Annotated in this window: 55 protein-coding genes, 4 tRNA genes and 2 pseudogenes; 19 read left to right on the forward strand and 42 right to left on the reverse strand. The window is 68.8% G+C overall.

The annotated features are described in order from the left end of the window. Nucleotides 1-110 precede the first annotated feature (110 nt). The 3 genes from nusG to SSP08S_RS35050 form a co-directional block, all read right to left on the reverse strand. Nucleotides 111-968 carry a transcription termination/antitermination protein NusG gene (gene nusG, locus SSP08S_RS35040; RefSeq protein ID WP_019072314.1) on the reverse strand — a complete coding sequence of 286 codons (858 nt, stop codon included), beginning with the start codon at nt 966-968 and terminating at the stop codon, nt 111-113. 78 nt (nt 969-1,046) lie between these two features. Continuing rightward, entirely contained in the window at nt 1,047-1,334 is a 288-nt protein-coding gene (gene secE, locus SSP08S_RS35045) for a preprotein translocase subunit SecE (RefSeq protein WP_019055477.1), read from the reverse strand. Nucleotides 1,335-1,447: 113 nt separating this feature from the next. Further along, a tRNA-Trp gene (locus SSP08S_RS35050) sits at nt 1,448-1,520 on the reverse strand. Nucleotides 1,521-1,779: 259 nt separating this feature from the next. Between SSP08S_RS35050 and SSP08S_RS35055 the strand changes: the two genes are divergently transcribed. After that, nucleotides 1,780-3,006: a pyridoxal phosphate-dependent aminotransferase gene (locus tag SSP08S_RS35055; RefSeq protein ID WP_019072315.1), complete on the forward strand. Its 1,227-nt coding sequence runs from the start codon at nt 1,780-1,782 to the stop codon at nt 3,004-3,006. Between the two features lie 129 nt (nt 3,007-3,135). Further along, nucleotides 3,136-4,176, forward strand: a complete 1,041-nt coding sequence (locus tag SSP08S_RS35060; RefSeq protein WP_019072316.1) for an adenosine deaminase — start codon at nt 3,136-3,138, stop codon at nt 4,174-4,176. Here SSP08S_RS35060 and SSP08S_RS35065 read toward each other — a convergent pair. Beyond that, nucleotides 4,157-4,822, reverse strand: a complete 666-nt coding sequence (locus tag SSP08S_RS35065) for a hypothetical protein (RefSeq protein WP_019072317.1) — start codon at nt 4,820-4,822, stop codon at nt 4,157-4,159. The genes SSP08S_RS35060 and SSP08S_RS35065 overlap by 20 nt on opposite strands. Before the next feature lie 24 nt (nt 4,823-4,846). Beyond that, nucleotides 4,847-5,467, reverse strand: a complete 621-nt coding sequence (locus tag SSP08S_RS35070) for a TetR/AcrR family transcriptional regulator (RefSeq protein WP_019072318.1) — start codon at nt 5,465-5,467, stop codon at nt 4,847-4,849. Between the two features lie 104 nt (nt 5,468-5,571). Here SSP08S_RS35070 and SSP08S_RS35075 point away from each other — a divergent pair, with 104 nt between their 5' ends. Beyond that, entirely contained in the window at nt 5,572-6,204 is a 633-nt protein-coding gene (locus SSP08S_RS35075; RefSeq protein WP_019072319.1) for an NAD(P)-dependent oxidoreductase, read from the forward strand. A 10-nt stretch (nt 6,205-6,214) separates the two neighbouring features. On the opposite strand, the gene SSP08S_RS35080 is transcribed toward SSP08S_RS35075, so the two are convergent. From SSP08S_RS35080 to SSP08S_RS35090, 3 genes are all read right to left on the reverse strand, one after another. Next, complete coding sequence (locus SSP08S_RS35080) at nt 6,215-7,276, reverse strand: UDP-N-acetylmuramate dehydrogenase (RefSeq protein ID WP_019072320.1); 1,062 nt, start codon at nt 7,274-7,276, stop codon at nt 6,215-6,217. A gap of 118 nt (nt 7,277-7,394) precedes the next feature. Further along, entirely contained in the window at nt 7,395-8,849 is a 1,455-nt protein-coding gene (locus tag SSP08S_RS35085) for a DHA2 family efflux MFS transporter permease subunit (RefSeq protein WP_026179100.1), read from the reverse strand. A gap of 95 nt (nt 8,850-8,944) precedes the next feature. Then, complete coding sequence (locus SSP08S_RS35090; RefSeq protein WP_019072322.1) at nt 8,945-9,517, reverse strand: TetR/AcrR family transcriptional regulator; 573 nt, start codon at nt 9,515-9,517, stop codon at nt 8,945-8,947. A gap of 83 nt (nt 9,518-9,600) precedes the next feature. On the opposite strand from SSP08S_RS35090, the gene SSP08S_RS56455 reads away from it, so the two are divergent. Then, on the forward strand, nt 9,601-10,023 hold the full coding sequence (locus SSP08S_RS56455) for a hypothetical protein (RefSeq protein ID WP_019072323.1): 423 nt from the start codon (nt 9,601-9,603) through the stop codon (nt 10,021-10,023). A gap of 79 nt (nt 10,024-10,102) precedes the next feature. On the opposite strand, the gene SSP08S_RS35100 is transcribed toward SSP08S_RS56455, so the two are convergent. The 5 genes from SSP08S_RS35100 to SSP08S_RS35120 all read right to left on the reverse strand — a co-directional run bounded on the left by SSP08S_RS35100 (nt 10,103) and on the right by SSP08S_RS35120 (nt 11,521). After that, nucleotides 10,103-10,531 carry a MaoC family dehydratase gene (locus tag SSP08S_RS35100; protein WP_019072324.1) on the reverse strand — a complete coding sequence of 143 codons (429 nt, stop codon included), beginning with the start codon at nt 10,529-10,531 and terminating at the stop codon, nt 10,103-10,105. A gap of 1 nt (nt 10,532) precedes the next feature. Continuing rightward, nucleotides 10,533-10,985 (reverse strand): MaoC family dehydratase N-terminal domain-containing protein, encoded by a 453-nt coding sequence (locus SSP08S_RS35105; protein ID WP_019072325.1) that lies wholly within the window; start codon nt 10,983-10,985, stop codon nt 10,533-10,535. A 91-nt stretch (nt 10,986-11,076) separates the two neighbouring features. Beyond that, complete coding sequence (rpmG, locus tag SSP08S_RS35110) at nt 11,077-11,241, reverse strand: 50S ribosomal protein L33 (RefSeq protein ID WP_003948671.1); 165 nt, start codon at nt 11,239-11,241, stop codon at nt 11,077-11,079. 88 nt (nt 11,242-11,329) lie between these two features. After that, a tRNA-Met gene (locus tag SSP08S_RS35115) sits at nt 11,330-11,402 on the reverse strand. A gap of 46 nt (nt 11,403-11,448) precedes the next feature. Continuing rightward, nucleotides 11,449-11,521, reverse strand: a tRNA-Thr gene (locus SSP08S_RS35120). Nucleotides 11,522-11,788: 267 nt separating this feature from the next. On the opposite strand from SSP08S_RS35120, the gene SSP08S_RS35125 reads away from it, so the two are divergent. Beyond that, nucleotides 11,789-13,066 (forward strand): amidohydrolase family protein, encoded by a 1,278-nt coding sequence (locus tag SSP08S_RS35125; RefSeq protein WP_019072326.1) that lies wholly within the window; start codon nt 11,789-11,791, stop codon nt 13,064-13,066. Nucleotides 13,067-13,433: 367 nt separating this feature from the next. After that, on the forward strand, nt 13,434-14,090 hold the full coding sequence (locus SSP08S_RS35130) for an NAD(P)H-binding protein (RefSeq protein WP_026179101.1): 657 nt from the start codon (nt 13,434-13,436) through the stop codon (nt 14,088-14,090). A 28-nt stretch (nt 14,091-14,118) separates the two neighbouring features. On the opposite strand, the gene SSP08S_RS35135 is transcribed toward SSP08S_RS35130, so the two are convergent. From SSP08S_RS35135 to SSP08S_RS61990, 6 genes are all read right to left on the reverse strand, one after another. Next, on the reverse strand, nt 14,119-14,331 hold the full coding sequence (locus tag SSP08S_RS35135) for a hypothetical protein (protein ID WP_019072328.1): 213 nt from the start codon (nt 14,329-14,331) through the stop codon (nt 14,119-14,121). 47 nt (nt 14,332-14,378) lie between these two features. Further along, nucleotides 14,379-15,191: a polysaccharide lyase family 7 protein gene (locus tag SSP08S_RS35140; RefSeq protein WP_019072329.1), complete on the reverse strand. Its 813-nt coding sequence runs from the start codon at nt 15,189-15,191 to the stop codon at nt 14,379-14,381. After that, entirely contained in the window at nt 15,143-15,820 is a 678-nt protein-coding gene (locus tag SSP08S_RS64875) for an Rv1352/Rv1906c domain-containing protein (protein WP_500809284.1), read from the reverse strand. The genes SSP08S_RS35140 and SSP08S_RS64875 overlap by 49 nt, the downstream gene beginning before the upstream one ends. A 522-nt stretch (nt 15,821-16,342) precedes the next feature. Further along, a complete protein-coding gene (locus tag SSP08S_RS35145; RefSeq protein WP_019072330.1) occupies nt 16,343-16,642 on the reverse strand; it encodes a hypothetical protein in 300 nt (99 codons plus the stop codon). Nucleotides 16,643-16,741: 99 nt separating this feature from the next. Next, nucleotides 16,742-17,878, reverse strand: coding sequence for a hypothetical protein (locus SSP08S_RS61985; RefSeq protein ID WP_158697249.1), 1,137 nt, complete (start codon nt 17,876-17,878; stop codon nt 16,742-16,744). Further along, a complete protein-coding gene (locus tag SSP08S_RS61990) occupies nt 17,878-19,275 on the reverse strand; it encodes a nucleoside 2-deoxyribosyltransferase (RefSeq protein WP_158697250.1) in 1,398 nt (465 codons plus the stop codon). Before SSP08S_RS61990 ends, SSP08S_RS61985 begins: the two co-directional genes overlap by 1 nt. Before the next feature lie 546 nt (nt 19,276-19,821). On the opposite strand from SSP08S_RS61990, the gene SSP08S_RS61995 reads away from it, so the two are divergent. After that, nucleotides 19,822-20,019 carry a hypothetical protein gene (locus SSP08S_RS61995; protein ID WP_158697251.1) on the forward strand — a complete coding sequence of 66 codons (198 nt, stop codon included), beginning with the start codon at nt 19,822-19,824 and terminating at the stop codon, nt 20,017-20,019. A gap of 91 nt (nt 20,020-20,110) precedes the next feature. On the opposite strand, the pseudogene SSP08S_RS64805 reads toward SSP08S_RS61995, so the two are convergent. Beyond that, nucleotides 20,111-21,198: pseudogene (locus SSP08S_RS64805) on the reverse strand (IS630 family transposase). A 63-nt stretch (nt 21,199-21,261) separates the two neighbouring features. Here SSP08S_RS64805 and SSP08S_RS63735 point away from each other — a divergent pair. Next, nucleotides 21,262-21,594, forward strand: a pseudogene (locus SSP08S_RS63735) (site-specific integrase); the annotation flags it as partial. Nucleotides 21,595-21,644: 50 nt separating this feature from the next. Here the strand turns inward: SSP08S_RS63735 and SSP08S_RS64880 are convergent. Beyond that, nucleotides 21,645-22,781: a vWA domain-containing protein gene (locus SSP08S_RS64880; protein WP_500809285.1), complete on the reverse strand. Its 1,137-nt coding sequence runs from the start codon at nt 22,779-22,781 to the stop codon at nt 21,645-21,647. A gap of 132 nt (nt 22,782-22,913) precedes the next feature. Between SSP08S_RS64880 and SSP08S_RS35170 the strand changes: the two genes are divergently transcribed. Beyond that, complete coding sequence (locus tag SSP08S_RS35170) at nt 22,914-23,195, forward strand: hypothetical protein (protein WP_019072334.1); 282 nt, start codon at nt 22,914-22,916, stop codon at nt 23,193-23,195. 208 nt (nt 23,196-23,403) lie between these two features. On the opposite strand, the gene SSP08S_RS35175 is transcribed toward SSP08S_RS35170, so the two are convergent. Then, nucleotides 23,404-23,485: transfer RNA gene (locus tag SSP08S_RS35175), tRNA-Tyr, on the reverse strand. A 234-nt stretch (nt 23,486-23,719) separates the two neighbouring features. Here SSP08S_RS35175 and SSP08S_RS35180 point away from each other — a divergent pair. Next, nucleotides 23,720-24,208: a YajQ family cyclic di-GMP-binding protein gene (locus tag SSP08S_RS35180; RefSeq protein ID WP_019072335.1), complete on the forward strand. Its 489-nt coding sequence runs from the start codon at nt 23,720-23,722 to the stop codon at nt 24,206-24,208. Between the two features lie 133 nt (nt 24,209-24,341). Here SSP08S_RS35180 and SSP08S_RS35185 read toward each other — a convergent pair whose 3' ends face one another. The 15 genes from SSP08S_RS35185 to SSP08S_RS35255 form a co-directional block, all read right to left on the reverse strand. Continuing rightward, the gene (locus SSP08S_RS35185) at nt 24,342-24,608 is read right to left on the reverse strand and encodes a GlsB/YeaQ/YmgE family stress response membrane protein (protein WP_019072336.1); all 267 of its coding nucleotides are present in this window, start codon (nt 24,606-24,608) and stop codon (nt 24,342-24,344) included. A 210-nt stretch (nt 24,609-24,818) separates the two neighbouring features. Then, nucleotides 24,819-25,385: an SMI1/KNR4 family protein gene (locus SSP08S_RS35190; protein WP_019072337.1), complete on the reverse strand. Its 567-nt coding sequence runs from the start codon at nt 25,383-25,385 to the stop codon at nt 24,819-24,821. A 97-nt stretch (nt 25,386-25,482) separates the two neighbouring features. Then, nucleotides 25,483-26,652, reverse strand: coding sequence for a barstar family protein (locus SSP08S_RS35195; RefSeq protein WP_019072338.1), 1,170 nt, complete (start codon nt 26,650-26,652; stop codon nt 25,483-25,485). Between the two features lie 11 nt (nt 26,653-26,663). Beyond that, nucleotides 26,664-27,056, reverse strand: a complete 393-nt coding sequence (locus tag SSP08S_RS35200) for a YccF domain-containing protein (protein ID WP_019072339.1) — start codon at nt 27,054-27,056, stop codon at nt 26,664-26,666. Further along, the gene (htpX, locus tag SSP08S_RS35205) at nt 27,053-27,916 is read right to left on the reverse strand and encodes a zinc metalloprotease HtpX (RefSeq protein WP_019061147.1); all 864 of its coding nucleotides are present in this window, start codon (nt 27,914-27,916) and stop codon (nt 27,053-27,055) included. Before htpX ends, SSP08S_RS35200 begins: the two co-directional genes overlap by 4 nt. A gap of 189 nt (nt 27,917-28,105) precedes the next feature. Further along, nucleotides 28,106-29,629 (reverse strand): NADH-quinone oxidoreductase subunit N, encoded by a 1,524-nt coding sequence (locus SSP08S_RS35210; protein WP_019072340.1) that lies wholly within the window; start codon nt 29,627-29,629, stop codon nt 28,106-28,108. Next, nucleotides 29,626-31,200: a complex I subunit 4 family protein gene (locus SSP08S_RS35215; RefSeq protein ID WP_019072341.1), complete on the reverse strand. Its 1,575-nt coding sequence runs from the start codon at nt 31,198-31,200 to the stop codon at nt 29,626-29,628. The genes SSP08S_RS35210 and SSP08S_RS35215 overlap by 4 nt, the downstream gene beginning before the upstream one ends. 6 nt (nt 31,201-31,206) lie before the next feature. After that, nucleotides 31,207-33,201, reverse strand: a complete 1,995-nt coding sequence (locus SSP08S_RS35220; RefSeq protein ID WP_019072342.1) for an NADH-quinone oxidoreductase subunit 5 family protein — start codon at nt 33,199-33,201, stop codon at nt 31,207-31,209. Further along, nucleotides 33,198-33,602, reverse strand: coding sequence for an NADH-quinone oxidoreductase subunit NuoK (gene nuoK / locus SSP08S_RS35225; RefSeq protein WP_019072343.1), 405 nt, complete (start codon nt 33,600-33,602; stop codon nt 33,198-33,200). Before nuoK ends, SSP08S_RS35220 begins: the two co-directional genes overlap by 4 nt. Then, nucleotides 33,602-34,330 (reverse strand): NADH-quinone oxidoreductase subunit J family protein, encoded by a 729-nt coding sequence (locus SSP08S_RS35230; RefSeq protein ID WP_019072344.1) that lies wholly within the window; start codon nt 34,328-34,330, stop codon nt 33,602-33,604. Before SSP08S_RS35230 ends, nuoK begins: the two co-directional genes overlap by 1 nt. Continuing rightward, nucleotides 34,327-35,070 (reverse strand): NuoI/complex I 23 kDa subunit family protein, encoded by a 744-nt coding sequence (locus tag SSP08S_RS56460; RefSeq protein WP_019072345.1) that lies wholly within the window; start codon nt 35,068-35,070, stop codon nt 34,327-34,329. Before SSP08S_RS56460 ends, SSP08S_RS35230 begins: the two co-directional genes overlap by 4 nt. Beyond that, nucleotides 35,067-36,038 (reverse strand): complex I subunit 1/NuoH family protein, encoded by a 972-nt coding sequence (locus SSP08S_RS35240; RefSeq protein WP_019072346.1) that lies wholly within the window; start codon nt 36,036-36,038, stop codon nt 35,067-35,069. Before SSP08S_RS35240 ends, SSP08S_RS56460 begins: the two co-directional genes overlap by 4 nt. Beyond that, complete coding sequence (locus tag SSP08S_RS35245) at nt 36,035-37,540, reverse strand: NADH-quinone oxidoreductase subunit C (protein WP_019072347.1); 1,506 nt, start codon at nt 37,538-37,540, stop codon at nt 36,035-36,037. Before SSP08S_RS35245 ends, SSP08S_RS35240 begins: the two co-directional genes overlap by 4 nt. Next, a complete protein-coding gene (locus SSP08S_RS35250) occupies nt 37,537-38,193 on the reverse strand; it encodes an NADH-quinone oxidoreductase subunit B (RefSeq protein ID WP_019072348.1) in 657 nt (218 codons plus the stop codon). The genes SSP08S_RS35245 and SSP08S_RS35250 overlap by 4 nt, the downstream gene beginning before the upstream one ends. Continuing rightward, entirely contained in the window at nt 38,184-38,630 is a 447-nt protein-coding gene (locus SSP08S_RS35255) for an NADH-quinone oxidoreductase subunit A (protein WP_019072349.1), read from the reverse strand. Before SSP08S_RS35255 ends, SSP08S_RS35250 begins: the two co-directional genes overlap by 10 nt. Nucleotides 38,631-38,889: 259 nt before the next feature. On the opposite strand from SSP08S_RS35255, the gene SSP08S_RS35260 reads away from it, so the two are divergent. Together SSP08S_RS35260 and SSP08S_RS35265 are read left to right on the forward strand one after the other, a co-directional pair. Further along, nucleotides 38,890-40,107: a sensor histidine kinase gene (locus SSP08S_RS35260; RefSeq protein ID WP_019072350.1), complete on the forward strand. Its 1,218-nt coding sequence runs from the start codon at nt 38,890-38,892 to the stop codon at nt 40,105-40,107. Nucleotides 40,108-40,245: 138 nt separating this feature from the next. Next, complete coding sequence (locus SSP08S_RS35265) at nt 40,246-41,589, forward strand: sensor histidine kinase (protein ID WP_019072351.1); 1,344 nt, start codon at nt 40,246-40,248, stop codon at nt 41,587-41,589. Nucleotides 41,590-41,645: 56 nt separating this feature from the next. Here the strand turns inward: SSP08S_RS35265 and SSP08S_RS35270 are convergent, their stop codons facing one another. After that, nucleotides 41,646-42,635, reverse strand: coding sequence for a quinone oxidoreductase family protein (locus tag SSP08S_RS35270; protein WP_019072352.1), 990 nt, complete (start codon nt 42,633-42,635; stop codon nt 41,646-41,648). A gap of 225 nt (nt 42,636-42,860) precedes the next feature. On the opposite strand from SSP08S_RS35270, the gene SSP08S_RS35275 reads away from it, so the two are divergent. The 3 genes from SSP08S_RS35275 to SSP08S_RS35285 all read left to right on the forward strand — a co-directional run bounded on the left by SSP08S_RS35275 (nt 42,861) and on the right by SSP08S_RS35285 (nt 46,779). Continuing rightward, nucleotides 42,861-43,520, forward strand: a complete 660-nt coding sequence (locus tag SSP08S_RS35275; RefSeq protein ID WP_026179104.1) for a response regulator transcription factor — start codon at nt 42,861-42,863, stop codon at nt 43,518-43,520. A 249-nt stretch (nt 43,521-43,769) separates the two neighbouring features. Then, complete coding sequence (locus SSP08S_RS35280) at nt 43,770-45,707, forward strand: 2-oxoacid:acceptor oxidoreductase subunit alpha (protein ID WP_019072354.1); 1,938 nt, start codon at nt 43,770-43,772, stop codon at nt 45,705-45,707. Then, nucleotides 45,700-46,779, forward strand: a complete 1,080-nt coding sequence (locus SSP08S_RS35285) for a 2-oxoacid:ferredoxin oxidoreductase subunit beta (protein ID WP_019072355.1) — start codon at nt 45,700-45,702, stop codon at nt 46,777-46,779. Before SSP08S_RS35280 ends, SSP08S_RS35285 begins: the two co-directional genes overlap by 8 nt. A 65-nt stretch (nt 46,780-46,844) precedes the next feature. Here SSP08S_RS35285 and SSP08S_RS35290 read toward each other — a convergent pair whose 3' ends face one another. The 3 genes from SSP08S_RS35290 to SSP08S_RS35300 all read right to left on the reverse strand — a co-directional run bounded on the left by SSP08S_RS35290 (nt 46,845) and on the right by SSP08S_RS35300 (nt 48,359). After that, entirely contained in the window at nt 46,845-47,105 is a 261-nt protein-coding gene (locus tag SSP08S_RS35290; protein ID WP_043259900.1) for a hypothetical protein, read from the reverse strand. Nucleotides 47,106-47,196: 91 nt separating this feature from the next. Next, nucleotides 47,197-47,712 (reverse strand): DUF6082 family protein, encoded by a 516-nt coding sequence (locus SSP08S_RS63740; protein WP_019072357.1) that lies wholly within the window; start codon nt 47,710-47,712, stop codon nt 47,197-47,199. Nucleotides 47,713-47,948: 236 nt separating this feature from the next. After that, the gene (locus SSP08S_RS35300) at nt 47,949-48,359 is read right to left on the reverse strand and encodes a winged helix-turn-helix transcriptional regulator (RefSeq protein WP_019072358.1); all 411 of its coding nucleotides are present in this window, start codon (nt 48,357-48,359) and stop codon (nt 47,949-47,951) included. Between the two features lie 89 nt (nt 48,360-48,448). On the opposite strand from SSP08S_RS35300, the gene SSP08S_RS35305 reads away from it, so the two are divergent. The 3 genes from SSP08S_RS35305 to SSP08S_RS35315 all read left to right on the forward strand — a co-directional run bounded on the left by SSP08S_RS35305 (nt 48,449) and on the right by SSP08S_RS35315 (nt 50,958). Continuing rightward, nucleotides 48,449-49,303: an SDR family oxidoreductase gene (locus tag SSP08S_RS35305; protein WP_019072359.1), complete on the forward strand. Its 855-nt coding sequence runs from the start codon at nt 48,449-48,451 to the stop codon at nt 49,301-49,303. Nucleotides 49,304-49,438: 135 nt separating this feature from the next. Continuing rightward, nucleotides 49,439-50,416 (forward strand): EamA family transporter RarD, encoded by a 978-nt coding sequence (rarD, locus tag SSP08S_RS35310; RefSeq protein WP_019072360.1) that lies wholly within the window; start codon nt 49,439-49,441, stop codon nt 50,414-50,416. A gap of 59 nt (nt 50,417-50,475) precedes the next feature. Further along, nucleotides 50,476-50,958 (forward strand): VOC family protein, encoded by a 483-nt coding sequence (locus SSP08S_RS35315; protein ID WP_019072361.1) that lies wholly within the window; start codon nt 50,476-50,478, stop codon nt 50,956-50,958. Between the two features lie 30 nt (nt 50,959-50,988). Here the strand turns inward: SSP08S_RS35315 and SSP08S_RS35320 are convergent, their stop codons facing one another. Next, complete coding sequence (locus SSP08S_RS35320; RefSeq protein WP_019072362.1) at nt 50,989-52,371, reverse strand: hypothetical protein; 1,383 nt, start codon at nt 52,369-52,371, stop codon at nt 50,989-50,991. Between the two features lie 207 nt (nt 52,372-52,578). Between SSP08S_RS35320 and SSP08S_RS35325 the strand changes: the two genes are divergently transcribed. Then, the coding region (locus tag SSP08S_RS35325) for a hypothetical protein (RefSeq protein WP_019072363.1) at nt 52,579-53,066 on the forward strand (488 nt) is incomplete at its 3' end.

The following is a 53,066-nucleotide window of genomic DNA, read 5'->3' on the forward strand; positions in this document are numbered from 1 at the left end:
GCATACCGCACAACGATAACGGGTATCCATGCGCGGCCAAAAACCGAGCAGGTCAGAGAGGCTTTTGACAGCCCGTCTGACCTGCTCGGAAGACGTACGTCCAGGGAGAACTAGTTCTTCTGGATCTGGTCGAAGGAGAGCTCGACCGGCGTCTCGCGGCCGAAGATCTCGACGAGACCCTTGACCTTCTTCGAGTCGGCGTTGATCTCGTTGATGGTCGCCTGCAGCGTGGCGAACGGGCCGTCGGTGACGGTGACCGAGTCGCCGACCTCGAAGTCCAGCACCTGGACCTCGACCTTGCGCTGCGGAACCGGCTTGCCCTCGGCCTCGGCGGCCTCACGCGCGGCCTTCTCCTCGGCCTCCGGGGCGAGCATCTTGACGATCTCGTCCAGGGTCAGCGGGTACGGGTCGTAGGCGTTGCCCACGAAGCCGGTGACGCCGGGGGTGTTGCGGACGACACCCCAGGACTCGTTCGTCAGGTCCATGCGGACCAGGACGTAGCCCGGGAGCTTGTTCTGCTTGATGGTCTTGCGGTCGCCGTTCTTGATCTGGACGACCTCTTCCTGCGGCACCTCGGCCTGGAAGATGTAGTCCTCGACGTTCAGCGAGACGGCGCGCTGCTCCAGGTTGGTCTTCACGCGGTTCTCGTAGCCGGCGTACGTGTGGATGACGTACCACTCGCCGGGGAGGGTGCGGAGTTCCTCGCGCAGGGCGACCACCGGGTCGACGGGCTCGGCCGGCTCGGCCTCTTCCTCGTCGTCCTCGGCCGCGGTCTCGTCGTCGAGGTCCTCGGTCGCTTCCTCGTCCTCGTCCTCGACGTGCAGGGCGGCTTCCTCGGCGGGCTCGCCCGCGTCGGCGTCCGCAGCCTCGACCTCGTCCAGGTCGTCGTCCGCGCCCTCGACGATGTCGAGTTCGTCTTCCACGGACTCGTCCGGCTCGACGGCCTCGTTCAGCTTCGGGTCAGACACGGTGGCTGCTTCTTCCTGGATACATGGGGGTGGAACACGCGAAAGGGGCGCCGGTCAGGGCGCCCTTCGCTTCCGGCCTCAGCCGAAGACGTACTTCGCGGCGTGATTCAGTCCGTAGTCAATCACGGTCACCAGACCGATCATGATGACGACGAAGACGATCACGACGGTCGTGTACGTCGTCAGCTGGTTGCGCGTCGGCCAGACGACCTTGCGGAGCTCCGCGACGATCTGGCGATAGAAGATGCCGAGTCGCTTCAGCGGGCCCTTCTTGGCGCGCTTACCGCCCTTGCGGGCCTTCTTCTTGGACTCCGACACCTCGTCCTGGGCATCAGGCATGTCGATGGAGCCCACGGCGTCCGCCATTCATCCTCACCTGTTCCCGGGTCGTGGCCGTGCCGCGCCCGGTCTGAGCCGCACGGCGGTGCATTGCTGTACGTACATGCGCTGCGCACACATCCTGGTGAAGGTGTGTGTAGCAGGGCCGGAGGGACTTGAACCCCCAACCGCCGGTTTTGGAGACCGGTGCTCTACCAATTGAGCTACGACCCTTTGTGACATCCCCAACGTACCGCATCCACCCGGGTGCTCGGTGTGCACCAAGTAGGGCGCGGCTGCTGAAGGCCAACGAGGTAGGAGTGTACGTGCTCCTGAGGCGGTCGTCGAACAGAAAGTGCCTGTACGGGGATTGCCGACGGAAGATCGCCCAGGCCGGGGCGGGAATCCGGACGGTTGTTCAGTGGCCGCCCGATCATGTTCAGTCCGTGAAACCGGTGTGCCGGGCGGGTTTCGGGTCTGAAACGATGGGCCCATGAGCGCCTCAACCCCTCCCACCGAGCGCCGGGTCTCCGCCCGAGTCGGCGCGATCTCCGAGTCCGCCACCCTCGCCGTGGACGCCAAGGCCAAGGCCCTCAAGGCCGCCGGGCGTCCGGTGATCGGCTTCGGCGCGGGTGAACCGGACTTCCCGACTCCGGACTACGTCGTCCAGGCCGCCGTCGAGGCCTGCTCGAACCCCAAGTACCACCGCTACACCCCGGCCGGCGGTCTGCCGGAGCTGAAGGCCGCGATCGCCGCGAAGACGCTGCGCGACTCGGGCTACGAGGTGGACGCCTCGCAGATCCTGGTCACCAACGGCGGCAAGCAGGCCATCTACGAGGCCTTCGCCGCGATCCTCGACCCGGGCGACGAGGTCATCGTCCCGGCGCCGTACTGGACGACGTACCCGGAGTCGATCCGCCTCGCGGGCGGTGTCCCCGTGGATGTCGTCGCCGACGAGACGACCGGATACCGCGTCACCGTCGAGCAGTTGGAGGCGGCCCGCACCGAGCACACCAAGGTCGTCCTCTTCGTCTCGCCCTCGAACCCGACCGGCGCCGTCTACAGCGAGGCCGAGGCCGAGGCGATCGGCCGCTGGGCCGTCGAGCACGGCCTGTGGGTCATGACGGACGAGATCTACGAGCACCTGGTCTACGGGGACGCGAAGTTCACCTCGCTGCCCGCGATCCTCCCGGAGCTGCGCGACAAGTGCATCGTGGTCAACGGTGTCGCCAAGACGTACGCCATGACCGGCTGGCGGGTGGGCTGGATCGTCGGCCCGAAGGACGTCGTCAAGGCCGCGACCAACCTCCAGTCGCACGCCACGTCGAACGTCTCGAACGTCGCCCAGGTCGCCGCGCTGGCCGCCGTCTCCGGTGACCTGAAGGCCGTGGCGGAGATGCGCGAGGCCTTCGACCGCCGCCGCAGGACCATCGTGCGGATGCTGAACGAGATCGACGGCGTGCTCTGCCCGGAGCCCGAGGGCGCGTTCTACGCCTACCCGTCCGTCAAGGCCCTGCTCGGCAAGGAGATCCGGGGCAAGCGCCCCCAGGACTCGGTCGAGCTGGCCGCGCTGATCCTGGAGGAGGCCGAGGTCGCGGTCGTCCCGGGCGAGGCCTTCGGGACCCCCGGCTATCTGCGGCTGTCGTACGCCCTGGGTGACGAGGATCTCGTCGAGGGCGTCAGCCGCATCCAGAAGCTGCTCTCCGAGGCCACGGACTGAGTTTTCGTAGCTCCACGCGCGCGTGCGGGCCGTTTCCCTCCGGGGAGGCGGCCCGCTGCTGTGTGCGAGCAAGACCACGATCGGGGAAAGCGGTACCGGGACGACGGGAACGTACGGCAGGATTCCCGGATGGAGCGTGTACGTGATGTCTCTGAACTGCCGAAAGCCCATCTGCACCTGCACTTCACCGGGTCGATGCGGCCGACCACCGTGCTGGAGCTGGCCGACAAGTACGGCGTACGACTGCCGGACGCCCTGACCGAGGCGCTGACCAGCGGGGAGCCGCCGAAGCTGCGGGCCACGGACGAGCGGGGCTGGTTCCGTTTCCAGCGGCTGTACGACGCCGCGCGGTCGTGCCTGCGGGAACCCGAGGACATCCAGCGGCTGGTGCGCGAGGCCGCCGAGGAGGACGTCAGGGACGGCTCGGGCTGGCTGGAGATCCAGGTGGACCCGACGTCGTACGCGCCGCGCCTGGGCGGGCTGATCCCGGCGCTGGAGGTCATCCTGGACGCGGTGGAGACGACCTCCCGCGAGACCGGGCTCGGGATGCGGGTGCTGGTCGCCGCGAACCGGATGAAGCACCCGCTGGACGCGCGCACGCTGGCCCGGCTGGCGGTGCGGTACGCGGACCATGGTGTGGTCGGTTTCGGCCTCTCGAACGACGAACGCCGGGGTATGGCACGGGACTTCGACCGGGCCTTCGCGATCGCCCAGGAGGGCGGCCTGCTGTCGGCGCCGCACGGCGGCGAACTGGCGGGCCCGGCCTCGGTGCGCGACTGCCTGGACGATCTGCACGCGACCCGGATCGGCCACGGCGTGCGCGCGGCGGAGGACCCGCGGCTGCTGAAGCGCCTCGCCGACCGGGGCATCACCTGTGAGGTGTGCCCCGCCTCGAACGTGGCGCTGGGCGTCTACGAGAAGCACGAGGACGTGCCCCTGCGGACCCTCTTCGAGGCCGGCGTACCCCTGGCACTCGGCGCCGACGACCCGCTCCTGTTCGGCTCCCGGCTGGCGGCCCAGTACGAGATCGCCCGCCGCCACCACGCCTTCTCGGACCGCGAACTGGCCGAACTGGCCCGGCAGTCGGTACGGGGTTCGGCGGCCCCGGAGGACATGAAGACCAAACTCCTGTCGGGCATCGACGACTGGCTCAGCGCCCCGGTCGCTTGAAGTGGGCGTAGGGCGGATACGGCTTGAAACAGATCAGGACCTCGGGAGGGTGCCCGCCGCCGCGCGTGGGCTCCAGCTCGTACTGCAGACCGGCCATGAACGCCGACTGTCCCTTGACGACCCGCTCGTGCCGCGGTCCCCAGCCGGCCGCGTAGGCGAAGGCGGTGGCCGCGTAGGAGAACGCCTCACGGCCGCCGATGAGGAAGTACGTCCGCGCGTGCGTGGTGTGCCGCAACAGACCGCGGTCGTACGGCCGCTCCAGCCACGCGCGCGCGTGGCGCTCGGTCCGGGCCTCGTCCGTACGGACGGTGAGCGGTGTGCCGCGCCCCAGCCGCCGCCTCAGTTCGGGCCACTTGGAGGGCCGCAGCCCCGCCTCCGGGTGCGCCAGCACCAGATCGACGAGCTCCCCGCACCCCTCGTCGGGCGGCACGCAGTCCCGCAGCGGAACGTGCACGACGGTGTGCCGCGAGCAGGCGGCGAACGAGAACAGTCCCGCGAGCCGGCTCAGCCCGTCGTGGTCCCCCATGAGCATCCCGATCGGCGCCGGCTCGCGCAGTGAGGTGTGGCGCAGCGGTTGCCCGGGCTGGACGACACGGTGTTCGTGCGGGCCGGTCCTGGGCCTGAACTGGCGGAGTCTCAGCTCCATTCGGGGTGCCTCATACGGCAAGGATCACGGCCCGGAGGGGTCCTCGGCAACGGAGATTCCGCCCAGCAGCGTCCTGGCGATGCGTGGCGCGAACTCGTCCACGGGCGGGCGTACGCCGGTCTGCGTCGCCTCGTAGGCGAACACGCGCTGTGCGCAGGCGCCGAGGAGGAGGGACGCGGCGGCGAAGGTGTCGACGTCACGGCGGACGCGGCCGGCGGCCTGTTCGGCGCGGAAATAGGCGTCCAGGCCCTCGATCGGCTTGTGGGGGCCGGAGCCGAGCTGTCGCAGCGCGTCGTCGTGACGTCGCTTGAGCTGGGTCTCGGCGTACAGGGAGGCCGCGATCGGGAAGCTCTGCTCGTAGAAGAGCGCCGCCTGGCGGGCGATCTCGGTGAGGTTGTCCTCCAGGGAGTGCTGTCCGGGCTCGGCGGCGAGGCTCTGCAGCAGCGGGGTCAACTGGGGCAGCCGTTCCGCGAGGACGCGGATGAACAGCTCCTCCTTGCTGGCGAAGTACTTGTAGAGCGCGGCCTCGGAGCAGCCGGCGGCCTTCGCGATCTCCTTGGTGGTCGCCCGAGCCAGCCCGACGGTGAGCATCAGCTCGTGGGCGGCGTCGAGAATGCGGACCCGCGCGGGCTTCGAGGATTCCATGACCGGTCCGTTCGGGCTTGACGAGTGGGTGAGTACTTACTCACTCTAGAGGGAGGTAGAGGTGAGTAAACGCTCACCCACCCCGTGAGGCTGAGGAGCAGGCCATGAAGCTCACCGTTTTCGGTGCCACGGGAGGCATCGGTCAGGAGATCGTCCGCCAGGCGCTGGCCTCGGGTCACCAGGTCACGGCGGTCGTACGCGACCCGGCCGGGCTGACCGTGCGAGGCAAGGGTCTGGAGGTGTTCCGCGCGGACCTCACCGACCCGGAGGCGCTGCGCCCCGCGGTCGCGGGCCGGGACGCGGTCCTCTCCGGGCTCGGCGCCCGCAGCCGCAAGGACGCCGGGGTCGCGACCCGGCTCACCCGTACGGTTCTGGCCGCCATGGAGGCGGAGGGGACGCGCCGGCTGCTGGTGGTGAGCGCCGGTCCGGTCGGCCCCGAACCGGCGGGCGCGGGTCTCCTCGACCGCACCGCGCTCGGGCTGATCTCGGCGCTCCTGAAGGACGTGTACGCCGATCTGCGGGAGATGGAGGCGGAGTTGGCCCGCAGCGCGACCGACTGGACCTCGATCCGGCCACCACGCCTGCAGAACAAGCCGGTGACCGGCACGTACCGCACGGTCGTGGGCGGCTTCCCGGACAAGGGCCGGTTCATCGCCCGCGCGGACGTGGCCCACGCGATGCTGGCGATGACCGACGACCCGGGGACGGTGAAGCAGGGGGTGGGGATCGCCTACTAGTCGTCGGGGCTCAGCCGTCGAGGCTGACGCCGACCGTCACCGGCTCGTTGACGAGGGTGATCCCGAAGGTGTCGTGGACGCCTGCGACGACCTCGCGGGCCAGGGCGAGCAGGTCGGCGGTGGTCGCCTCACCGCGGTTGGTGAGGGCGAGGGTGTGCTTGGTGGAGATGCGGGCGGGACCGCTGCCGTAGCCCTTGGTGAAGCCCGCCTTGTCGATCAGCCAGGCGGCGGAGGTCTTGGTGTGTCCCTCCCCCGCCGGGTAGGCGGGCGGCTCCGCGCCCTCCCCGAGGTGCTCCCGCACGCGCGCGTGGAACGCGGTGAACTGCTCCTCGGTGAGGATCGGGTTGGTGAAGAAGGAACCGGCCGACCAGGTGTCGTGGTCCTCGGGGTCCAGGACCATGCCCTTGCCGGCGCGCAGCGCGAGGACGGTCTCGCGGGCCCGCGCGAGCGGCACCCGGTCGCCGGGCTCGACGCCGAGGACACGGGCCGTCTCGGCGTACTTGACCGGCGCCGACAGCCCGTCCGCGTCCTCCAGCCGGAAGCGGACGCGCAGCACCACGTAGCGCTCGGGCTCGGCCTTGAAGCGGCTGTGGCGGTAAGAGAACGCGCACTCCTCATTGGTGAGGGTGACCGACTCCCGGGTGGTGCGGTCGTAGGCGACGACCTCGGTGATGGTGGCGGAGACCTCCTGGCCGTACGCCCCCACGTTCTGGATCGGGGTCGCGCCCGCCGAGCCGGGGATCCCGGCGAGGCACTCGATCCCGGCGAGCCCGGCCTCCACGGTGCGGGCGACGGCGTCGGTCCACACCTCGCCGGCCGCCAGCTCCAGCCGTGTGCCGTCGAGCACGAAGCCGCGCGTGGCGATGCGCAGGGCGGTGCCCTCGAACCCCTTGTCCCCGATGACGAGGTTGGACCCGCCCCCGATGACGAGCAACGGCGTCCCGGTGTCGTCGGCCGCGCGGACGGCGTCGATCACCTCGGCGTCGGTGCCGGCGGTGATCAGACGGGTCGCGGGACCGCCCAGCCGGAAGGTGGTCAGCGGGGCGAGGGGAGCGTCGTGGAGTTCCTGCACGGGGCCAAGAGTACGAGACGGGACCGACAACGCCGGGCGCGGTGGGGTGGCGCGCACGCGCGTGTGGGGCCCCACCAGAGTTGGTGGGGCCCCACACGCGCGTGCCGGTTGTTCGTTCTCAGCGGCCGGCCGACTCCATGACCGACTCGGACTCGGCGCTGTCGGCCGACTCGGCCACCTTCACGAGCTCCGCCGCGCGGCGCCTCGTCGGGATCAGCAGGGTCGCGATCCCGGCGAGGGCGACCACGCCCGAGCCGGTGACCAGCGCGGGCTTCAGTCCGTCGACGAAGCTCTGGCCGGTCTCGTAGCCGCCCTGCGCCGAGAAGATCGACGCCATGATCGCGATACCGAGGGCGCCGCCCACCTCCCGGAGCGCGTTGTTGGCGCCGGAGGCGATGCCCTGTTCCGAGGGGCGGACGCTGGACATGACCAGGTTGGCGGCCGGTGCGAAGTACAGGGCCATGCCGATCCCGCTGAGGATCAGACCGGGCAGCTGGGCGGCGTAGGAGACGTCGGTGGTGACGACGTACGCCATGTAGCCGAGCCCTGCGGCCTGGAGGAAGAGGCCGGCGGCGACGACCGGGCGGCCGCCGATGCGGTCGGACAGGATGCCGGCGACGGGTGCGACCAGCATCGGCATACCGGTCCAGGGCAGCATCCGCAGGCCCGCCTCGGTGGGCGAGTAGCCGAGGACGCCCTGCATGTACTGGCTGAGCAGGAAGATCGACCCGAACATCCCGAGGAACATCAGCAGGCTCGCCGCGTTGATCCCGGAGAAGGCGCGGGAGCGGAACAGCCGCATCGGGAGCATGGGGTTCTTGGCGTTGACGCTGTAGAGGACGAAGCCGACCATCAGCGCGCCGCCCGCGAACAGTCCGGTGAGGACGAACGGGCTCGCCCACCCGTCGGCGGGGCCGCGGACCAGGCCGTAGACGATCCCGAAGAGGCCGCCGCTGACGAGGAGGGTGCCGGGGAAGTCGAGCGGGGCGCCGGTGCCGTGGGACTCGGAGAGGCGGAGGCGGGCGAGCGGGATCAGGGCCAGGCCGAGCGGGACGTTCAGCCAGAAGATCCAGTGCCAGGAGACGTGCTCGGTGAGGCTCCCGCCGATGAGCGGTCCGGAGGCGACGGCGAGTCCGTTGACGGCGCCCCAGATGCCGTAGGCCATACCGCGTTTGGCGGCGGGTACGGCCGCGGTGAGCAGGGTCAGTGTCAGCGGCATCATGATCGCCGCGCCGACGCCCTGGACCGCTCGGGCCGCGATCAGGGAGTTGATGCCGGTCGCCATGGCCGCGGCGGCGGAGGCGCCGGTGAATATGGTGATGCCGACGAGGAAGAGCCGCCGCCGGCCGAACCGGTCGCCGAGGGCCGCGCCGAACATCAGCAGGACGGCGAAGGTGAGCGTGTAGGCGCTCACGGTCCATTCCAGGTCGCCCAGCGCGCCCCCGAGGTCCTTGCGGATGGAGGGCAGGGCGGTGGTGACGACGAGGTTGTCGAGGGCCGCCATGAAGCCGGCGACGCTGGTGATGACGAGGGCCCAGACCATGCCCCCGCGCGGTGCGGTCTTTTCTGACATCGCTCCCCCAGTGGGTGATCACTACTGGTGATTAGTTATTGATGACTAACTTTGATGGTCATGAAAAGGCGCAGAAATCCGCCTCTCGCCCGCCGCTACGACTTCTCCAGCCGACCGGTGACACGGGCCTCCGGGTACATCCCCTCCCAGACCCTGTGCTCGGGCGGGAAACCCATGGCCGCAAGGGTGTTGATCAGCATTCCGTGTGCCATGAAGGTCGCGGTGTCGTTCACGTCCGCCCCCATGGCCAGATGCACGATGTCCCAGAGCCTCAGCCAGCCCTTGCGTACGGCCTCGCCGAACTCGTGGTCGCCCTCCGCCTCGGCGGCGGCCACCGTGATGTAGGTCTGCATCTGCATCTGGAGCTTCTCGGGATACTCCGTGATGAGCCGCACGTAGGCGTCGGCCATGGCGTGCACGGCCTCCTCGCCCTCCAGCCCCTTGGACGACTCCTCCATGACCTGGCACACGTCCTCGACACACCTGAGCGCGGCCGCCGCGAACATCGCCTTCTTGCCCGGGAAGAGCCGGAAGAGATACGGCTGCGAGACACCGACCCGCTTGGCGATCGCCTCCGTGGAGGTGCCGTAGTACCCCCGCTTCGCGAACTCGGCGATCGCCGCGCGGACGACGCTCTCGCGCCTCTCCTCTGCGCTCATCCTGACCATGCGAGAAAGTTAGTACTCAATCACTAACTTGGTCAAGGGGTGGGTCCGGCGGAGTTCCGGGCAGCGGCCGGGATACTGCTCCCGTGCTGCTGACCTGGATCGCGGAGCTCGCGGACGAACCCCTCATATTGAACCCGGCCGACCGGAGTGCGGAGGTGGACGCCAACACCTGGCGCCTGGGCCCGGAGCCGGACGACGGGCGCGCCCCCTCCGTCGCCGCCGTGGTGACCGCCTTCGAGCGCACCGCCGAAGCCCTCCGGTCCCGGATCCGCGAACTGGGCTTCCCGGGAGTCGCGACGTTCTACGTGTGGCACGACACACAGTCGGGCCACCTCCGTTGCTCGACGGCGTCACTGCCGGTGACCGAATTGCCGTTCGGCGGGAGCTACCGGCCCTCGTACGACCTCGCGCCCATCGTCGAGGCCTTCCTCGCCACGGACATGCCCGAGCCGGATGGCGTGCCATTTCCCGTATGGGTCCGGGAAGTCGGAGGCGGAGCTCACTGACCGACGGCGGGTGCAGGGGCCGCCGGTCTGCGGGTAAGGGGCGCCCACAATGGCGGACGCCCCTTACCTCAGCTCAAGTTCACGCCAGTCGTACGACGGCTCGTGACATGCCGAGCACCTTCTGGCCGGCGCTGGTCGCCACGAGGTCCACGCGGACCGTGTTGTCGTCGAGCTTGGCCGCGACCTTGGCGCTGACCTCTACGGTCGCGCCCTGGTCGTCGTTCGGGACGACGACGGGCTTGGTGAAGCGGACGCCGTACTCGACGACCGCGCCCGGGTCGCCGGCCCAGTCGGTGACCACGCGGATCGCCTCGGCCATGGTGAACATGCCGTGCGCGATGACGTCCGGGAGCCCGACCTCCTTGGCGAACTTCTCGTTCCAGTGGATCGGGTTGAAGTCCCCGGAGGCGCCCGCGTACTGGACGAGAGCGGCGCGGGTCACGGGGAAGGTCTGGGCCGGCAGCTCGGTGCCGATCTCGATGTCGTCGTACGCGATCTTCGCCGTCATGTCAGCTCTCCTCCGCCGCGCGGGCCACGAGCTTGGTCCAGGCGGTCACGACGTGTTCGCCCGCCTCGTCGTGGACCTCTCCGCGGACGTCCAGGATGTCGTTGCCCGCCATCGACTTGATCGTCTCGATCGTGGAGGTGACCGTGAGACGGTCGCCGGCGCGCACGGGGCGGACGTAGACGAACTTCTGGTCGCCGTGCACCACGCGGCTGTAGTCGAGGCCGAGTTGCGGGTCCTGGACGACCTGTCCCGCGGCCTTGAAGGTGATGGAGAAGACGAAGGTGGGCGGGGCGATCACATCGGAGTGTCCGAGCGCCTTGGCGGCCTCCGGGTCCGTGTATGCCGGGTTGGCGTCCCCCACCGCCTCCGCGAACTCACGGATCTTCTCCCGGCCCACCTCGTAGGGGTCGGTGGGCGGGTAGGTCCGCCCCACGAAGGACTGGTCGAGCGCCATGCCTCGGCACCTCCTGATGTGTCTGCTCTGCTGAATAACGACACGAGGCCGCCCCCAACGTGCGGGGACGGCCTCGTGTACGAGCCTGTATTTATCGCGTTTCGCGGTGCGCGGTGTGCGCATTGCAACGCGGGCAGTGCTTCTTCATCTCCAGTCGGTCCGGGTTGTTACGCCGGTTCTTCTTGGTGATGTAGTTCCGCTCCTTGCACTCCACGCAGGCCAGCGTGATCTTCGGGCGGACGTCGGTGGCAGCCACAGGAGTGCTCCTTGACGAACGGATGGGACTATGAACGCATAACAGAGTAGCCGATCGAAGGACCGACCCCGCAATCGGCTACTGTCAGTAGCGGTGACCGGACTTGAACCGGTGACACAGCGATTATGAGCCGCTTGCTCTACCGACTGAGCTACACCGCTGTGATGGGATCGGTTCCCACCTTGCGGCAGGAACCTCTCACACCAGAGCCCCAATGCGGAATCGAACCGCAGACCTTCTCCTTACCATGGAGACGCTCTACCGACTGAGCTATTGGGGCGAGCGATGAAGACATTACACGCTCCGCCGCCGTTCACCCAAATCCGTTTCGTGGCACCGCTCCAGCCCCTTCCGCGGCCCTCCCGAAGGCCTCTCGGGCCCCTCCAGCACGGCGGACCACACCGGTACGACTATTGCGCTCCTCCGCCCCGCGAGCGGATCACCGCCCTAGGCTCGACTCACTCTGCGTGATCTTGCGCCCCTTTGCGCAGCCCCCCGCCTTGAGCCCCGAAGCCGAGCCCGCGAAGCCCTGAGCCCCTGGAGCGCGATGCCCGACAGCCAGCCCCAGCCGTCCCATTCGTCGTCGGGTCCGTCGGGTTCCTCCGGCTCGTCGGGACCGGTCGACCCGGCCGCGCTCCTGCTGAGCGGGGCCCGGCTGACCGACGGCAGGACCGTGGACGTACGGCTGGGCGGCGGGCGCATCGAGGCGGTCGGCACGGCGGGCAGCCTGGCGACGGAGGCCACGCGCGCGTGCGGCGCGCGCGTGGACCTCAGCGGCTACCTCCTCCTCCCGGCCCCGGCCGAGCCGCACGCGCACAGCGACACCGCGCTGTCGGCCGAGAACGGCGGACCCGTCTCCTACGACCCCCAGGACGTCCAGCGCCGGGCCACGGAGGCCGCGTTGCTGCAGCTCGGCCACGGGGCGACGGCGCAGCGTGCACACGTGCGCGTGGGGGACGTCCAGGGGCTGGGCGCGCTGGCGGCCGTACTGCAGGCACGGCGGGCCCTGCGCGGGCTGGCGGAGTTGACGGCGGTGGCGATGCCCCGGCTGCTGACCGGGGTGGCGGGGGCGGACGGGCTCGCGATGCTGCGGGACGCGCTGAAAATGGGTGCCTCCGTAGTGGGCGGTTGTCCAGATCTGGACCCCGATCCGACGGGTTATGTGGAGGCGCTCCTTGAGGTCGCGTCCGAGCACGGCTGTCCGGTCGACCTGCACACGGACGCCGCCGACCCGACCCGCCTGGCCCGGCTGGCGGCCGTCGCGGGCGGGATGCGGCCCGGGGTGACGCTCGGCCCGTGCGGCGGCCTGGGGCGGCTGCCCGCGGACACGGTCACCCGGATCGCGGACCAACTGGCCGCCGCGGGCGTGACGGTGGTGTGCCTGCCGCAGGGCGGCTGCGGCGGCGTCGACCGGCGGGGCACGGCTCCCGTACGACTGCTGCGCACGGCCGGCGTCCAGGTGGCCGCGGGCAGCGGCGCCCTGCGCGACGTGTCCAACCCGGTGGGCCGCGGTGACCCCTTGGAGGCGGCGTACCTGCTGGCCTCGCGGCACGGGATGCGGCCCGAGGACGCCTACGACACGGTGAGTTCGTCGGCACGGGCCGCGCTCGGTCTGCCCGAGGTGCGGGTCGAGGCGGGTTTTCCGGCCGAACTGCTCGCGGTGCGCGGCGACCGGCTCGCGGGCGCGCTCTCGCTGGCGTACAGCCGGATCGTGGTGCACCGGGGGCGCGTGGTTGCACGGACGAGCGCGGTGCGGGAGTACTGCAACACGGCGGCGGGCGCGGAGTTGGGGCTGCCGCGGCAGGGGCGGGGCGAGGTGTCGTGAGCCGGGTCTGAGGCGGGGCGCGGCGCCTGAGCTGCTCGACGTGAGCCGAGTCGCGGGCGGGCGAGGTGTCTGAGCTGCTCGACCTGACCCGAGGCGGCCGCAGGGCGCGGTCTGTGAGCCGCTCGAGTGACCCAAGACAGAGGCGGGGCACGGTCCGTGAGCCGCTCGACGGGACCGGAAGCGGGGGTTGGGCGCGGTGCGTGAGCCGCTTGGTGCGACCCGCTGCCGCTCGGGGCGTACGCCTGGGGCGCGAAGACCCGGGTGCATCCCTGCTCGCGCGCCCGGCGCGTGCGGCACGGAGGTGTGCTGCTGGGACGCGGCTGAAGTCATGCGGCGCGTGCGGCCGTCCGGGCGTACGGTCGAAGGCATGCGCATTGTCATCGCTGGAGGTCATGGTCAGATCGCGCTGCGGCTGGAGCGCCTGCTCGCCGCGCGTGGTGAAGAGGTCGCGGGCATCATCCGCAACGCCGGACAGAGCGACGATCTACGGGCGGCCGGCGCCGAACCGCTCGTGCTCGACCTGGAGTCGGCCTCGGTCGAGGAGGTAGCGGCGCTGCTGCGGGGCGCGGACGCGGCGGTCTTCGCGGCGGGCGCGGGCCCCGGCAGTGGTACGGCCCGGAAGGACACGGTGGACCGGGGTTCGGCGGTGCTGTTCGCCGACGCGGCGGTCCTGGCGGGCGTACGACGACATGTCGTCGTGTCCTCGATGGGCGCGGATCCCGCGCACTCCGGGGACGGCGTGTTCGACGTGTATCTGCGGGCCAAGGGCGAGGCCGACGCGTATGTACGCGGACTGGACGCCCTGGACTGGACGATTCTGCGCCCCGGTTCACTCACGAACGACGCCGGCAGGGGCCTGGTCCGCCTGGAGGCCCACACGGGGCTCGGTTCGATCCCGCGCGACGATGTGGCCGCCGTACTCGCGGAGTTGGTGGAGACGCCGGCGACGGCGGGCCTGACGCTTGAGCTGATCGGTGGATCGGCGCCGGTGTCGGTGGCGGTGAAGTCGGTGGCGGGGAACTGAGCTTGTCCGCCGGACGTTCTCCCACTGCCTAGAACAGCGGCATCTGGCCCGGGAAGTCCGGCACCGTGTAACCGTCCAACGCGGGCTGGGCCGCCCCGAGTTCCGCCTGTCGGCGCGAGCCGGGGCACGACACGAGCTCGCCGCTCTCGCGTGCGCCGGGCGGGTCGTGACGCGCGAACCGTCCGGCGACGACGGCGATCTCGCGACGGCACTCGGGGCAACTCCTGCGGCGTGACGACATGGGATCAGTCTGCCCCGCCGCAGGCTCCGTCGGCCGTCGAGGCTCGCTCAGCTGTGGGAGACGGTGAGTCCGTAGAAGGCGACCCGGGCGCCCTTGGTGGTGCTGTCGGAGGACGACTGGTTGTACGAACCGGCCTTGAAGTACTGCTTGTAGGCGTTGAAGGACGACGGGATGGCGTAGTGCGTGGTGCTCCCGTTGACCGTCAGATTGATGGTGTTGCCGCCCGAGACGCCGATCGTGTAGTTCCAGGTCTTGCCGACCGCCACGTTGCCGACGGTGTGCAGCGTCTGGCCGCCGTCGGGCGAGTTCTCCGTGCCGAGGACGATGTCGCCGCTCGACCGGTAGTAGAGCTCCAGCAGCGGCTTGGTGGACGTGCCGCCCGTGCCGAGGTGGATCTGCCCCACGCAGACGTTCGACGTGACGGAGACGACCCGTAGCGTCGCCTTCATCGTGTGCGTGCCGCTGAGCGACCAGTTGGCGGCGCTGCCGCTGCGGTTCATCTCCCGCAGTTCGGAGCGGGCGTAGTTGGAGTTGGGCGTGGTGACGCCCTTCTCCGGCGCCCAGAAGGTCATCGCGCCGTCACGGGTGTCCGTGTAGAAGTACGAGTCCTGGAAGCCGTTGGCCCCTTGGAGCCGGGCCGACGAGATGGTCGTGGGCGAGCCCGGGGAACCCACCGGCTCCTGGAGCTGCCACACCCCCAGGTCGAAGTTCCCGCCGGGCGCGACGGTCGGGTCGGCGAGGGGTGCGGCGACGGCACCGGTGACGTTGGTACTGCCCGAAGCGGCCGGAGCGGTGAGGGCCAGTCCACCGGTCACTGCGGTGACGGTGGCCAGGGAGGTGAGCAGCGTACGCATGCGCATGGGGGGTGCCTTCCTGTCTGCTCGATGGACTCGGTTGGCGATGCACGTTCACATAGATGAACTTTGTGTTTCAACATGAACGCGATGCCGCGACAGTAGGGCTGTGGCACGGTCACGTCAAGACTTTGGTCCATACCAGAACGACGGGGGCTCCGAGGGGAGGCCGACGTCGTCTGCCCCATGGTGTTTCCGTCGGCGATGATGTCCCGCAAGTCGCCGGAAGTACTGCTCGGTCGAGCCCAGTAGCAGTTGGTGACGAGCCCGCCCTGCGGGCCGTCCGTACGGTACGTGCCAGGTTTGATGTCCTTGCCGACCACGTACGTACCGTCCCCCGGAACCTCGCCGGAACGCGCCTTCTGGGCAGTGCGGGAGCTGTCGGTCGACGAGGTTTCTGTCGCGGCGGAGGTCGCCGTGACGGTGACCTTCGGCGTCGCCGGAGCGTCCGTCGAGCCGCCGGCGCCCGCATGGCCGGCGACGGCTCCGATCGCGAAGCCGATCACGATGGCCGCGATGTGCGTCAGGACGCCTCTGCTCAACCTCCCCCACCGAGGTCGAGGAGAGGCGCTGTTCTGCCGCCCGTCCTGCCGCAGCGGTCCTTCCGGGGGCCCTGATGGAGCACCGGCCGTCATGCCCTCGGCGTGCGCCTGCCCAACGCCTTCCGCATCTCGTCCGGATGAGCCTCGGACGCACCGCCGCGCAGATGACGAACAGAGCTGGTCCTCGCAACAGGTCGGCCCCTCGACCTGGGCTGCGTACGATCCGGAAGACCTGATCAGCCAGGGGTCCGTGCGTCACAGAGTGAGACCGGTCACCTGGTTTCGACCCCTTGCGAAAAGATCGCCCCGGACAGGAAAAGACCCCCTCCGATCTGCGTTCCCGCAGATCGGAGGGGGTCTACCTACATGTGGCGGCGCCAGGGTTCGAACCTGGGTAGGCTGAGCCGGCAGATTTACAGTCCCCTCAAGAGCGCTCCCCCTGAACCAGTCTGACCTGCACAGATGACTGAGCCAAGACGGAACTCGACCCGAGACGTCCACGCCTCGTCCACATGCCACCTGCTAGGGCCTTCGGCGCCGGCTCGGGACGGCGATGTATAGCTGTCGGAAACCATGCAGAACAGCATGGAACGCAGCCGCGATCTCGCGCGCCCTCTACTCGCTCTCGATCGCCCACATGGAGATGTATTCAGGCGCAATGTTGGCCTGCGTCACCGTGTCCGCGAGTACCAGCGCTTCAGCCGCGGACTGCAGGACCGTCGCTGCCTCGTCCGGGATGGCTGGCCCGCCGCAGGACATGGCGTCAAGCTCTACCTTCCACCGCCGGCCCTGACGAGCGATGCACACGAAGATCGCATCGTTGGTCTTGGCTCTTTTGTAGGCAGCGCGGTGAGCTTCCGGTTCGGTGCAGTCGGGGATGAGTGCAGCCGAGAGAGGCATTCCGGGCGTCGACATGCTCACATCATCTCAGCCGTTCGCGCTGAGATCAGCGCACGTCACCTCAGCTCTCCGGGCGCAGGCATAACCCGTACAGATCATCTGCGGGGCCCGAGGCTAGGCCCTGAGTAGGCGTTTAATCCCATGAAGAACGGCCTCCTCGGCACCCAGCTTAACGGTGGCACCGGCAGCCATTGGATGACCACCACGACTGATGAACCAGCTCGGGTCCAATCTGAGCAACAGAGCTGCCAGGTCGGGGGTGTGCAGCGTGCGCGCTCGGCGCAACTCAAGGCCAACTCCCACTCGGGTTTCTTGGCAAGACACCACTACTCCTTGATCAACCTTGGTTCGAGTTGCTGATGCAGCCAAATGAACAACTCTACGTGGCGCCTCTACCCGGACAAGGTATACAGGGAATTCCTTTGTGTGGAACCACGGATCCTCGACAGCCGCATGCCGAGCAATATCCTCAACGAGAGACGAGACGACATTCTCAGCCTCGGCGATTGTGGTGAATATATCACTGCCTCGAACATGATTACGCAAATCTCGATGCGTATCCACTTCATTGAGCCATGAATCAGAAAGGAACTGCATCTGCCTCATCAACGTCATATCATCACCCTGGAGAGATGAATCCGTATAGTAGGCATTAATCCCTCGACCAACAGTTCGCGCTAGCGAGTTGAGGTCATTCGGGAGGCGAGGCAGGATCTTGGCAAAAGTACGCGCCACCCCTTCGCCGTAAGCAGCTGCGAGGGCCACAAATTCGATAAATTCACGTCGGGCCCCTGGCGCTGCAGACTGCTGAAGCAGTTCAAAGCAGAATAGAGACGCCGGGCGAATTTCCGGAATGCTAGGCGAATCTAAAGGCAGGAGCTCAACGATTTCCACATTCGTTGGCAGCACCGAACTCAACCCTTTATGGTCATCATATACACGGAGGCCTACCGAAAGTGATTCTGCCAACTTTTCCAGGGCGGACGTTGCACTAAGCACATTGATATCAAAGGTAGCCAAGCGCTTAAGGCTGTTTTCTCGCACCCACTTCCCCAGGCCTACCAGATCAAGATTTTCAGTAAACACTTGATACATAGACCCTGGTGCTTCGTCAGCTACCAAACTGGCGAGGTAAGCAGCAAAGAATCCATCGGCATCCGCATGGAATGCCACGCCCGCCCCGGCCGCCAAGTAATTGCGCAGCTCATGCACCTCATGCGGCAGGTCAAGATGGGGAAAAAGAGATTTCATCACAGTTCCCTGACGATTGGATGGGCATAGGCAACAATTTGCTTCGATAGTATTTGCCATGTACGGGGCGAGTCCCCGTATATGATCGTACGAACGCCTTGCAGGTCGAAGGGAACGTCCCTGGAGTCCTCAGCCACGAGTACTACCGGTTTCCCAACGGCATGCGCAAGGCCGAGCTCATAGAATACGTTTGCATTTCGCCCACTGAGGTCGGCAATTATGAAATCTGCAGCATTTATACCATCCCAAACATCTTCCATAATACGACTCGATGCATATATGTCATCTGCCCTCCTGCAGGAAATGCCGCACTGCTCACGCAACGGCGCAACTATGTAATCTTCGTATATCTCTGTCCGACGCTGGGGAGAAAACGGCATCAATACGAAACAGAAACCGCCCGGACGAATTCGAGGCTCACCCCAGAACGGATTTCTTGTCGTCGTCAGGTTACGCACCCGACGCTCTTTCGACAAACTCTCATTTGTCAGAGCGACTGCGAGTTCCGCCTCGAATGCGCTACCATCTTCAGCCAAGCGGTGAGCCATTATTGCACGCGACAGCACGGAAGTGGCGTACTCTTGGCTATCAACAGAACCACCAAATGGCGGCGGCGTAGGGGTGAAGGAATCGAGAGCCGAAACGAAACCTTTCGCGCATTCCCCTAATGCCGACCACAACTGAGGCGGGATTGCTTCCTTAAGCACGTCATACCGCTCGAAAAGATTGTAAACGGTGAATGCGTCATCGACAATATTGTCGCTAAATTTCCCTCTACCTCCATTTGTGTTGAAATTTTCAAGCAGATACTCGCAGGCCCGTTCGGCTATTTCAGCAGGAACCGAATCGAGGTCCGCCATCAACGCCAATCCCATGGAAGTTATTGAAGTTCGGTCGTACCAGCATGTACGACCGTCCCATTCATGCATAATCCAATCGACGACTTCACCTATTTCGATAGGAGTCGATAGATCTTCGGCGAACCGGATCAACTTCAACAGGAAAAACGGTGCGGGATAATTGGGATTCCCACCGGCGCGATACTTAAAACGCGCTATATGTTCAATATCGCTTTGGACTGTACGCTCATATCCGTGAACGTTTAGCAATGGCCCGCTACGCCAATAGAATGTTGTATGTCGTTCCGTGTCAAGGTCGGCGAGATATCTTAATGGGCGGGCCAAAATTTCCGAATCCGGTGCGACTCCGACGGCCATCAAAGTCATACTCACGTGGCAGGTCGTGATTAGGCGATCAAGACCATCTGGTCCACCCCATGTGCCGTCGGAATGTTGACTGCCAAGCAGGCGAACCGTCTCACGGGCAACAATGCGCGCCGGATCGCTGGGGGTAACCGTCGGACGCGTACCCACTGCAAAGTATCGGCGAGACACCATGACGATACTGTAGCGACACAACTGCACTGCGCAACAGGGAAAGGCCGACAGTGATTCACCCAGTGCCCCTTCATCGAGACTTGCCGCCGACCGGGTATCCCAGGCTTGGCCTACTTCAGAGCCAGCAACACCCGCGCTGTCGCTGACCAGCGATAGCCACAACGACGTCGCTTAGTTGCGCCCTTTGCTGGACAAGGTTTGGGGGGCGATCGGCGTCGTCGGCCGAACCGATCCCCGCAGACCACAGTTACGACCCCACACCTGCTCTGTCTGCCGGCCCGAGGTATCCGCCCGGCCGTCGCTGAACGAGGCCACCCCCACGGCTCCGGTCTAGGCGTATTCCGCTACGAGGTCGACCGCACCATCGTCTGGCTGTGCAACTTCTGGGTGATGTGCGCCCGTCAAAATAAAAGATCTTCGCCGGTAATGAGAGTAATGACGCGAGGAAGAAGATCATGATATATCATCGCCTGCAGGCTGGCAGAACGTACGCGCCAAGACGCTGTGGGCAACCAGGCTCATCTGAGCCTTCAGAGGGGGCATTGCGTGAACAAGCAGCAAGCGATCGACGCCGCAAAACAGCTCGGACTCTCCATCGGTGATGAGGTCACGATGCAGAACGACGGTCAGATCATCCACTCACACACGAGCAGGTCTAACCCTTACGAGCACGTGGATGGCTGGAGGGTCAAGCGCACTGGCCAGGATAACTGGGAAACTGAGAAAATTCACGGTCCGGTGTAGAAAAAATCTGGACATAGGTAAGGGCACCTCTCACGAGTGCATGAGAGGTGCCCTTACCTATGTCATGCTGCTGAGCTTCATAGAAACACTGTTACTGAGCTTGAACTCGGGTTGTCGTCGGTGTGAGGGATAACCCGGTTCCGGTGAGGCATCCGTCGATGAGGTGGGTGCGGTGCTGGATGGTGCGGAGGCCGTGCCGGACGGTCTTGAAGAGGTGTTCGGGCGTGGTGAAGGCGGTGTTGGACAGCCATCCACGCCGTAGCAGTGACCAGATGCCCTCGACCGGGTTGAGGTCCGGTGCGTAGGACGGCAGTTGGTAGACGGTGAGCCAGTCCCGTCCGGCGATGAACTGCCGCATCCCGGCGGCGAGATGGACGTTGAGGTTGTCCCAGACCAGCACGATCGGGCCACCAAGCTGCTGGTGGGCGGTGATGAGCAGGTCGCGGTAGTCGGTCCAGGCGAAGCTCTTGCGTCCGTCGCGCCGGCCGTTGTCACGGCGCGGCCGGTAGATAAGCCGGGACCGTTCCCCCGGCTTGTAGCAGGTCAGGGCGGCAATCGAGATGCGACGGCGGGAGTGTCCACGGACCCGGATCACGGGCGTGTGTCCGCGTCGGGCCCAAGTGCGGGCGATCGGCGGCGTCATCGAGAAGCCGGACTCGTCCTCGAAGACGATCCATGCATCGAGCGCCGCCGCGGTCCTTCCACCTGCGGCCAGGTCTCCTTCACCCAGCCGGTGACCTTCTCCTCATCACGTTCGACGGCCCGCCTGGCCGGCACCTGGCAGGAGAACCCGTGCCGGATCAGCAGTTTGCGTACGCCCTGCAGGGTGTAGCTCTTGTGGAAGCGCCGCCCGATCACGGTCTTGATCCTCGACAGCGTCCATCGCTGATCCGGCCAGCCGTGCGCGACTGGCCCCTTGGTCAACTCCCGTTCCAACTAGGCGAACTGGACCTCACTCAACCGTGGCGGCGAGGCCGAACCCGCCGAACGCAAAGCCCGCGGACCGCCCCTGTCCCAGGCCCGCCGCCACCGCTGCACCGACCGGACGCTGACCCGTAACTCCTTCGCGATCACCGAACTCGGCTCGCCCACGGCAAACCGCTCGGCCGCCACCATCCGGACCTCTTCGCGGAACTGCCGACGCCCATCGCTCACGCTCCCGCCCTGCGCATACCTCATGACACCGGCGCACCGCGACGATCAAGCCCTGTCAGCAGCTACGACAACCCGAGTTCAGGCTCAGTCACCGCCTACGGCACGGCCACCGACGGACGGGTGTTCCAGACAATGCGCGGTGGGCTGGTCCAGGACACGGGCTATGGCGAGGTCTGGGCAGAAGGCTCGCACCCGGGCCCTGACCACAGCCGAGTTCGAGTCCGTGTTGGCCAAGCGTCCTTATGATCTTCGCCACGCTGCGGTGTCCACTTGGCTCAGCTCAGGCGTAGAGCCTCAGCTCGTTGCCGAGCGCGCTGGCCACAGTGTGGGGTGCTCTTCCGGGTCTACGCCAAGTTCCTCAAGGACGGCGACGACACGGCCAATGCCAAGATCTCTGCCCGTCTCGCTGGGGATTCGTAAGCGCCAGAGCGGCACTCTGCCGCCTTGAATCCGATTCCCCTCGCATCTCTTTACACGATATCGATATAGATGTCAGGCGATCCGGGGGGAATCCACTCAAACCCATGCAATTGTTGTGGCAAGTGAGGGTTACCTCGTTCCGTGGCGGTCAAATCAATTATTGATGCGATGCAATTAAAGGCAGACCCAAGGGAATTTCGCAATCCGGAACCCTCTGTCGCAAGGTACGCGGCCAGGGTACTCATCTTCCGGATGACTTGCCCGCTCACGCCACCAATGCCAAACGCAATAACATGCGGACTCAGCGGGTTAGAAGTCTCGACTAGATCCGAAAAAGAATCCTCCCAACCCTCATCTGCCGGGACCCCGTCCGTAATTATAAAAACCAGAGGGCGCAACCAGCGTCGACCCCTCGGAGTTATGGCGAAATCTGCTTTCAACTGCGATCGCAGTACCCGAAACATCTTTGCAGTATTCGTTGTCCCGTTGGGTTCCAACATTGACATCCTGTCTATGTTAGGAACTTCAAGAAGCGGCTGAACAACGTGCGTATCCGAGCCAAAGCTGATGATCGAAAAGGACACTAAGCCAGCAACCAGTCCCCGATTTTTCATATACTCAACTAGCCGATGGAGATCTTCATTGAGCTCCGACGTGACCGAAACCATGGAGTAAGAGGTATCGAGAACCAAATACACAGGCAAGCACGGATAAAAAAATGCCTCCGAGTCCCGCGCCGCCCAATAATCAACCCCCGGGGGGACTGCGGGCTGTTGCACATCCGACAAACCCTCAGCGCCACGACTGGATGACTGGAGCGCCGGAGGGGACCCGATCCCGGCCAGCGCAGCTCGCTGCCATAGTTGGTGGAAGCGATCTAGCTCCGTCTGAGGATCCGTGCCGCGCGCCCTGGACGCGAGTATTTCGACCAGCGCGTCAACCACTAACCACCTAGGAAGCTTCGGCGCGGTGAACGCGTCGTGCAGCCGACTGCGCGAGATCGTTCCCTCGGTCTCGCGCTCCATCTCGCTCAGCGAAGGCCTCCCTGCACTCAAATGCAGGGAGTGCAGGGCATCGTTCAGCTCCTTCAAGGGGCCCGTCACCGATGGGCGCTTAAGTTCCCCAGCACTGCCCACGCTCCGTCTCCTCATCCAAAACCATCCAGAAGCGTCCAGAAATAATGGCATAACATCCGGTCCTGGGGAGATCTATCCGACAACATCTACAGACGTCGACGCCCGTCCGTAGTATCTGCGGCTCCCCAAAACTGGTGACTCACAACGGTCCGCCGACCGCCGCCAACTCACCAGGGAGCACAGATGCGTACGCCAAATCGCTCGGACTTCATTGACCTACTCGCACTGATCGTAATTGTCAGCGCGTCCGTAATCCTGGTCGTATGCGGGAACGTGAGCGCATCGACGATCATCATCGTCGGGGAGTTCGTCGCCGGCATCCTCTTTGCCTGGTTCCGGCTGGATGTCCGAAACCCGCGAGGCGACGAAAAGCTAGCGGAGCCCTCTCTGGTCCGAGTCCCCGAAGTCGCCGCTTGCGATGAGCAGCGCGCAGACGACACAACAAGCGAGGTGGCGTCCGCTTAAAAGTCGCTTCAGGACCGTCACAGCTCTACGGCGGTGGGCGTCAGGGGCCTTAAGCCGCTCAGCCCTCCGTCCACGCCTCGTCCACAGAGTCCGAAACAGGGCGTTCGAACGCGGGACAGGGTGAGACAGCTCACCCATCTCTACAGGGCAAGACTAAGGGTCCTGTGACCTGCTAAAACAGCAGGTCACAGGACCCTTAGTTCCCGTGTGGCGGCGCCAGGGTTCGAACCTGGGTAGGCTGAGCCGGCAGATTTACAGTCTGCTCCCTTTGGCCACTCGGGCACACCGCCGGGGATGCTGCCTCTCGAACCGCTTCTCAGCGGTGCTCCGTGGCAACGACGTAAACGATACCCGATGCCCAGGGGTGCTTCGCCACCCGATAGATCGGCGCCCGGAGGGGAGGGGATGGCTAGGCTTATACGGATGCGGCCCGGCACCAACACCGGGCTCGGCGGCCGTCCCCACGCACGCCGATACGCAGTGACACGCATCGATACGCACCCCGATACAAGGAGCCACAGGACATGGCCGACTCCAGTTTCGACATCGTCTCGAAGGTCGAGCGGCAGGAGGTCGACAACGCCCTCAACCAGGCCGCCAAGGAGATCTCGCAGCGCTACGACTTCAAGGGCGTGGGTGCCTCGATCTCCTGGTCCGCCGAGAAGATCCTTATGGAGGCGAACTCCGAGGAGCGGGTGAAGGCGGTGCTCGACGTCTTCCAGTCCAAGCTGGTCAAGCGCGGCATCTCGCTGAAGGCGCTGGACGCCGGTGAGCCTCAGCTCTCCGGCAAGGAGTACAAGATCTTCGCGTCCATCGAGGAGGGCATCTCCCAGGACAACGCGAAGAAAGTGGCGAAGATCATTCGTGACGAGGGCCCCAAGGGCGTGAAGGCCCAGGTGCAGGGCGACGAGCTGCGGGTCAGCTCGAAGAGCCGCGACGACCTCCAGGCCGTGCAGGCCCTGCTCAAGGGCAAGGACTTCGACTTCGCGCTGCAGTTCGTCAACTACCGGTAGAACCAGGCCTCGCGCGCCCGGCGCGCAGCGGTACGCGGTGCGGTACGAGGAAGGGTGGGTGCCCGTCGGCACCCACCCTTCTCTTCTGCTGGCTGCGGTACGGGGGCACCAGGGCCTGTCCGCCGGACAAGCCCTAGTTGCGCGAGTTGCCGAAGAAGATGCGGTACGCGATCAGGAGGACGAGGGCGCCGCCTATCGCCGAGGCCCAGGTGGCGCCGTCGTAGAAGTTCTTGGCGACCGGGTGGTCCAGCCAGCGGGCCGATATCCAGCCGCCGAGGAACGCGCCGGCGATGCCGATGACGGTCGTACCGATGAAGCCGCCCGGGTCGCGGCCCGGCAGCAGGAATTTGGCGATGGCTCCGGCCAACAGTCCCAGGATGATCCAGCTGATGATGCCCATGCCGTGAACCTGCCCTTTCACACTGTGCTTGCGCTGATCCGGAGCTGTGAATTCCGCCCGGACAGGCTGTGTTCGTAGGTCCTGCGCACGGCCTGTCGCTGCATGTTGCGCCGTGTCGATGAACAGGACGCCACGGATGCGTGTGGTGGTTGCAGGCATCGGCGGGGTGGTGCCGTGCGGGTCCGGACGGCCGGCCGTGCCCGGAGTCGGTCAGGATGCCTGCGTCGCCGTGCGTATACGGAAGTCGGCCCACGGCTCTGGCTCGATGCCGATGTTGGCGTCGACGTACCACCCCGTGCCGTCGAGCCAGCCCTGGAGCCAGTCGGCGAGGCTGGGCGCGTCCACGTACCACGCGTGGTCCGCCTCGTCCGCGTTCGGCTCGTAGAGCAGCACGGTGGCCTGCGGGGTGCGGCAGTCCACGCACGCGTACATCGCGCAGCCCCAGTGGGATATCGGCAGGACGCCCTCGGGCCAGGGCCAGTCGGGGTCCTTGCGTCCGCTCTCACGGTTGGCGAGGTACTGCGTGACGGCGGCGGGCTCGCCGGCGGGCGGGCTGTCGAGCAGGGGCAACAGGCCGTACTCCGGGCCGAATCCACCGTCTCCTATGCGCGAGTAGAGCGCCGCGAGCAGTGGGGGCAGGCTGAAGCCGAGGGCGGCCTCGGCGCGGGTCACCGTGGCCTCGTCCACCGGGGCGGGGACCGAAGTCCAGCCCCACGGGAGGGTGTTGCGGGCCTCGGCGGCCACCCGGGTCAGCAGTCGCTGCTCGTTCTCGGTCATGGCTTCATAGTGCAACGCGCCACTGACAATCGGGCCGGCCTGTGGACAACCCGGCGGTTATGGAAAACCGGCTCGTCGGGGGGCCGGTGACGAACGGTCAGGCCAGACGGACGTCGACGTGCCTCTCGGCGAGGAGGGCGAGCAGTTCCTCGAACGTCGGTGAGCGTGGGCCGGTGTGCGGGGTGAGGCCGAGGCAGGCACGGGCGACGGTCGCGTCGTGCCAGACGAGGGTGAAGTGCGGGGCCGCTCCCCAGCGACCGCACAGGCAGTCGTCCAGGGCGTCGACGCCCCAGCCGAAGTATCCCCCAGGGCCGTTGACCGCCTCGCCGAGAGCGCAGAAGAAGCCCGGCGGGTCGGTGATGTGCCTGCCGTCGAGGTGGTAGGTGGTGCCCGGCGGTCGGTCCGGGGCGCCGTGGGGGTGGTTCGCCAGCGCGGTGTCGAGCCAGAACCGGCGGCCGTCCGCGTCACAATCGGCCCAGCGGCCGGACTCAGAGGGGCGCCCATCTCCCCACAGGTCCCACACCGCCCGGGCCGCGAGGGGTGGCCGTTCCGCCCAGGGGTCGAGGGTGAGGTCGACCAGGCCGGGGCCGCGCGCGGACGGGATCCAGGCCCGCAACTCGCCCTCGGTGGCGGGCTGGAGGGGCCGGCCCTTGGAGTCGATGCGCAGCACCTTGGCGTGGCCGAGGTCCTCGTCCCCGCTGTCCATGGCCGCCCGCAGCGCGCCGCGCGGGGAACAGCCCAGGAGGCGCACGGGAGGGTCGAGCGGTTCGGGCCGGTCCTCCTGCGGATGGGCCAAGTCCCGGCAGGCGCCCCAGGGTTCGCCGTCCGGGCCCAGCAGCCGGTAGCCCGGGGAGAGGGGCGGGCAGTGCGGATACTCGTAGGGGTTGTCGGCGGACGGCAGCCCCTCGACGGTGACGTCCCTCAGGGACAGGTCACGCGCGCAGGGCCGGTCGCCGACAACGCGTACGTCCTCCAGCCACCAGTCCCCCTCCATTCCCGCGCCGGTGCCGGTCTTGTCGAGGATCTCCAGGGTGAGCAGGCCGAGCGGTGCCGAACCGTCGGCACGCGCGCGTGCCAGGGCCGCGGCGAGTTCGCCCTCGGGCGCGCAGCCGAGCAGTTCGTAGGTCTCCCGGACGGGTGGGGGCGGGTCGGCGAAGAGGTCGTCGGCGTCCAGGCACAGTGCCCAGGTCTGCTCGTACCCGTGCTCGCCGGCGGTTTCGGAGACTTCGTCGTACGACAGCAGGACGTACTTCGGCGCCCCCACCACGGTCGCTCCCGTCAGCGGGTGGCGAACGGCTGGTCCGTGGGCACGATTTCGCGGCCCAGGGGGAACAGTGAGACCGGGATCAGCTTGAAGTTGGCGATGCCGAACGGGATCCCGATGATCGTGATGCACATGGCGATGCCGGTGACGATGTGCGCGAGGGCCAGCCACCAGCCCGCGAGGATCAGCCACAGGACGTTGCCGACGCAGGACGCGGCGCCCGCGTCGCGGCGCTCGACCGTGGTGTACCCGAAGGGCCACAGGGCGAAGACGCCGATGCGGAAGGCGGCGATGCCGAACGGGATGCCGATGATGGTGATGCACAGCAGCGCGCCGGCGAGCAGGTACCCGAGGAACAGCCAGAAGCCGCTCAGGACGAGCCAAATGACGTTCAGGATGGTTTTCACTGAGGGCGACCTGCCATCTTCTCGAGCCGGGCGATGCGCTCCGCCATCGGCGGGTGTGTCGAGAACATCTTGGAGAGTCCCTGGCCCGGGCGGAAGGGGTTCGCGATCATCATGTGGCTCGCGGTCTCGATGCGGGGCTCCGGGGGCAGCGGAAGCTGCTTGGTGCCCGCGTCGAGTTTCCGCAGGGCGCTGGCGAGGGCGAGGGGGTCCCCGGTCAGTTGCGCGCCGGACGCGTCGGCCTCGTACTCCCTGGAGCGGCTGATGGCCAGCTGGATGAGGCTGGCCGCGAGGGGCCCCAGGATCATGATCATCAGCATGCCCAGGATGCCGGGGCCGTCGTCGTCGTTCGAGCGGCCGATCGGGATCAGCCAGGCGAAGTTGACCAGGAACATGATCACCGAGGCGAGGGCGCCGGCGACCGACGAGATCAGGATGTCGCGGTTGTAGACATGGCTCAGTTCGTGGCCGATGACTCCGCGCAGCTCGCGCTCGTCCAGGATGCGCAGGATGCCTTCCGTGCAGCACACGGCGGCGTTGCGCGGGTTGCGGCCCGTCGCGAAGGCGTTGGGGGCCTCCGTGGGTGAGATGTACAGGCGCGGCATGGGCTGGCGGGCCTGGGTGGAGAGGTCGCGGACCATCCGGTACAGGGCCGGGGCCTCGAACTCGCTCACCGGGCGGGCGCGCATCGCGCGTAGCGCCAGTTTGTCGCTGTTCCAGTACGCGTACGCGTTCGTGCCCAGCGCGATCACGACCGCTACGACGAGCCCCATGCGGCCGAAGAAGCTGCCGATGACGATGATGAGTGCGGACAGTCCCCCGAGGAGAACTGCGGTCCTGAGCCCGTTGTGCCGGCGGTGCACGGTACGCCCTCCAAATCGTGCAGCAGGGGAACCCTTTGCTTGCTGATCTCTGATGCCACTGGTGTCGTGGTGCCACGTCCAGTGGACCCTTCCGCACTGGTCAACGCCAGGCGGGGGCCACTAGTTCCCTTGTGCGTACGGCGCCGGGCGTGGGCCGTCCGGGTGAGGACGGTGGTATGTGCCGGTGGCTCAGAAGAGTCCGGTGTCGGCGAAGCGCAGGACCAGTTGGGGTGCTCCGGAGAGGGCGATCCCGAGGGCGCCGGTGAGCGCGAGAGCTGCGGTGAGGGGGGCGGGGACGCGGTGCTTGCCGTGCTCTCCCTCGGGTGCGCGGAACAGCAGGGCCGTCCACTGGAGGTAGTAGAAGAGCGCGATCACCACGTTGACGGCCATGACGACCGCCAGCCAGCCCAGGCCGGCGTCGACGGCCGCCGAGAAGACGGTGACCTTGGCGAAGAGCCCGATGACACCCGGCGGCAGTCCGGCCAGGCACAGCAGGAAGAAGGCCAGGAGGAGGGCTGCCAGGGGGTTCGACGCGTACAGGCCGCGGTAGTCGCTGACGCGGTTCAGTGCTCTGCTACGGCCCACCAGGGCGGCCACCGCGAAGGCGCCGAGGTTCACCGCGGCGTACATGAGGGCGTAGGCGACGGTGGAGCCGATCGACTTCTGGGCGTCCTTGGAGTACGCGGCGGCGGCGATCGGCACCAGGAGGTAGCCGGCCTGGCCGACGGAGGACCAGGCGAGCAGCCGTACCGCGCTGTACGCGCGCGTGGCCTGCTGTCGCAGGGCGCCCAGGTTGCCGACCGTCATGGTGAGGGCGGCCAGTGCGGCGAGCGCCGGGCCCCACACGTCGGCGTACGAGGGGAAGGCGACGACGGTGACGAGGATCAGGCCGGAGAAGCCGACCGCCTTGCCGACGACCGACAAGTAGGCGGCGATCGGGAGCGGTGCTCCTACGTAGGTGTCGGGTACCCAGAAGTGGAAGGGGACGGCGGCCGTCTTGAAGGCGAAGCCGATGAGGGTGAGGACGACGCCGGTCTGGGCGAGGGTGTGGAACTGGCCGTCCACGTGCTGGATCCGGTCGGCGATCTCAGTGAGGTACAGGGTGCCCGTGGTGGCGTAGACGAAGCTGACGCCCATCAGGCTGACCGCGGTCGCGGTGACCGAGGACAGGAAGAACTTGAGGGCCGCTTCGGCGGACTTCTTGTCGCCGTGTCGGATGCCGACGAGGGCGAAGGCGGGCAGGGAGGCGACCTCCAGGGCGACGATCAGGGTCGCGAGGTCGCGGGAGGCGGGCAGGAGGGCGGCGCCCGCGGCGGAGGACAGCAGCAGGAACCAGTACTCCCCTTCGGGGAGTCCCTTGTCGGCGTCCTTCAGGGTGGTGATGGACAGGAGGGCCGCGAGGAGGGCGCCGCCGAGGACCAGGAACTGGATGACCAGGGTGAAGCGGTCCGCCGTATAGCTGCAGGCGGTCGCGTCGCCGGTGAGGCAGAAGGTGGCGCGGTCGCCGTCCAGGAGGGGCAGCAGCATGAGCGCGGAGGCGGCGAGGCCCGCGACCGACACCCACCCCAGGAGTGCCTTCTTGGCGTCCTGGAGGAACAAATCGGCGACGAGGACGACCAGGCCGACGACCGCCGTGATGGTGGGCGGTGCGATCGCCAGCCAGTCGACGGACTGGACCACCGACTCCGCGAGGGGCTGGGCCAGGGAGCTCATCGGGTGCCTCCTGCGAGGAGCTGCTGCACGGCCGGGTCGGTCAGGCCGAGGAGTGCCTTCGGCCACAGGCCGGCGGCCACGGTGAGGGCGACGAGCGGGGTCCAGGCCGCGAACTCGTACGTGTGGACGTCGGCGAGCTTCGGTGCCTCCTGCGCCACGGCGCCCATGCAGACGCGGCGGACCACGGCGAGCATGTAGGCGGCGGTCAGCAGGGTGCCGAAGGCCGCGACGGCCATGAAGGTGAGGAACGCGGGGCGGCTGAGGTCGGCGGCGGGCTCGAACGCGCCGAACAGGGCCAGCATCTCGCCCCAGAATCCGGCGAGTCCGGGGAGCCCGAGCGAGGCGACGGCGGCGAACGCGAGCAGGCCGCCCAGGCGCGGTGCCTTGCCGTAGAGGGCCGCGCCGGTCTCCTCGGCCAGGGTGTCCAGGTCGGTGGTGCCCGTGCGGTCCTTGAGGGCGCCGACGAGGAAGAACAGGAGGCCGGTGATGAGGCCGTGGGCGATGTTGGCGAACAGGGCGCCGTTCACGCCGGTCGGGGTCATCGTCGAGATGCCGAGCAGGACGAAGCCCATGTGGCCGACGGAGGAGTAGGCGATGAGCCGCTTGAGGTCGCCCTTCGCGCCCTGTTTCGCGAGGGCGAGGCAGGCCAGGGAACCGTAGATGATCCCGACAACGGCGAAGGCGGCGAGGTAGGGCGCGAAGGTGTGCATGCCGTCGGGGGCGATCGGCAGCAGGATGCGGACGAACCCGTACGTGCCCATCTTCAGCATCACACCGGCCAGCAGGACCGAGCCGACGGTCGGAGCGGCGGTGTGGGCGTCGGGCAGCCAGCTGTGCAGCGGCCACATCGGCGTCTTGACCGCGAGCCCGATCCCGACCGCCAGAACGGCGATGACCTGCACGGATGTGGTCAACGACCGGCCGTTGTCAGTGGCGAGTGCCACCATGTCGAATGTGCCCGCCTTGATTCCGATCAGGAGCAGGCCGAGCAGCATGACGACGGAGCCGAGCAGCGTGAAGAGGATGAACTTCCAGGCGGCCCGGGTCCGTTGGGCACCGCCCCAGCGGGCGATGAGGAAGTACATCGGGATGAGGACGGTCTCGAAGGCGAGGAAGAAGAGGATCAGGTCGAGGACGGCGAAGGTGGCGAGGGTGCCGGACTCCAGGACGAGCAGCAGGGCGACGAAGGCCTTCGGGGACGGGCCCGCGGGCATCTTGAAGTAGGAGTAGAGCGCGCAGAGGAAGGTCAGCAGCGCGGTCAGGACCAGGAGAGGGAGGGAGATGCCGTCGATGCCGAGGTGGATGCGCACGTCGAGTGCGGGGATCCAGCTGATGTCGGTCGTGGCCTGCATCTTCGACGGATGGTCGTGGTCGAAGCCGAGCGCGAGCACGATCGCGGCGACGAGGATCACGCCGGTCACGGTCACGCCGTGGCGTAGTACGGCCTGCTCGGGCGACTTCCCCTTCAGCCCGGGCGGGGCGGGCAGGAGGGCGGCGACGGCGCCGAGGAGCGGGCCGACGACGACGAACGCCAGAAGGACCTGCATCACGGACTCGTTGATATCGATCACGCCTGCTCACGCTCCCGTGGCGACGAGGAGGACGGCGACCGTCAGGACGACGGTGCCGGCGAGCAGCGCGCTCACATAGGTCTGCAGATTGCCGGTCTGAGCGCGCCGTACGGCGGCTCCGAGGAGGCGGGGCAGGGTGCCCGCGCCCTGTACGTAGGTGTCGACGACTTCGCGGTCGAGGAACCGGACGAGGCTCGCCGCCGCGAGCACGGGGCGGACGAACAGCGCTCCGTAGACGGCGTCCAGGTGGAAGCCGGTGGCCGCGTGGCGGTGCAGCGGGCCGAGCAGGAGGCGGCCCGGGTCCGCCGGGTCGGCTGCCGAGGCCACGTCTCCGTAGGCAGGTGTATGGCTTGCGATGGCCTCCGCCTCGACCAGTCCCGCGTCGCCCTCCGGGTGGGCCGCGACCGCACCCATCGGTGCGCGGGCCGCGAGCGCGGTGGTGTGCCGCCAGGCTCCGTAGGTGACGATGCCGCCGACGAGCGCGACACCCGTACCGAGTACGGATGTGGTGAGCGTCGGGGTGAGGTCGCGGCCGTCGAACCAGTCGGGGAGCACGCGGTAGGCGAGCCCGCCGAGGGCGAGGGACGGGACGGCGAGCACCCACAGCACGGCGTTCATCACCACGGGCTGCCTGCCGTGGTCGGGGGCCTCGACTCCCTTGCCGTGGAAGGCGAGCAGCCACAGGCGTGTCGCGTACGCGGCGGTGAGCAGGGCCGTGAGCACCCCGGCGACGAGGACGATCCAGCCCGCGGCGCCGGGGATGTGCGAGGTGTGCTCGGTGGCCGCGTGTTCGGCGGCGCCGAGGACGGACTCCTTGGAGAAGAAACCGCTGAACGGCGGGATCGCGGCGAGCGCGAGCAGCGCCACGGTCATCGTCCAGAAGGCGTCGGGGACGCGGGCGCGCAGGTTGCCCATGCGGGACATGGCGGCCAGTGAGTTGGTGCCGGAGGCATGGATGATCACGCCGGCGGCGAGGAAGAGCAGCGCCTTGAAGGCGCCGTGGGACAGGAGGTGGAAGACGGCTGCACCGCGGTCGCCGACGGCGAGGGCGCCGGTCATGTAGCCGAGTTGGCCGATCGTCGAGTAGGCGAGGACGCGTTTGATGTCGTCCTGGGCGAGCGCGGCGAGACCCGAACCGGCCATCGTCACGGCGGCCATGACGGCGAGGACGACCATCGCGGCCGAGGAGGCCTCGAAGACCGGGAGGAGACGGGCGACGAAGTAGACACCGGCGGCGACCATCGTCGCGGCGTGGATCAGCGCGGACACAGGGGTCGGGCCGGCCATCGCGTCGGGGAGCCAGGTGTGCAGCGGGAACTGCGCCGACTTGCCAGCGACACCGGCCAGGAGCAGCAGGGCGATCAGCGTCGGGTGGTGCAGCCCGCCGCTCGCGACGGTGTCGAGGACCTTGGTGATGCGGAAGGACCCGGCGTCGGTGGCGAGCGCGAACAGGCCGATCAGGAAGGGGACATCGCCGAGCTTGGTGACGAGGAAGGCCTTCATGGAGGCGGCGCGGGCCTCCGGGGTCTCCCAGTAGTGGCCGACCAGGAAGTAGGAGCAGATGCCCATGACTTCCCAGCCGACCAGCAGCACGATCAGGTCGCCTGAGTAGACGACCAGGAGCATCGCGGAGGTGAAGAGGGAGACGAGCGCGGCGTACGAGGGGTAGCGCGGGTCGTCGCGCAGATAGCCCGTCGAGTAGATCTGCACACAGGTGGCGACGAAGCAGACCAGCACGGCGACGAGGGCGGCGAAGCCGTCGATGTGCAGGGCGAGTTCGATCGGCACCGAGCCGGTGGGCGTGAGTTCGGCGGCGGAGTCGATGGACGCGTGGCCGCCCTGGCGTACGGCGACGATCGCGGCCAGCGCGAGCGCGGCGAGCGTCGGCAGTACGGCGAGCGGGCGGACGAAGCCGGGGGCGGTGCGGCCCAGGAGCAGGCCGGCCGCGGCGCCCAGGAACGGAAGGAGGGGGACGAGGACGGCGAGGGTGGTCGTGGTCACGCGGTGGCCTCAGCCTTCTCGGCCGCGGGGGGCTCGTTGCCGTCGCTGCCGGCGGGGTCGCTGTCGGGGCCGTCGGTCTCGTGGCCCTCGGCGGTGTCGCGGAGCTTGTCGATGTCCGAGGTGCCGCGGGCTCGGTACACGGCGAGGACGATCGCCAGGCCGATGCCGATCTCGGCGGCGGCGATGGCGATGGTGAACAGCGTCAGGGCCTGGCCGGAGTGGAGCTTGTCCTCGGCGGTCCGGCTGAGCCAGACGTCGAAGGCGACCAGGTTCAGGTTGACGGCGTTGAGCATCAGCTCGACCGACATCAGGACGAGGATCGCGTTGCGGCGGGCAAGGACGCCGTAGAGGCCCGTGCAGAAGAGGAGGGCGGCGAGCACGGCGGGATAGACGAGGTGCATCAGCGGGCTCCTTCCTGCTCGGTCGGGTTGTTCGGGGCGGCGGGACCGTTGCCCTCAACCGCGCCTTTTCGCCCGATCGTGTGATTACGGGAATCCGGGACGGATGGGGAACTACCGGTCGCGGGCCGGGAGTTCACAGGGGGAGAGCTCGACTCCGCCTTCGACTTGCGGGACAGGACGATCGCGCCGACCAGGGCCGCGAGGAGCAGGACGGAGAGGGCCTCGAAGGGGAGGACCCAGTTCTGGAACAGGCTCGCGCCGGTCACCGCGGTGGAGCCTGCGGCCGGACCGTCCAGGTCCGTCCAGGTCGCGCGGAAGGCGTCGACGACGACCCACACCAGGGCCGCCGCGGCGGCGACGGCCACGGTGAGGGCGGCCCAGCGGTTGCCGGAGTCCGCGTCCGGGGAGCGGCCGATGGGGGCCTTGGTGAGCATCAGACCGAAGAGAAGGAGGACGACGACGGAACCGACATAGATGAGGACCTGCACCCAGGCGATGAACTCGGCGGTGAGCAGGAGGTATTCGACGGCGATGCCCCCGAGGGCCACCACGAGCCACAGGGCGGCGTGCACCAGCTGCTTGGTGGCGACGGTGACGAGGGCGGCGCCGAAGGTGACCAGGCCGACGAGGAGGAAGGAGATCTCCACGCCGGTCGGCGAGAGGAAGCCGTGGGTGTGGGCGGCGGCGAGGGGTGCCGTGGCGGTGGCAGCAGTGGCGGCGAGGGTCACGACTGTCCCTCCGGCGGGTCGGTGGGCGAGGCCGACTCGACGTGGCCGGGGTCGGTGGGCTCGGGTGCGGTCTGCGCGGCCCCGGCGCTCTCCGCGGCCTCGGTGACCCCTGCGGCCTCGGTGACCCCTGCGGCCTCGGTGACCCCTGCGGCCTCGGTGACCTCCGCGGCCCGGGCCGCTTCCGCGGCCTCCGTCGCTGCCGATGCCGCTGCCGCCTGAGTCGAGGCCAGCTTCTCCGCGGTCTTGCGGGCCGCGGCGATCTCCTTGGGCTCCTCCGCGCCGGGGTCGAGGGCAGGTGGGGCCGGGACGGTCCACATCCACTCGCGGAGCTTGTCGCGTTCGTGGGTGAGTTCGTGGATGTCGGTCTCGGCGTACTCGAACTCCGGGGACCAGAACAGGGCGTCGAAAGGACAGACCTCGATGCAGATACCGCAGTACATGCACAGGGAGAAGTCGATGGCGAAGCGGTCGAGGACGTTGCGGCTGCGCTCGCGGCCACCGGGGACCGCCGCCGGGACCGTCTCCTTGTGGGAGTCGATGTAGATGCACCAGTCGGGGCACTCACGGGCGCAGAGCATGCAGACCGTGCAGTTCTCCTCGAACAGGCCGATGACTCCGCGGGTGCGGGGCGGGAGGTCTGGCTGGGTGTCCGGGTACTGCTCGGTGACGGTCTTCTTCGTCATCGTGCGGAGGGTGACGGCCAGGCCCTTGGCCAGCCCGGAGCCGGGGAACGGGGTCACTGGAGGAACACCACCTTCACGATGCCGGTGAGGGCGATCTGAGCGAGGGAGAGGGGGACGAGGAGGGTCCAGGAGAGCTTCTGGAGCTGGTCCTCGCGCAGCCGGGGATAGGTGACGCGGAGCCAGATGACGACGAAGGCTAGGAGCGCGGTCTTCAGCAGGGTCCACACCCAGCCGAGGCCGTCCGCGCCCCACGGGCCGTGCCACCCGCCCAGGAAGAGGACGGTGGTCAGACCGCACAGGACGACGATTCCGGCGTACTCGGCGAGGAGGAAGAGCGCGAAACGGAGACCGGTGTACTCGGTGTAGGCGCCGAAGATGATCTCGGAGTCGGCGACGGGCATGTCGAAGGGAGGGCGCTGGAGTTCGGCCAGGCCCGCCACGAAGAACACGATCGCGCCGACGATCTGCCAGGGCAGCCACCACCAGTGGAAGGCGTCGAGGATGCCCGGGAGGGAGACCGTGCCCGCTGCCATCGCCACGGAGGCGGCGGTGAGCAGCATGGGGAGTTCGTAGGCGAGGAGCTGTGCGGCGGTGCGGAGGCCGCCGAGGAGGGAGAACTTGTTGGCGGAGGCCCAGCCGGCCATGAGGGAGCCGAGGACGCCCACGCCCATCACCGCGAGGACGAAGAAGATGCCCGCGTCCAGGACCTGGCCGACGGCGCCCTCGCCCGGGCCGATCGGGATGGCGAGGAGAACGAGCAGGTAGGGAAGGAGGGCGACGGCGGGGGCGAGTTGGAAGATACGGCGGTCCGCGCCCGCCGGGACGATGTCTTCCTTCTGGGCGAACTTGACGCCGTCCGCGACGAGTTGGGCCCAGCCGTGGAAGCCACCGGCGTACATCGGGCCGAGGCGGCCCTGCATGTGGGCCATCACCTTGTGCTCGGTCTGACCGACGATGAGGGGGAAGGTGAGGAAGACGACGAAGACGATCAGGAGTCGCAGGGCGACGTCGAGCGCGTCGTTCACTGCGGGCCTCCTGCGGGGGTGTCGGGGGTCGGGTCTTCGGGGGCTTGGCCTTCGGGGGTTGGATCGACTGCGGTCGGGTCGGCCCCGGCTTCGGCTTCGGCTTCGGCTTCGGCTTCGGCTTCGGCTTCGGCTTCGGCTTCGGCTTCGGCTGACGGTTCGTCGGCCGGCCTCGTCGTGGAGTCCGGCTCGGATTCCGGCTGCGGATTCGCGTCCGACTCCGGCTCCGGCTCGGACTCCGGCTGGGATGCCTGCTCGTCGAAGGCCGGCCGGGCGTGGTGCCACGGTGCGTCCGGGCTGCGGGGTGCGGTGGGGGGCTGGGTGGAGGTGTCCTCCCGTGCCGGTACCGGGGCCGGGCCCTGCTGTGAAGCTGAGCCTTCGCTTGCGCTGCGTGACCGTCGGGGGGTTGCCGTGCCCGTCGGAAGTTGACTCGTCGAGCCTTCCGAGGCGCTGCGGGCGCGGCGCGGTGTGGCCGGGGTTCCTGAGGCCGGTTCCCCGACCGTGGTCCCGCCGACCGAAGCCCCAGCCTCGGTCCCAGTCCCGGTTCCGGTCCCAGTTCCGGTCCCTGCCTCGGCCCCAGTCCCCGCCTCGCGGATCTGGCTCGCCGACCCCTCGCTCGCACTCCGCGCCCGGCGCGGCCCGGTCGGCGGCACCGCAGGCCCACCTTCGGCCGGCGGCACCGCAGAGGCGCCCTTGGCCGCCTGCCCCTCGGCCGGCGGCACCGCACCCTCTGTCTCCGGCGCCGGCGTCGCCTGGCTCGCCGAGCCCTCCGACGCCGTACGGGCGCGCCGGACCGGACGGTCGCCAGCCGCTCGGGCCGGACGCTCCCCCGCGGCCGCGCGCACCGGGCGGTCGCCGGTCCCGCCCTCTCCTCGTACCGGGCGGTCGCCCGCCGCTCGGGCGGCGCCTCGGGCGGGGCGGGCCGGTGCCGGTGGGAGTTGGCCCTTCAGGGGGCCCCATTCGTTCGGGTCGGGGACGCCGGGCGGGAGCATCTGGCGGCGTTTGGGGCCGCCGTGGTCGGACTCGCCCGGTTCCTTGGCGCCGGGCCAGGCCTTGGCCACGCGGGCCGCCAGGACGAAGTCCTTGCGGAGGGGGTGGCCTTCGAAGGTTTCCGGGAGGAGGAGGTGGTCCAGGCCCGGGTGGCCCTCGAAGTCGACGCCGAACATCTCGTGGGTCTCGCGTTCGTGCCAGGCGGCGCCCGCGTAGACGTCGACGGCGGTGGGGAGTACCGGGGCCTCGTGCGGGACCGTCGTACGGACGAGGAGTCGGCGTACCGGTGACAGCGCCACGACGTGGGCCGAGACGCGGAAGCCGGTGCCGGGTTCGTCGACCGCGCTCAGCCAGTCGAAGTAGGTGCAGCCCAGGTCGTCGCGGGCGGTGCGCAGGGCGGCGAGCCAGGTGGCGGGCGGTACGTCGACCGTGAGGAGCTCGTACGACTCCTCGGCCGTGGCCTCCGTACCGAAGAGTTCCTCGGTGGACGCGGGCAGCCAGCCGACGGCGGTCATCGGGCGTCCCCTGAGCCGGAGTTGGAGGGAGGCTCCTCGGTCGCGGCCGAACTCCCGCCAGTCACCGGCGACGGCGCCGTCACCAACCCGCTCTGCAGTGCCGCAGTCGAGGGCCGGGCGCCGGCCACGCCGTACCGCTCCCCCAGCGACTCCCGGGCGATCTTCTCCTGGAGTTTGAGGATGCCCTGGAGGAGGGCTTCGGGGCGGGGCGGGCAGCCGGGGACGTAGACGTCGACCGGGATGATCTGGTCGACGCCCTTGGTGACGGAGTAGGAGTCCCAGTAGGGGCCGCCGCAGTTGGAGCACGCGCCGAAGGAGATGACGTACTTGGGCTCGGGCATCTGCTCGTAGAGGCGCTTCACGGCGGGGGCCATCTTGTCCGTGACCGTGCCGGAGACGACCATCAGGTCGGCCTGGCGCGGGCCGGGGGCGAAGGGGATCACGCCGAGGCGGATGAAGTCGTGGCGGGCCATGGACGCGGCGATGAACTCGATGGCGCAGCAGGCGAGGCCGAAGTTGAAGACCCAGAGGGAGTAGCGGCGGCCCCAGTTGAGGACGACCTTCATCGGCTCGGGGGCGAGGCGGGCGAGGGTTCCCAGCCGTTTCGGCTCCGGCAGCAGGACGGGCTCACGAGACTCGGGGGTCACGTCCATGTCAGGACGCCCTTCTTGTATGCGTACAGCAGGCCCACGGTGAGGAAGCCGAGGAAGACGAACATCTCGACGAGGGTGGTCGCGCCGTAGCCCGGGGCGGCGAAGACCGTGGCCCAGGGGAAGAGGAAGATCGAGTCGACGGCGAAGATGACGTAGAGGAACGCGTAGACGTAGTACCGGACCTGGGTGTGGGCCCAGCCCTCGCCGACGGGGTCGACGCCGCACTCGTAGGTGAGGAGTTTCTCGGGGGTGGGGACGACCGGGCGCAGCAGGCGGCCGGCGCCGAAGGCCACGGCGACGAAGAGCACGCCGACGGCGGTGAGCAGTCCCACGACGGAGTAGGAATGGAAGTAGTCCGCCGCGACGACCGCGGTCTGTTCCCGAAGGGCCACCGGCGAGGTCACCGGCGAACCGTCCGGCAAGGTCCCCTGCACCATCTCCCGCAAGTCCGACCCCTCCTCTTCCCCACAGGCCCGCTACAGGCCCGCTCCGATGCCCCGGTGACCCATGTGAACTCTGTGTTCGACGATGTGTACGCACGGGAGTCTAGGCCCTGTTAAAGGGGCGGTAAGCAGCCCGTCGCGGCTTTGGATCCGGTCGGAATGACGAGATAGGGGTGATGGTGGGGTTTTCCCCAGGGAACCGGGGCGGCGGACCTCATGGCGTCGGGGCCGCTCGCGCGGCACGCTGGCCCATATGACCGTACGCATCCCCTACGCCGACCCGGCGGCCTCCGGCGGCGAGAAGTTCGACGAGCCGTTGCCGCCGGCCCGCTTCGCCTACGACAGACACACCTGGAAGGAGATCGCGCATCTCCTGACGAATCTGCCGGTGTCGGTGTTCGGCTTCGTCTATGTGGTGACGATGCTGTCCGTCAGCGGCGGGCTGACCGTCACCGTGGTCGGGTTCCCGCTGCTCGCGCTGGGGTTGATGGGCGCGCGGCTGATCGGGAAGTTCGAGCGGGGCCGGGCCCGGCGGCTGCTCGGGGTGCGGATCGAGGAGCCGAGCCCGTTGCCGTTGCGCAAGGGCGGCGGGCTGGTGCAGCGGGTGTGGATGGCGCTGAAGGATCCGGTGGGCTGGCGGACGGTGCTGTACGACGGGATGCGGCTGCCGTGGGGCATCGCCACCTTCACGATCACGCTGACGTCGTTGTTCGTGCTGTGGCCGGTGCTGCCGTTCATCGCGCGGGGGTTGACGAACGTGGACCGGGCGATGGTGCGCGGTCTCCTGTCCCCCTCCGACGAACTGGAGCGCCGTATCGCCGAGTTGGAGTCGGACCGGGGGGTCGTGGTCGACACGGCGGCGGCGGATCTGCGGCGGATCGAGCGGGATCTGCACGACGGGGCGCAGGCCCGGCTGGTCAATCTGGCCATGGGACTCGGTCTGGCCAAGGAGAAGCTGCTGGAGGGGCAGGCGGACGAGCATGTCGCGGCGATGGTCGACGAGGCGCACGGCGAGGTGAAGCTCGCGCTGCAGGAGCTGCGGGACCTGGCGCGCGGGATCCATCCCGCCGTCCTCACCGACCGCGGGCTCGACGCGGCCCTGTCCTCCGTCGCCTCGCGCTGCACGGTGCCGGTGAAGGTGACGGCCGAGCTGGGGGCACGGCCTGCGGCGGCGATCGAGGGGATCGCGTACTTCACCGTGTCCGAGCTGCTGCAGAACATCAGCAAGCACAGTGGCGCCCGTACCGCGTCGGTGGACGTGTGGCGGGCGGACGACCGGCTGCTGATCCAGGTGTGGGACGACGGCCGCGGCGGCGCGCGCCTCGACGGCGGCACCGGCATGCGCGGCCTCGCCGAGCGGCTGGGCGCCGTGGACGGCCTGTTCGTCCTCGACTCCCCGCCGGGCGGCCCCACGACGGTCACGGCGGAGCTGCCCTGGCGACCCCGGACCGCCGAGCCGGGCCGGGGGTAGGGAAAACCCCCCTCCGAGGACGCCGACGGACTCCATGGCCCGTGGACCTGCGACCGAGCAGTGTGGAGATACGACAGCAGGGCTGCGGAAACCACCCGACCGCGCGAGCGGGCGGACGACTAGGACAGGACTACGCCGATGGCCACGGAGTACGGACAGGGGTACGGATCGCACGGCACGGTCGGCCTCGACGAGCGGCGTCGGCACCGGCTGCCGGCCGCGCTGCGCGCACCCCTGGAGGCACGCAGCTGGCGCGAGTTCGGATACGTACTGCTGAGTCTGCCGATCAGCATCATGCTCTTCACCTACGCGATCACGATGGTGTCGCTGGGCGCGGGCCTGCTGATCACGTTCCTCGGCGTACCGGTCCTGGCGGGAGCCCTGGCCGGCTGCCGCGGCTTCGGCGCGCTGGAGCGGGCTCGGGCCCGCCGGCTGCTCGGCCTGGACGTAGCCGACCCCGAGCCGCTGCGGATGAGGAAGAACGGCCCGATGGCCTGGATGGGCGCCGTCCTCAAGAGCGGCACATCCTGGCGCCACCTCCTGTATGCGGTGCTGCACTTCCCGTGGGCGGTCTTCTCCTTCGTCGTCGCCCTCAACTTCTGGGCCTACGGCTGGGCCCTGCTGACGTACCCGCTGTGGTTCTGGCTCTTCCCGATGTACGGCGGCCAGGGCGGCCTCCAGCTCTACGGCGACGGGCAGCACCGGATCTACCTCGACAACCCGTTCGAGATCACGGTGACCGCGCTGGTCGGACTGCTGTTCACGCTGGCCACGCCGTGGATCGTACGGGCGCTGACGATGGTGGACCGGCTGATGGTGCACGGGCTGCTGGGACCGTCGAAGCTGGCGACGCGGGTCGTGGAGCTGGAGTGGGACCGGGGGGTCGTGGTCGACACGGCGGCGGCGGATCTGCGGCGCATCGAGCGCGATCTGCACGACGGGGCGCAGGCCCGGCTGGTGGCTCTGGCCATGGATCTGGGGCTGGCGAAGGAGAAGCTGACGGAGGACCCGCAGGCCGCAGCGCGGATGGTGGGCGAGGCGCACGGCGAGGTGAAGACGGCGTTGCAGGAGCTGCGGGACCTGGCCCGCGGGATCCATCCCGCCGTCCTCACCGACCGCGGGCTCGACGCGGCCCTGTCCTCCGTCGCCTCGCGCTGCACGGTGCCGGTGAAGGTGGACGTGGACCTGCCGTCGCGGCCGGCCGCCGCGATCGAGGGCATCGCCTACTTCACCGTCTCCGAGCTGCTGCAGAACATCAGCAAGCACGCGAAGGCCACCTGGGCGGCGGTCGACGTGTGGCGGGTGGAGAACCGGCTGATGCTCCAGGTCGTGGACAACGGGGTGGGCGGCGCGGATGCCTCCGGCGGTTCGGGGCTGGCCGGTCTCGCCGGTCGGCTGGACGCGGTGGACGGCATCCTGGTGGTCGACTCACCGGCGGGCGGCCCGACCAGGATCACGGCGGAACTGCCCTGGCGGGGCTGAGCACCGACCACGAGCGTGCCGTGGACCCGGGATGTCCCCGGGCCCACGGCACGCGCCTACGCCGGATCACCCACCGCCAGCACCACCTTCCCCCGGTTCCGCCCCTCCCCCAGCAGCCGGTGCGCCTCCGCAGTGTCCGCCAGCGCGTACTCCTCCGTGACATCGATCCGTACGGCACCGGAGGCGGCCAGTGCCAGTGCGGCGAGCGCGTGGGTGCGCACCGTGTCCGGGGCGCGGCGGGCGAGGTCGCCGATGTTGTAGCCGGTGAGGGTGCGGTTGTTCTTCCAGATCGGGAGGACGGGGAGCTGGAGGTCGGGGTGACGGGCCGCTTCGCCGTAGACCGCGACGCGGCCGAAGGGGGCCAGGACCTCGAAGCTCGCCAGCCGGGTGGGGCCGCCGACCGGGTCGAGGACGATGTCGACGCCCCGGCCGGAGGTGGCCGCGAGGACCGCCTCGGGGAAGCCCTCACGGACGAACACCTCGTCGTAGCCGAACGAACGGCGCGCATACTCCGCCTTCTCCGGCGTGCTGACGGTGCCGTAGACCTCGGAGGCCCCCAACGCCCGGGCAAGCTGCGCCGCCACACCACCGACACCGCCCGCCGCAGCGTGGACGAGAACCGTGTCGCCGGGGGCGATGCGAGCCGCGCCGACCAGCACGCCGTAGGCCGTCGTCAGAACGAGCGCGGCACCACCGGCGGTACGCAGATCGAGGCCGACCAGGAGCGGGAACGTGAACGTCGCCGGAGCCACCGCGTACTCCGCGTAGCCCCCGCCGTCCGGGAGGTACGCCGTCACCGGGTCGCCGACCGAGAACCCGGTCACGCCCTCGCCCAGGGCCGCCACCCGGCCGGAGGCCTCCAGGCCTGTGACGGTCTCGCCGTCGGGCTCGCCGAAGTCGCCGAGGCGGTGCTGTATCTCGCCGTAGTTGACGCCGGCGTAGGCGACGCGGATGAGGATCTCGCCGGGGCCCGGCTCGGGGTCGGGGAGGTCGACGAGGCGCAGTACCTCCGGTCCGCCGGTCACCTTGAACGCGCTCGCCCGCATGGGCCCACCCCTCCGTGTCGAGTGCCCGGTGCCCGGTGATCGGGACCGGGTCGTGCGGAAAGCCGAAACCTGCGATCTCCTGTCTCTATTCCGGCCCTCCGGAGGGGCGCGCCCGGTCCGAAATCCACTCGCCCGGACGCACCGCGGTCCGAATACTGGAATGCTGGACTTGTCGCGCGGACGGGCAGGGCGGGCTATGGGGGGCCGAACATCGTGGAGGACAGGGTGCGGGTGGTCATCGCCGAGGATTCAGTGCTGCTGAGGGAGGGCCTGACCCGGTTGCTGACCGACCGCGGACACGACGTGGTGGCCGGGGTGGGCGACGGGGACGCGCTGGTCAAGACGATCACCGAGCTGGCCGACCAGGGCGCGCTGCCGGACGTGGTGGTGGCCGATGTGCGGATGCCGCCGACCCACACGGACGAGGGCGTACGGGCGGCCGTGGAGCTGCGCAAGGCGCATCCCGGTCTCGGTGTGCTGGTGCTGTCGCAGTACGTGGAGGAGCGCTACGCCACCGAACTGCTGGCCGGTTCCACCCATGGCGTGGGCTATCTGCTGAAGGACCGGGTGGCGGAGGTGCGGGAGTTCGTCGACGCGGTGGTGCGGGTGGCCTCGGGGGGTACGGCGCTGGACCCGGAGGTGGTCGCGCAGTTGCTGGGGCGCAGCCGCAAGCAGGACGTGCTGGTACGGCTCACCCCGCGGGAGCGCGAGGTGCTGGGCCTGATGGCGGAGGGGCGGACGAACTCCGCGATAGCCCGGCAGCTGGTGGTGAGCGACGGCGCGGTCGAGAAGCACGTCAGCAACATCTTCCTGAAGCTGGGACTGTCGCCGAGTGACGGGGATCACCGGCGTGTTCTGGCCGTCCTCACCTACCTCAACTCCTGACAAACTGACACCGTGTCAGACATCAGCCGTTAGTCGAGCCGAGAACCGGACAATGCATGAGGAGCGTCTTCAAGGGAAGCGTCGGGGGGCGAGAAATCATGACAAGTCAGGTTGTCAAGCCGTCTCAAAACAGCGTCCATCATGCGAACGGCCCAAGGAAGGCGACCCTTACGGACGTAGGGTTGATCCTGGGAGGGTCGGCGGTTCGACCATGCCCGGACAGCGTCCTCGAAGAGGAGGTCCAGTTCAGTGACCAGCCAGGTCAGTAGCCCAGCGGAACAGGCCGACGGAGCCGACAGCACGTTGGTCGGGGAGCAACGCAAACCGGCGGGGGTGAAGGACGTCCACCGCCTGGACCGGGTGATCATCCGGTTCGCCGGTGACTCGGGCGACGGTATGCAGCTCACCGGTGACCGCTTCACCTCGGAGACGGCGTCCTTCGGGAACGACCTCTCCACACTGCCGAACTTCCCGGCCGAGATCCGCGCCCCCGCAGGCACCCTGCCGGGGGTTTCGTCGTTCCAACTGCATTTCGCCGACCACGACATCCTGACCCCGGGCGACGCGCCCAACGTGCTGGTCGCGATGAATCCGGCCGCCCTGAAGGCGAACATCGCCGATGTGCCGCGCGGCGCCGAGATCATCGTCAACACGGACGAGTTCACCAAACGGGCGCTGCAGAAGGTGGGTTACTCCGCCTCGCCCCTCGACGACGGCTCGCTGGACGGCTACAGCCTCCACCCCGTCCCCCTCACCACCCTGACCGTAGAGGCGCTCAAGGACTTCGGCCTGACCCGCAAGGAGGCCGAGCGCAGCAAGAACATGTTCGCGCTGGGCCTGCTGTCGTGGATGTACCACCGGCCGACCGAGGGCACCGAGAAGTTCCTCAAGTCGAAGTTCGCGAAGAAGCCCGAGATCGCGGCGGCCAACATCGCGGCGTTCAGGGCGGGTTGGAACTTCGGCGAGACGACGGAGGACTTCGCGGTCTCCTACGAGGTCGCCCCGGCCGCCACCGCGTTCCCGACCGGCACCTACCGCAACATCTCCGGGAACCTCGCCCTGTCCTACGGCTTGGTCGCCGCGTCCCAGCAGGCGGACCTGCCGCTCTTCCTCGGCTCGTACCCGATCACCCCGGCCTCCGACATCCTGCACGAGCTGAGCCGGCACAAGAACTTCGGCGTACGGACCTTCCAGGCCGAGGACGAGATCGCGGGCATCGGCGCGGCACTGGGCGCGGCCTTCGGCGGCTCGCTGGCCGTGACGACGACGAGTGGCCCGGGTGTGGCGCTCAAGTCGGAGACCATCGGCCTCGCCGTCTCCCTCGAGCTCCCGCTCCTCATCCTGGACATCCAGCGCGGCGGCCCCTCCACCGGCCTCCCGACCAAGACCGAACAGGCCGACCTGCTCCAGGCGATGTTCGGGCGCAACGGCGAGGCGCCGGTCCCGATCGTCGCCCCGTGCACTCCGGCCGACTGCTTCGACGCGGCGCTCGAGGCCGCGCGGATCGCGCTCACCTACCGCACCCCGGTGATGCTCCTCTCCGACGGCTACCTGGCCAACGGCTCCGAGCCCTGGCGCATCCCCGACATCGACGAACTCCCGGACCTCACCGTCCAGTTCGCCCAGGGCCCGAACCACACCCTGGACGACGGCACCGAGGTCTTCTGGCCCTACAAACGCGACCCGCAGACCCTCGCCCGCCCCTGGGCCGTCCCCGGCACGCCCGGCCTGGAACACCGCATCGGCGGCATCGAGAAGCAGGACGGCACGGGCAACATCTCCTACGACCCCGCCAACCACGACTTCATGGTCCGCACCCGGCAGGCCAAGATCGACGGCATCGACGTACCGGACCTGGAGGTCGACGACCCGCACGAGGCGCGCACGCTGGTCCTCGGCTGGGGCTCGACGTTCGGCCCGATCACGGCGGCGGTACGGCGCCTGCGCGCCTCCGGCGAGTCCATCGCCCAGGCGCATCTGCGCCACCTCAACCCCTTCCCGCGGAATCTCGGCGCGGTCCTGAAGCGTTACGACAGAGTCGTGATCCCCGAGATGAACCTCGGCCAGCTCGCCACGCTGGTCCGGGCGAAGTACCTGGTCGACGCGCACTCGTACAACCAGGTGAACGGCATGCCGTTCAAGGCTGAGCAGCTCGCCACGGCTCTCAAGGAGGCCATCGATGGCTGAGACGTCCACGGAAGGCACGGGCACGATCGAGGCACTTTCGCTCGTCCCCAAGGCCGAGGCAGTGCAGTCCATGAAGGACTTCAAGTCCGATCAGGAAGTGCGCTGGTGCCCCGGCTGCGGTGACTACGCGATCCTCGCGGCGGTGCAGGGTTTCATGCCGGAACTGGGTCTCGCCAAGGAGAACATCGTCTTCGTCTCCGGCATCGGCTGCTCCTCCCGCTTCCCGTACTACATGAACACGTACGGAATGCACTCGATCCACGGCCGCGCGCCTGCCATCGCGACCGGACTCGCCTCGTCCAGGCGGGACTTGAGCGTCTGGGTGGTGACGGGCGACGGCGACGCGCTGTCGATCGGCGGCAACCACCTGATCCACGCGTTGCGCCGCAACGTGAACCTGAAGATCCTCCTCTTCAACAACCGGATCTACGGCCTGACGAAGGGCCAGTACTCGCCGACCTCGGAGGTCGGGAAGATCACGAAGTCGACGCCGATGGGTTCGCTGGACGCCCCCTTCAACCCGGTGTCGCTGGCGATCGGCGCGGAGGCGTCCTTCGTGGCCCGCACGATCGACTCCGACCGCAAACACCTCACCCAGGTCCTGCGCGAGGCGGCGGCCCACCCCGGCACCGCCCTGGTCGAGATCTACCAGAACTGCAACATCTTCAACGACGGCGCCTTCGACGCGCTGAAGGACCGCCAGCAGGCCGAGGAGGCGGTGATCCGCCTCGAACACGGACAGCCGATCCGATTCGGCGCGGACGGCGCGCGGGGCGTCGTACGGGACGCGACGACGGGTGACCTGAAGGTGGTCGACGTGACGCCGGAGAACGAGTCCCAGATCTTGGTCCACGACGCCCACGCGACGTCCCCGACCACCGCCTTCGCCCTGTCCCGCCTGGCCGACCCGGACACCCTGCACCACACGCCGATCGGTGTGCTGCGGTCGGTGGAGCGGCCTGTCTACGACACACAGATGGCGGACCAGCTCGACTCGGCGATCGTGCAGAACGGGAAGGGTGACTTGGCCGCGCTGCTCGCCGGCGGGGACACCTGGACTGTGGTGGGCTGACGGTTCCGGTCATACGGAAGGGCCGGGGTGCGGATCTCGCATCCCGGCCCTCGGTGTCGTACAGGTCAGGCCTCGGGGATGTCCCGCTTGGCCCGCAGAAGGGTGTCGCGGGTGATGACGACGATGCGCTCATAGTCGGCTCGGGCCGCGTCGGCGGGGAGCAGGGCGTCGAGCTCCTCGGTCCGGTCGGTCCCGATCACCGCGAAGTTGCCGTCACTCAACTCGAAGAGGTCCGGGCACGTTTCGCCCGTCAAGGAGCCTCGTTGGCGGGGAGAGTCGCCGAGACGGCGAGTGATGCGGACAGACCGGGACTCTTTGCTTGGCACTGAGGCGTCCTCTTCCTTACCGGGCCCCAACTCTGGGCCCCCCAGCCCCAAACGATAGAAGCTACCCCAGGTCACGTGGGTTACACCTGGATCAAGTGGGCTCCGTGTCCGGTCCGACGACCCACCATTCGTCGGGGTCATCCCTGAGTTCATCCATGATCGCGTCAACGGCCCTGCCCACAGTCGCCTCCAGCGACTCGCGCGGCAGACTCTTGCGATGGTCGCGGGTCAGTTCCCAGTACTCCTGGAAGACGAGGTTGCGGCACAACACGCGTAGGTGGCCCAAGAGTTCGTCCCGCCCGATGGCACCCACGCGATGGTTCAGCAGGATTTTCGCGTACTGCATGTTGGCGAAGAGCAACTGCCGACGCCTGTTTCCCGAGGGATCCGGCAGGGTGCTCATGGCCTCCGCCAGCAGCGGATCGGCGATCGCGCGGTCCGTCTGTGCCTCGGCGATGCGATGCAGCTGAATCAGGTTGGCGTTCCGGAGCTCCTCGGCGAGGGACGCGACCTGGCGGAGAAGCTCGCGTACCAGCGGCTCCAGACCGCCGGCACCGTCCCCTCCAGCTGAATCGTTCCTTCGCCCATCCGAATTCTCTGTGGCCAATGCGAACCCCCGAGTCAGGCATCCGAACGTCGGCCTGCGGACTCGTGGGCGGCACGAGAAACCGGCGCGCGGTTGGGCACAACGCCCCGCCCCCAGCATGCCCCGCGATTCAAGACAGCGTGAGAGGCGGAGAGGGGGCGCATGGATGGACGTGCCGCTCATGTCAACCGGCGCCCTGACATCTGTGTGCCCGGCGAGCGCCCGCCGCATTCCTGTGCCGGAGGCGTCCGCGCTGCTCAGCCGCGGCTCTTCGCCTCGTCGTAGGCCTCCCGCGCCTTCTCGACCTCCCCCATGCGTGACTCCGTCCACAGGGCCAGCGCCCGTACCTGTTCCGCCGCCTCGCGGCCCAGGTCGGTGAGGGAGTAGTCGACCCGCGGCGGGATCACGGGCTTGGCGTCGCGGTGGACCAGGCCGTCGCGTTCCAGGGTCTGGAGGGTCTGCGCCAGCATCTTCTCGCTGACCTGCCGCACCGTCCCGACCGCCCGGCGGAGTTCGCTGAAGCGGTAGGGGCGGTCGAGGAGTTCGATGAGGACGAGGACGCCCCAGCGGGAGGTCACGTGTTCCAGGACCAGGCGGTACGGGCACATGACCGCGCCCACGGTGTACTTGCCCGCCACCTTGTCTGCCACCTCGCTGCTTACCGTCATGCCAGTACCTTACTTCAAAGTGGGTACTTTCCCAGAGTTAGCGCACCTCCTAGGGTTAGTGCCATCGCACCCCACAAGGAGTTGTCATCATGAGCATCGTCGTCACCGGAGCCACCGGCCACCTCGGCCGCCTCGTCGTGGAACAGCTGCTGGAGAAGGTTCCGGCCGACCAGATCACCGCCGTCGTGCGCACCCCGGAGAAGGCCGCCGACTTCGCCGAGCGCGGGGTGAAGATCGTGGTCGCGGACTACAACGCCCCGGAGACCTTCGGCTCCGTCTTCGCCGCCGGCGACAAGGTGCTGCTCATCTCCGGCAACGAGTTCGACAAGGGCCGCGTCGGGCAGCACAAGGTCGTCATCGAGGCCGCGAAGGCCGCCGGCGCGGCGCTGCTCGCGTACACCAGCGCCCCCGGCTCGCTCACCGCCGCCCTGGCCGACGACCACCGCGGCACCGAGGAGGCCCTGCTCGCCTCCGGTCTGCCGTACACCCTGCTGCGCAACGGCTGGTACAACGAGAACTACACCGAGCAGCTGGCCCCGGTCCTGGAGCACGGCGCCGTCGTGAACGCCGCCGGTGCCGGCCGGGTCTCCTCCGCCTCCCGCGCCGACTACGCCGCGGCCGCCGCCGCCGTACTGACCGGCGAGGGCCACGAGAACCAGACGTACGAACTGGGCGGCGACGAGGCCTGGGGCTTCGCCGAGTACGCGGCCGAGCTGAGCCGGCAGACCGGCAAGGAGATCGCCCACAACAACGTCCCCGGCGAGGTCCTCGTCGGCATCCTCACCGGCGCCGGGCTGCCCGAGCCGTTCGCCGCGATCCTCGCGGGTGTCGACGCCTCCATCGAGAAGGGCGAGCTGGTCGTCGCGACCGGTGACCTGTCCCGTCTCTCCGGCCGTCCGACCACGCCGATCGCCGAGTCGATCGCGCTGGCGCTCAAGGGCTGACACCGCCCGCGCACGGGGCACCCCCGCCTGTCATGACCGTATGGCGATACGGGCATGACAGACGGGGGCGCTCGGCGCTACCTTCGTGCAGGCTGCACCGACGCGGCCGGGGCGTGGCGCGCGAAGGAGGGGCCCGTGAGCGGGAAGCCGAGCGGGAGGCCGAAGGGCGAACAGCACCACATAGGGCTGCTGAACGGCTTCGCGGCCTACGGCATGTGGGGACTGGTCCCGCTGTTCTGGCCGCTGCTCAAGCCGGCCGGCGCCGCCGAGATCCTCGCGCACCGCATGGTGTGGTCGCTCGCCTTCGTCGTCGTGGCGCTGCTCGTGGTCCGGCGCTGGGCCTGGATCGGCGAACTGCTGCGCCAGCCACGGAAGTTGGGGCTCGTCGCGATCGCCGCGGGCTTCATCACCGTCAACTGGGGCGTCTACATCTGGGCCGTGAACAGCGGCCATGTCGTCGAGGCCTCGCTCGGCTACTTCATCAACCCTCTCGTCACCATCGCGATCGGCGTCCTGCTCCTGAAGGAACGGCTGCGCCCGGTGCAGTGGGCCGCGGTCGGCGTCGGTCTCGCCGCCGTGATCGTGCTGACCGTCGGCTACGGACAGCCGCCGTGGATCTCCCTCTGCCTCGCCTTCTCCTTCGCGACCTACGGCCTGGTGAAGAAGAAGGTCAACCTCGGCGGCATCGAGTCGCTGGCCGCGGAGACCGCGATCCAGTTCCTGCCGGCGCTCGGCTATCTGCTGTGGCTGGGCGCGCACGGCGACGCGACCTTCGCGCAGGAGGGCGTCGGCCACGCCGCGCTGCTCGCCTCCACCGGCATCGTCACCGCACTCCCCCTCGTCTGCTTCGGCGCGGCGGCGATCCGGGTGCCGTTGTCGACGCTGGGCCTGCTCCAGTACCTGGCACCGGTCTTCCAGTTCCTGCTCGGCATCCTCTACTTCCACGAGTCCATGCCACCCGCACGCTGGGCGGGCTTCGCGCTGGTGTGGCTGGCCCTCGTCCTGCTGACGACGGACGCGTGGCGCACTGCGCGGAAGGGCAAGGCCGCAGCGGCGGCGGCAGCGGTCACAGTCCTGCGGGACCCGCACCCGGTGGACCCGGTCGAGGCGTAGCGCGGCGGACCCACCCAGGTCGGCGGCGACTGTCAGCGCCGGGTGCCACAGTGGATGGCATGACACAGACTCCCGAGCCGACAGGCACCCCCGCCCCGGTCCACTGGAAGCTCGTCATCGACGCCGCCGACCCGCACGCGCAGGCGGACTTCTGGGCCGCGGCGCTGCACTACGAGGCCGAGGACAACGGCGCGCTCGTCGAACGGCTCCTGGGACTGGGCGCGTTGCCCGCCGCCGCGACCGTCGAGTTCCACGGCCGCCCGGCCTTCCGCGACCTGATGGCCGTACGGCATCCCGACGACCCGTACGACAAGGAGCGCGGCACCGGGCTCGGCCGGCGGCTGCTGTTCCAGCGGGTGCCGGAGGCGAAGACCGTCAAGAACCGGCTGCACATCGATCTGCATCCGGGGGAAGGACGGCGGGAGGCCGAGGTCGAACGGCTGACGGGGCTGGGCGCGAGCGTGCTGCGCCAGGTGTCGGAGCCCGCCGGCGCGTGGGTGGTGATGGCAGACCCGGAGGGCAACGAGTTCTGCGTGTCGTAGGCCTTTCCCGCGGCCTCCCCGCGGCGGGGTTCAGTCGGCGGCCCGGCGGGCGCGTTCGGTGAGGCGGCCCATGCGGGCGCGGGCGGACTCCAGTTGCTCGATGTCGTCGACGGCGGGGCCGTCCTCGGTGGCGAGTTCGGTCCACAGGTCGATCAGGGCGCGGCCCAGGGACAGGCCCTGCCCGGGGTCGCGTACGGCGCGCCAGGCGGTGGCCGCGCTCTGGACGTTGCCGTAGGCGCCCTCCGCGTCGTGGGCGCGGTGGCGGATGCCGGCGAGGTCGAGGGAGAGGTGGAAGGAGCGGACCGGGTCACCGGCCAAGTAGGCGATGTAGGCGGTGAGTTCGCGCAGCCGCAGCACTTCGAGGTGGTCGGGCCCGAGGGCGCCGGCGGCCTCGTCCACGGTCCGTTCCGCGAGCCCGGCCGCCTCCTCGATCCGGCCCGCCTTCACGGCCTCGTTGATCAGCGCCATCGGCTCCGCGAGAAACGCGACACCTTCTCCGGCGGTCACCACCGGATCGTCCCCGAGCACGGCCTCGGCCACCGCGTCGAAGCCACGGGCGGGCGTCGGCTTGGGGTCCGGTTCGGGAGCGGTGAACACGAGGTCGGGGATGGGGGCGGGGGCGGGCGCGGGTTGGGGGGCACGCTCAGCGGTGAAGGGAAGTGGCTCCGCCGTGAACGGAAGCCGCTCCGCGGCGACCGGCGGTGCGTCCGCGACCGGCGGAAGGACGGGCAGGGCCCGCGGCGGAGCGTCCATGCTCGGCGGCGGGCCGAACTGCCCCGTCGGCGGCTGGACCGAGCCGAGCGGTGTGCCGGTCCCCGCCGACTCCGGTACGGCGGACAGGGGAAACGTCGGCGCGGTCTCCCCCGCCGACTCGGGCACGGCCCGCAAGGGGAACGTCGGGACCACCTGCCCGGCCGCCCCACCCTCCGGTTCCGGCTCGGGCACCGGCACCGCCCGCAGCCGATGCGTGGCCGGGTCACCACCCGGAAGACGGTCCTCGGGCTCCCGCTCCGCCGCTACGACCGCTGCGGGCGCGGACGGAGGGGCAGGCGGGAGCGCGGGCATCTCGCCCACCCCTGCCGCGCCCCCGGTCGCTCCCGTCGCCCGCGGCTCCGCCGTGAAGTGCGTGGAGCCGTCCAGGTCCATCTGGAGGGGGACGACGTAACCGATGCGGTCGTCGTGGATCGTGGCGTGGACGGGGTGGCCGGTGGCCGTGGCGATGCGGTGGAGGTGGGTCAGGACCACCTGCTGGATCTCCTCGCCCGGGGGCACGGTGACCGGCACGCCGCCGATCGACGCGCCGCCCGCGCCCGGGCCGTCCGCGGGGACGCGTACCTCGAAGGGTGACGCCGCGGGTGCCGAGCGTGCCGCTCGCTTCTGTTCCCGCTTCTTCTCGCGGCTGAGTCGAGACATCGGTTCCCTCACTCGCATGCGCCGGGGGGCCGGCCGGCGCTCCCCAGCGTCAAGATCCGTTCGTACGCGTACTGTTGAGTCTCGCCGTTCCCTTCCGGTTCTCAGGTCACCGCGACGTCACAGCCTCGTCCCAGGAGTTCCCGGACCCGTCGCGCCCGTTCGGAGACCGTGAGGATCCGGCGGGGGCCACGAGGGAGGAGCTCGGTCATGCAGACAGGTGGACGGCGGGGGCCGGAGATCTGGCTCCGCGGACCGGTGGACGACGGTCCGCACGCGCGGGCACCGGAAGCACCCGGGCGCGTCTCCAGTATCCCCGCCTCCCCGCGCCGCTTCTCCTGGGTCGCCACCCACGGCGGCGCCGGCGTCACCACCCTCACGGCGGTCTACGGCGGTCAGGACTGCGGACGCGACTGGCCCGGGCCCGAGGACCCGCCGTCGGTGCTGTTCGTCGCCCGTACGCACGCGGCCGGGCTGGCGTCCGTCCTGCGGGCCGTGGAGATGTTCCGGCGCGGTGCGGCGCCGCCCGGCCTGGATCTCGACGCGGTGGTCCTCGTCGCGGACGCGCCGGGGCGACTGCCGCGCGAGCTCGCCGCGTACGTCAAGGCGATCGAGTCGGTGATCGACGTGTACCGGGTGCCCTGGGTACCGGCCTGGCGGCTCGGCGATCTGAGCGGTGAGCCGCCCCGCGACACCGA

It is taken from the genome of Streptomyces hokutonensis, assembly GCF_000376565.1.
Taxonomy (GTDB): domain Bacteria; phylum Actinomycetota; class Actinomycetes; order Streptomycetales; family Streptomycetaceae; genus Streptomyces; species Streptomyces hokutonensis.

Bases quoted from the DNA above. Each gene is read 5' to 3' on its own strand.
- SSP08S_RS35245 (WP_019072347.1), bottom strand. From the start codon at position 37,540: ATGACCGCCGTCGGCTGGCTGCCCGCGTCCACCGAGGAACTCTTCGGT.
- SSP08S_RS35305 (WP_019072359.1), top strand. From the start codon at position 48,449: ATGAGCATCGTCGTCACCGGAGCCACCGGCCACCTCGGCCGCCTCGTC.
- SSP08S_RS35105 (WP_019072325.1), bottom strand. From the start codon at position 10,985: ATGGCGCTCGACCAGTCCTTCGTGGGGCGGACCTACCCGCCCACCGAC.
- SSP08S_RS61990 (WP_158697250.1), bottom strand. From the start codon at position 19,275: ATGGTGTCTCGCCGATACTTTGCAGTGGGTACGCGTCCGACGGTTACC.
- SSP08S_RS35265 (WP_019072351.1), top strand. From the start codon at position 40,246: ATGGCCACGGAGTACGGACAGGGGTACGGATCGCACGGCACGGTCGGC.
- SSP08S_RS35145 (WP_019072330.1), bottom strand. From the start codon at position 16,642: ATGTCGACGCCCGGAATGCCTCTCTCGGCTGCACTCATCCCCGACTGC.
- SSP08S_RS35075 (WP_019072319.1), top strand. From the start codon at position 5,572: ATGAAGCTCACCGTTTTCGGTGCCACGGGAGGCATCGGTCAGGAGATC.
- SSP08S_RS35320 (WP_019072362.1), bottom strand. From the start codon at position 52,371: ATGTCTCGACTCAGCCGCGAGAAGAAGCGGGAACAGAAGCGAGCGGCA.
- SSP08S_RS35135 (WP_019072328.1), bottom strand. From the start codon at position 14,331: ATGTCGTCACGCCGCAGGAGTTGCCCCGAGTGCCGTCGCGAGATCGCC.
- SSP08S_RS35270 (WP_019072352.1), bottom strand. From the start codon at position 42,635: ATGCGGGCGAGCGCGTTCAAGGTGACCGGCGGACCGGAGGTACTGCGC.
- SSP08S_RS35250 (WP_019072348.1), bottom strand. From the start codon at position 38,193: ATGGACGTGACCCCCGAGTCTCGTGAGCCCGTCCTGCTGCCGGAGCCG.
- SSP08S_RS35125 (WP_019072326.1), top strand. From the start codon at position 11,789: ATGCCCGACAGCCAGCCCCAGCCGTCCCATTCGTCGTCGGGTCCGTCG.
- SSP08S_RS35210 (WP_019072340.1), bottom strand. From the start codon at position 29,629: ATGAGCTCCCTGGCCCAGCCCCTCGCGGAGTCGGTGGTCCAGTCCGTC.
- SSP08S_RS35170 (WP_019072334.1), top strand. From the start codon at position 22,914: ATGCGTACGCCAAATCGCTCGGACTTCATTGACCTACTCGCACTGATC.
- SSP08S_RS35085 (WP_026179100.1), bottom strand. From the start codon at position 8,849: ATGTCAGAAAAGACCGCACCGCGCGGGGGCATGGTCTGGGCCCTCGTC.
- SSP08S_RS35130 (WP_026179101.1), top strand. From the start codon at position 13,434: ATGCGCATTGTCATCGCTGGAGGTCATGGTCAGATCGCGCTGCGGCTG.
- SSP08S_RS35090 (WP_019072322.1), bottom strand. From the start codon at position 9,517: ATGGTCAGGATGAGCGCAGAGGAGAGGCGCGAGAGCGTCGTCCGCGCG.
- secE (WP_019055477.1), bottom strand. From the start codon at position 1,334: ATGGCGGACGCCGTGGGCTCCATCGACATGCCTGATGCCCAGGACGAG.
- SSP08S_RS35315 (WP_019072361.1), top strand. From the start codon at position 50,476: ATGACACAGACTCCCGAGCCGACAGGCACCCCCGCCCCGGTCCACTGG.
- SSP08S_RS35190 (WP_019072337.1), bottom strand. From the start codon at position 25,385: ATGACCGAGAACGAGCAGCGACTGCTGACCCGGGTGGCCGCCGAGGCC.
- SSP08S_RS35140 (WP_019072329.1), bottom strand. From the start codon at position 15,191: ATGCGCATGCGTACGCTGCTCACCTCCCTGGCCACCGTCACCGCAGTG.
- SSP08S_RS64880 (WP_500809285.1), bottom strand. From the start codon at position 22,781: ATGCCATTATTTCTGGACGCTTCTGGATGGTTTTGGATGAGGAGACGG.
- SSP08S_RS35055 (WP_019072315.1), top strand. From the start codon at position 1,780: ATGAGCGCCTCAACCCCTCCCACCGAGCGCCGGGTCTCCGCCCGAGTC.
- SSP08S_RS64875 (WP_500809284.1), bottom strand. From the start codon at position 15,820: ATGACGGCCGGTGCTCCATCAGGGCCCCCGGAAGGACCGCTGCGGCAG.
- SSP08S_RS35070 (WP_019072318.1), bottom strand. From the start codon at position 5,467: ATGGAATCCTCGAAGCCCGCGCGGGTCCGCATTCTCGACGCCGCCCAC.
- SSP08S_RS35255 (WP_019072349.1), bottom strand. From the start codon at position 38,630: ATGGTGCAGGGGACCTTGCCGGACGGTTCGCCGGTGACCTCGCCGGTG.
- SSP08S_RS35260 (WP_019072350.1), top strand. From the start codon at position 38,890: ATGACCGTACGCATCCCCTACGCCGACCCGGCGGCCTCCGGCGGCGAG.
- SSP08S_RS61985 (WP_158697249.1), bottom strand. From the start codon at position 17,878: ATGAAATCTCTTTTTCCCCATCTTGACCTGCCGCATGAGGTGCATGAG.
- SSP08S_RS35180 (WP_019072335.1), top strand. From the start codon at position 23,720: ATGGCCGACTCCAGTTTCGACATCGTCTCGAAGGTCGAGCGGCAGGAG.
- SSP08S_RS35060 (WP_019072316.1), top strand. From the start codon at position 3,136: ATGGAGCGTGTACGTGATGTCTCTGAACTGCCGAAAGCCCATCTGCAC.
- SSP08S_RS35065 (WP_019072317.1), bottom strand. From the start codon at position 4,822: ATGGAGCTGAGACTCCGCCAGTTCAGGCCCAGGACCGGCCCGCACGAA.
- SSP08S_RS35100 (WP_019072324.1), bottom strand. From the start codon at position 10,531: ATGACGGCGAAGATCGCGTACGACGACATCGAGATCGGCACCGAGCTG.
- nuoK (WP_019072343.1), bottom strand. From the start codon at position 33,602: ATGCACCTCGTCTATCCCGCCGTGCTCGCCGCCCTCCTCTTCTGCACG.
- SSP08S_RS35300 (WP_019072358.1), bottom strand. From the start codon at position 48,359: ATGACGGTAAGCAGCGAGGTGGCAGACAAGGTGGCGGGCAAGTACACC.
- SSP08S_RS35185 (WP_019072336.1), bottom strand. From the start codon at position 24,608: ATGGGCATCATCAGCTGGATCATCCTGGGACTGTTGGCCGGAGCCATC.
- SSP08S_RS35285 (WP_019072355.1), top strand. From the start codon at position 45,700: ATGGCTGAGACGTCCACGGAAGGCACGGGCACGATCGAGGCACTTTCG.